Below are 57,054 nucleotides of genomic sequence, written 5' to 3' on the forward strand. Positions count from 1 at the left end.
ACGGGGGTGCGCAATGATCCAGCCATAATTTCAACCAATCAATAAAACAATCGGTATCAACAAACTTGGCACACTATTGAGTTCTCAAACAACAGACACAACCGGCACCACCCACACCCACAAGGGTCCAGGATCGCTCCGGAGCAACTTTTCAAACTTACCCGAACCAGCCGCACAAAGCAAACCAGAACCCGAGCCTCCCCCACCAACCAGAAGCACACAAAAGCACCACCGAAACGGCAATTTGAAGGGAGTCGGTCGCTATCTTTCCGCATCAGCGGCGGCGACTCGAATAACTTTACACGCGCCCAACCCCCACACCAAATCCACCCCAACACCACCCAAAAACCCCGCAAACACAAGGCAAACAACCCCAAAACCGCCCCAACACACCCCAAACCCGCCCCAGTGAAGCCCATCACACAACCCCACCACCGCCGTCGAACCCCCACCCACACCCGAGGGAAGTGAGCGAGCGTCGGCCTGAAGCCCGAGGGACATGAGAGAGCATCGGCGTGAAACCCAAGGGACCTGAGAGAGCGACGAAGGGAGGCGGGGGTCATACGGCAGCGCGCGTCCAAGGGGGGGGAACGACCGAGCGCGCCGAGGATGACCGCTGCAGTCCGACGGCACCACTCACAAGACCCCGTCTCCCAGGAACAACCACGGAGACGCGAAAAGGGCCGGCACCCATAAAGGTTGCCGGCCCTTTCGGAACGCGGGTGAAAAGAGAACTAAGCAGAAACCTCAATCGTCGCAAGGTTTTTCTTGCCTCGACGCAGGAGCAGGTACCGTCCGTGAAGCAGTTGATCCTGGGCAATGACGGCGTCGGGATCGGAGATTTTGGTGTTGTTCACGTACGCGCCACCCTCCCCTACGGTCCGACGGGCAGCCGACTTACTGTCGGACAGACCCGAGGCGACCAAAAGGTCGATGATTCCCAAACCGTCGGTGCCGATCTTCGCCAAGGGAAGTTCCGCGGTGGCGGCTTCAAGGGTTCGCTCATCCAGAACTGTGAGGTCGCCGTTGCCGAAGAGTGCAGCCGAAGCTGCGATGACCTTTTCCGTTGCGTCGACGCCATGAACCAGCGAGGTCACTTCAAAAGCGAGCTTCTTCTGGCCCTCGCGGGCAAACGGACGCTCCGCCACAGCTTCTCCGAGTGCCTCAATCTCTGCACGCGAAAGGAAAGTGAACACCTTCAGGCGGTCCACAACATCCGCATCCGCCGTGTTCAGCCAGAACTGGTAGAACGTGTACGGGCTGCACATGTCCGGGTCAAGCCAGATGGCGTTCCCTTCGCTCTTGCCGAACTTGGTGCCATCGGAGTTGGTGATGAGCGGAGTCCCCAGTGCGTGGACGCTCTTACCTTCGACCTTGCGGATCAGTTCGGTTCCGCTGGTGAGGTTGCCCCACTGGTCAGAGCCGCCGGTCTGCAGCGCGCAGCCGTAATCCCGGAAGAGCTGGAGGTAGTCCATGCCCTGAAGGATCTGGTAGCTGAATTCGGTGTAGCTGATGCCTTCGTCGGAGTTCAGCCGGGACGCCACCGCATCCTTGCGGAGCATGGTGCCCACGCGGAAGTGCTTACCGATTTCACGCAGGAAGTCGATAGCACTCAGCGGCGCCGTCCAGTCCAGGTTGTTCACCATGCGGGCCGGGTTTTCGCCCTCGAAACTGAGGAAGCGGCGCACCTGGCCCTGCAGGTACCCAACCCACTCAGCAACGGTGTCCTTGGTGTTCAAGGTGCGTTCCGCCGTCGGACGTGGGTCACCGATCAGGCCGGTGGAACCGCCCACCAGGCCGAGCGGATTGTGGCCTGCCAACTGCAGGCGCCGCATCACCAGCAACTGCACGAGGTTACCCAGGTGCAGGGAGGGCGCGGTGGGATCGAAGCCACAGTAATACGTGATCGGGTCCCCGGCGAGCAGCTTTTCCAGTTCCGTTTCATCAGTGGAAACGTGGATCAGGCCGCGCCATTTGAGCTCCTGCCAGACATTGGCAAAGGCGGGATCGTTGTGCTGGGACTCGAGGTTGTTTACGTGTGACACGAGATCTAAGTTAGCAGGATTGCGGGGGCCCGTTTTCCTAGCGCTCGATACCCGCAGGGACCGGGGCGGCGGCAATGAGACGCAAACGCTGCGTGGCCCGCGTCATGGCGACGTAGAGGTCGCCCACCTTGCCGTGCTCATGGTTCAGCATGGCGGCAGGTTCCAGGACCACCACACCATCGAATTCCAGGCCCTTGGCTTCCTTGGGACTGATGACCACGATGTCCTGTTCGTAACTGCCGGCCCCCGCACCGATACGGCGTCCGTAGACCTCCCGCAGCGCAGCGGTGGCCTGCGGAAGCAGAGGCCCATCGGCGATGACAGCCAGCAGGCCGCCGTCGATCGCTTCAACTTCCTCGGGCAGGACCTCCACCAGGTGGGACACGATGCTGTCCGCGTCGACACGGTCCACAATGGGCGACCATTTGCCTTCGCGCACGGCTTTGGGAGCCGAGACCACAAGTCCCGCACGGTTGGCCATGCGGACTGCGGCTTCGGCGATCTGCGAGGGCGTTCGGTAGTTGACGGTGAGTTCTTCGAGGGTCCAGCGGTCACCGAACGACGGCGCCAAGGCACTCTGCCACGAATTGGCACCTGCCGCAGCACTCGTCTGGGCGATATCACCGACGATCGTGAAGGACTTCAACGGGCAGCGACGTACCAGCAGCCGCCACTGCATCGGCGAAAGTTCCTGGGCTTCGTCAACCACGATGTGGCCGAAAGCCCACGAACGGTCGCTGGTGGCGCGTTCGGCTGCGGTCAGGCGGCCTTCGCGTTCCTGGTTCTGGTCAGCAAGTTCTTCAGCCGACACCAGGACGTCGACACCCATGGCTTCCATATTGGCAAGAGTCTGCTTGGCGTTGGCGATGTCGCGTGCGCGGTCAGCCTCTTGCTGGGCCAATCCCCTGCCGGCTGCCGGGTCCAGTTCGCCCAACAGTTCAGCAGCTTCATCCAGCAGCGGAACGTCTGCCTCCGTCCAGGGCGCGTCCACCGGCCGCTGCAGCAGCGAACGCTGCTCAGGGGTCAGGTGCGGTGTGCAGGCTTCAAGGATGGCCGGCTTGCTGAAGAGCTCAGAGATGAGCTTCTCCGGTGTCATCGGCATCCAGCAGAGGTTCAGCGCAATGCGCACGTCCCTTGCCGACCGGACGTCTTCGGCCAGGTAGGCGCGATCGGCGTTGTTGCCGATGTTGCCTTCCTCGACGAGGTCCGTCAGCTGTTCCGTGAGCTCTCGAAGGAGGATCTTGACAAACGTGAGCCGCGCTTCGTTGTGGGGCTTCCCCGTGGCGCGGGCCTTTTCCCTGGCACGGCGGACCTGGCGGACAGTCAGAGTGAGCTTCCGCGAATCGACTTCGAGGATGCGGTCTTCAGCAGGCGTCCTTTGGCGGTTCGCGACGGCGTTGGCCACCACCTTGGCCATGTCCAGTTTGCCCTTGAGTGCGGCGACGTCGGCGTCGTCCTCGGGGATGGCGTGGATGCCGGGCATCAGGCGACCGAGGCTTGCCATGACCACACCCGTCTCGCCGAGGGACGGCAACACGCGTTCGATGTAATGCATGAAGGACGACGACGGTCCAACGAGCAATACGCCGGCGCTCTTGAGCCGTTCGCGGTGCGTGTACAGCAGATAGGCAGCGCGGTGCAGGGCAACAGCGGTCTTTCCCGTTCCGGGACCGCCCTGGACCACCAATGCGCCGGAGATGGAGGAGCGAATGATCCGGTCCTGCTCAGACTGAATGGTGCCCACGATGTCCGACATACGGCCCGTGCGCTTGGAGTTCAGTGCTGCGAGCAGTGCGCCTTCTCCCTGGAGGGAATCGTTGTCTGCGAGCATTCCCGCGTCCAGGACATCGTCTTCAATCGCTTTCACGTCGCGCCCCTGAAGGATCAGGTGGCGACGGCGGCGCACGCCTTGACGGTCGAACGCCGTGGCCTGGTAGAAGTGCCCGGCTTCGGGCGCACGCCAGTCGACCATGAGCCGCTGGAGATCGGCCGTGGAGAGACCAATGCGCCCGATGTATTGTGCTTCACCGGAGTCAAGGTCAAGGCGGCCGAAGACCAAGCGGTCGTCGACGGCGTCGAGCTGGGCAAGGCGGTCTTCGTACAGGGCCGCGAACGCGTCACGCTCGGAAACGTTCTGCATGGTTCCCACCGCGCCGGCCTTGCGCACCTGCGCCAGCTGGGCGCGCTTTTCAGCGCGCAGCTCATCGAGCCGGGCGTACAGCCCGGCCACATATTCCTGCTCGTGGACCAAATCAGCGTCGTGCATCGAACCGTAACCCCTATCGCAAAAGACAGACCGTCCATTCTACAGCGATTTTGGTAAACGCGTGGGGTACATGTCATGTGGTGGGACGGTTATGGCGAAACGACCCGGTTCCGGGGCCGTGCTGCCTTGTACCGCGACACCGTTGGATCGTCTTCAATCCAGAAACGCCACGGATATTCTGTGCTTCCGCCCGGACCCGCTACGCCTACCCGCGGTCCGCTGGCGACGGCGGCTGCGGGCGTCGCGGGCAACCACAAGCTGAACGGTGAAGCGAGCGCGTCACGGCCGGTGTCCGCGGTCGTGAGTCCCAACGCGGAGGCGAGCCGGGCCGGTCCGCTGGCGAGGTCCTTGTGCGCTTTGGAAGCTGGCCTCCGGACGGCAGCAAGCTCCTCCCCCTCCACGATTTCTCCTGCCCGCAGGAGCAGCGCGGAGGCGAATCCGTCCGGTCCACAGACGATGTTGGCGCAATAGTGCATCCCGTACGTGAAGTAGACATAGAGGAATCCGGGCGGTCCGAACATGGGGGCATTTCGGGCCGTAGGGCCACCGAAAGTGTGTGATCCAGGGTCAGGATGCTCTGAATCGCGCGGCCCCATATAGGCCTCCACTTCGGTGAGCCTCACGGAGACGGGGCCGGCATCGGCGTGGTGGGTGAGGACAGCTCCCAGGATCAATGGGGCGATCACGCGGGCATCGCCTTGGAGAAAACTGCGCACGTCGTGGGGATGGCCGCTTCCGTTGTCCATGAACGATCCCATGTCCAGACCCTAGCAAACTCCCAACGCCCATGTCCGATTTCCGCTAGCAGCGGTCTCGGCCGGCTGGCAGGATGAAGCTATGGACTTCTGGCAGCGCTACCGGGCAATCGACGCCCGCGACACACGGTTCGACGGTCAGTTCTTCACGGCCGTCAGTTCCACCGGCATCTACTGCCGGCCATCGTGCCCTGCCAGAACACCCAAAGCCGAAAACGTCACGTTCTACGAAACCTCTGCGGCTGCCCACGAAGCAGGGTACCGAGCCTGCAAGCGGTGCCTGCCCGAAGCTGTCCCGGGAACTCCCGCCTGGAACATCCGCTCGGATATAGCCGGACGGGCCATGCGGCTGATCAACGACGGCGTCATCACCCGCGAAGGCGTCGACGGCCTCGCGAACCGCCTGGGCTACTCCGCGCGGCAGCTCAACCGCATCCTCAGCAATGAACTTGGCGCTGGTCCGCTCTCGCTGGCGCGGGCCAGCAGGGCACAAACTGCCAGGACCCTTCTGGTCTCCACCGACATGCTCCTGGCCGACGTTGCGTTCGCGTCGGGGTTCAACAGCGTGCGGCAATTCAACGACACCATTGGCGAAGTGTTCGCGATGACCCCGACGGCGGTGCGCGCCACCGGGGCCAAGTCCGGGCAGCACCGGGGTACCGTTGCCGCGGCGCGTGCCCCTGCGGCGTTGACGCTGAACCTGCCCTATAGGGAGCCCTTCGATCCGGGCATTTTCGATTTCCTGGCAGTACGCGCAGTGCCGGGTATCGAGGCGGCAAGCACCTCGGCGGATGGAACCGGCGCCGATGGAAGCAGGACATACGCGCGCACCCTGCGCCTGCCACGGGGCAATGCTTCCTTCTCCGTCTCGTACAAACCCTCAGCTCCCGGCAAACCCTTGCAACTCACAGCTGCGGTGGTGGACCTCCACGATCTCCCGGCGCTCTTGAGCCGGGTCCGGCGGCTGTTTGACCTTGATGCTGATCCGCAGGCGATCGATGACGCTCTGGCAACGGATCCGAGGCTGACTGCCAGTGTGACCGCGATCCGAGGCATACGCGTGCCGGGGGCTGTGGATCCCCACGAACTACTCATCCGGGCCATGATCGGGCAGCAAATCACCGTAGCTGCCGCGCGAACGGCCCTCACCCAGCTATCTGCTGCCGGATCCCGCGTGGACGGCGCCGTCCCCGGTTTGGAGCGCCTGTTTCCGACGGCCGCTGAACTGGCCGAACACGGGCGCGCACTCCTCCGTGGACCTCAGCGCCGGATCGACTCCATCGTGGCAGCGGCCGAAGCCATGGCCAGCGGAGCACTTGATTTCGGCTACGGCGACGATCCCACCAGCCTCGAAAGCAAGCTGCTCCCCTTGCCGGGAGTGGGGCCATGGACTGTGGGCTACGTGGCAATGCGCGTCCTCGGCGCTCCGGATGTTTTCCTGGCCAATGATGCCGCGGTCCGGAACGGTTTGAAGGTCCTGCCCGCCGGCACTGGGCTAAGTGCCGATTTCAGGGAGGTCAGCCCGTGGCGTTCGTATGCCACCATGCACCTGTGGCGGGCCGCAGCGGTGAAAATCCGAAGCTAACTGCCGAGCGACGTGAGAGAGCGTGCGCCCCAACCACGCGGGACGTGAGAGAGCGACCAGCCCAACCACGCGGGACGTGAGAGAGCGACCAGCCCAACCACGCGGGACGTGAGAGAGCGTGCGCCCCAACCACGCGGGACGTGAGAGAGCGTGCGGGTCTCAGCGGGCGGCGGGCTGGGGTGCCGGCCAGGGCAGCAGGTCCGGCAGGTCCACTCCGTCGGCGGCCGCAGTTGCGCGCAGGCTCCCCAAGCTGGGCTCCCGGCCCGCAAGCCACGCAGCGATGTCGGTCAACATGCCGGTAATCGCGATGGAGGTCCCGCCGCTGCCGATGGTCCTCTGAGGCAGGCCGGTGGGCTGCAGAACGAACTTGTACGTGTCAGGGACACGTGCAGCGAGGAAGCCGATGAGATGTTCGCAGAATGGGCGGCTCCACGTTTCCGGTCCGAACCCCAAACCCAAGTCCGAGGCATGGATGGTCAATTCGCGCCACAGGGCCAGGCCGCCGTCGAATACTGTCCCGTCCCTGTAGGAGATACGAGCCTGCCAGCCCTCCGGGCCCAGGGCATCGAACGCGGCAATCGCCGCATCCACGGCGGTGGTGACGGCCTCCGTGTGCTGCGCGAGGCTGTGCCCCGCCGCGAGTGCGATGGCCTTGTTACGGCCGTCCATGCCGCCGTCGTACAGTTCCCCGGTTTCGCCGCGGCGCGCGTACTCAAGTTGCCGCGCCATGGCGTTCGCGATTCCGGCAAGGTGGGCAAGGACGTGACCCCGGGTCCAGCCTGGAAGCTCTGACGGTTCAGCGACGGATGAGTCGTCAAGTTTGGCGAGGAGGCGGGTGACGGTGCCGGCGGCTTTGTGAAGCTCTGCGGGCAACGTCTCGGGGGTGATCTGAGTCATAGCGCCATGTTAACGCACAGCGGGACGGCACCTCGCGTTGCCCTGCCCGAAGGCATGGCCGCGACGTGCCGTCCCGAGTGGTCTAGCTGGCGTAGGAACGCGCTGCGTCCAGTTCCGCTTGGAGCGCCGTCAGTTGGCGTTCGACGGCGGCTGGTGCCGTTCCGCCCTGCGAGTTGCGGCTGTTGAGCGAACCTTCAGTGCTGAGGACACTGCGGACCTCGGGAGTCAGGTGCTCCGAGATCGCTGCGTATTCCTCGTCAGTCAGGTCCCACAGCTCCACGCCACGGCCTTCGGCCTGCTTGACGGCAGCGCCGGAGAGCTCGTGGGCCTCACGGAAGGGGACGCCCTGGCGGACGAGCCATTCTGCGATATCCGTGGCCAAGGCGAAGCCTTGCGGGGCCAGCGATTCCATGCGCTCGGTGTTGAACTTCAGCGTGGCGATCATGCCGGACACAGCCGGAAGCAAGAGCTCCAGGGTGTCGGCGGCGTCGAAGACCGGTTCCTTGTCCTCCTGCAGATCGCGGTTGTACGCGAGCGGCAGTCCCTTCAGGGTTGCGAGCAGCCCGGTCAGGTTCCCGATGAGGCGTCCTGCCTTGCCACGGGCGAGCTCAGCGACGTCCGGGTTCTTCTTCTGCGGCATGATCGAGGACCCCGTGGAGTACGAGTCATGCAGCGTGACAAAGGAGAACTCCTTGGTTGCCCAGAAGATGACTTCCTCGGAGATCCGGGACAGGTCCACGCCAATCATGGAACACACCCAGGCGAACTCGGCGAAGACATCGCGGGAAGCGGTGCCATCGATCGAGTTGTGGACGGCCGAGAAGAATCCGAGGTCGGCAGCAACAGCCTCGGGATCAAGGCCAAGCGAAGAACCTGCCAAAGCACCGGAACCGTACGGCGAAACACCGGCGCGCTTGTCCCAGTCCTGGAGCCGCTGCACATCGCGCAGCAAAGCCCACGCATGAGCCAGGAGGTGGTGGCTCAGCAACACCGGCTGGGCGTGCTGCAGGTGTGTCCGGCCCGGCATGGCAACGCCTTGGTGGGCCTTGGCCTGCTCAACCAGGGCGTCGATGGTGGCCAGGACACCGCTGGCGATGATGCGTGCGTGGTCGCGCAGGAACATGCGGCCAAGGGTGGCCACCTGGTCGTTGCGTGAGCGGCCGGCACGGAGCTTGCCGCCCAGCTGGGTTCCGGCGCGCTCAATCAGTCCACGTTCCAGGGAACCGTGGACGTCTTCGTCGCTCTCGGCCGGCAGGTAGGCGCCGCTCGCGACGTCCTCGTCCAGCTGGGTGAGGGCGGCAAGCATGCCTTCGAGCTCGGCGTCGTCCAGCAAACCTGCTTTGGCCAGCACACGGGCGTGGGCCTTGGAGCCGGCGATGTCATAGCGGGCAAGCCGCCAGTCAAAGTGGGTGGATTTGCTCAGTGCGGCCAGCGCGTCCGCGGGGCCGCCGGCGAACCGGCCGCCCCACAGTGCACCTTCGTTGGTCCCTGAACGCTCCCCTACCTCGCTACGCTCGGCCGGGGACCCCTGCGTCCCGGGGCCCTGCTGCGGAGTCACTGCCCTGCGACGCGCAGGTCGCGGCCGGAAGCAACCTTGGAGGACATGCCCCACAGCTCGATGAAGCCACGTGCCATGGACTGGTCGAAGGTATCGCCGGTGTCGTAGGTGGCGAGGTCGAAGTCGTACAGCGAAGTCTCGGAGCGACGACCGTTGACGATTGCCTGGCCGCCGTGGAGAACCATGCGGATGTCACCGGAAACGTACTGCTGGGTGTCCTCGATGAAAGCATCCAAAGAGCGCTTCAGCGGGGAGAACCACTGGCCGTCGTAGACCAGCTCGGACCAGCGCTGGCCAACGGTGGCCTTGAAACGGGCCTGCTCGCGCTCGATGGTGATGTCCTCGAGGTGCTTGTGCGCGGTGATCAGCGCCATGGCACCCGGGGCTTCGTAGATTTCGCGGGACTTGATGCCAACGAGGCGGTCCTCGACGACGTCGATGCGGCCAACGCCCTGGGCGCCTGCACGGCGGTTCAGTTCCTGGATGGCCTGCAGCGGGGTGACCTTGACGCCGTCGATCGCTACCGGCACGCCGGCCTGGAAGGAAATGGTGACCTCGTCCGGTGCCGGCGGGAATTCCGGGGTGGCCGTGTAGTCGTAGATGTCCTTGGTGGGGGCGTTCCAGATGTCTTCAAGGTAACCGGTCTCGACGGCGCGTCCCCAGACGTTCTGGTCGATCGAGTACGGGTTCTTCTTGGTGGTCTCGATCGGCAGACCCTTTTCCTCGGCGAAGGCGATGGCCTTGTCGCGGGTCAGGGCGAGGTCACGGACAGGCGCGATGCACTTCAGGTCCGGGCCGAGGGTCTGGATGCCGACTTCAAAACGGACCTGGTCGTTGCCCTTGCCGGTGCAGCCGTGGGCAACCGTGGTGGCGCCGAATTCGCGGGCGGCCTTGACGAGGTGCTTCACGATGACCGGGCGGGAGATGGCCGAAACCAGCGGGTAGTGGCCCTGGTAGAGGGCGTTGGCCTTCAGGGTTGGCATGGCGTACTCGTTGGCGAACTCGTCGCGGGCGTCGGCCACGTAAGCCTCGACGGCGCCGCAACCGAGGGCGCGCTGGCGGATGGTCTCCAGGGACTCGCCGCCCTGTCCGACGTCGACGGCCACAGCGATGACCTCGGCGCCGGTGGCTTCACCGATCCAGCCGATGGCTACGGAAGTATCAAGGCCACCGGAGTAGGCCAGAACAATGCGCTCAGTCACGAGAGTGCTCCTTTGTTGTTGCTTGGTTCATTCGAATCAATGCTGGTGTGAATCAATGCTTGGAAAATCTATTGGTTGGCCGGCCCGGCTTCTTCGGCCATGCGCAGGAAACGCGCCGCCAATTCTGCCCCGCCATCGGGATCCCGGGCGACCAACAGCAAAGTGTCGTCGCCTGCGATCGTACCCAATACGGAGGGCATCACCGAGTGGTCCACAGCAAGCGCCAGGAAGTTTGCCGCTCCGGGCGGGGTCCGGAGGACCACGATGTTGCCCGAGGCCTCCGCGGTGACCAGGAGTTCGCCGCACAACCGCGTCAGCCGTGCATCCAAAATTTCCTGGGTCACGCCGCTCTTGGCGTTGCGGTCGCCGCCCTCCCCCGGAACGGCGTAAACCAACGCGCCTTCCTTTCCCCGGACCCGGACCGCGCCCAACTCCACGAGGTCCCTGGACAACGTGGCTTGGGTGACCTGGACGCCGTCGTCCGCCAGCAGGGCTGCAAGCTCTGCCTGGGAACGCACTGACTCACCCGTCAGGATCGCGGTGATGCGCGCCTGGCGGGCAGTCTTGGTGGCCGGGCTGGCGCCCGGCACGGACGGGTTGGTGGACACTAGAACGTGCTCTCCCCGGTACCTTCAACAGGTGAAAGGCCCTCGACGAAAGCAAGACCCGAGCGGTGCATCAACCAGGCCATCAGCGCCTTCTGGGCATGCAGGCGGTTTTCCGCCTCATCCCAAACGATCGACTGCGGTCCGTCGATAACGCCGGCCGAAATCTCGTAGCCGCGATAGGCAGGAAGGCAGTGAAGCACGACGGCGTCCGGCGCAGCTTGCCCCATGGCGGCCTCGTCCACGGAATATTCACGGAAAAGTTGCATCCGCGCTTCCTTCTCGGACTCCTGGCCCATGGAAACCCAGGTGTCTGTTGCAACGACGTCGGCGCCCTTCAGAGCCTCCGCGGCATCACTGGTGATGAGTACCGAGCCGCCGGTCTCAGCAGCGCGTTCCTCTGCAGCGGCAACAATCTCCGCGGCAGGCAAGTAGCCCTCCGGACCTGCAATGCGCACATGCATACCGGCCGTGACGCCTGCCAGCAGGTAGGAGTTGGCCATGTTGTTCGCAGCATCACCCAAGTACGCCATGCTCAATCCGGCCAGCTCACCCTTGTGTTCCTTGACGGCCAGCAGGTCGGCCAACAGCTGGCACGGATGGTAGTCGTCGCACAATGCATTAATGACGGGGACCTTGGAGTTTTCCGCCATGGCAACGAGTCCGGAGTGCGCACCGGTCCGCCACACAATGGTGGACACCATGCGTTCCAGGACCTTGGCAGTGTCCTCCACGGATTCCTTATGGCCGATCTGCGCTTCACCCGGATTGATGATCAATGCGTTGCCGCCCATGTCCGCGATTCCCGTGGCGAACGAGACACGGGTGCGGGTGGAGGTCTTGTCAAAGATCACGGCCACAGTCTTGCGGCCGTTGCCCTCTGCGGCGAAGGGCTGCACGCTGTACGGCGCTGCCTTCATCCGGACGGCGAGTTCCAGGACCTCAGCCTGCTCGGCGGGGCTCAGGTCCGTGTCCTTGAGGAAGTGACGGGTGGTTGACGTGCTCACTGTGCGTCCTTAGCGGTTTGGGCGGTAGCCGTGGCGATCAAGGCGGGCAGGGCTGACAGGAACCGGTCGGCCTGCCCGGTGGTCAGGATCAGCGGAGGGGCGAGGCGGATGGTCCGTGGGCCGGGACTGTTGATGATGAAGCCTGCATCCAAAGCTGCGGTCACCATGGCGGGTGCAACGTCAGCGTTCACATCGAAGCCAATCAGCAGGCCCTCGCCGCGGACTTCAGTGACAGCATCAATGGCAGCCAGTCCCTCGCGCAGATGCGCTCCGACGCTCAGCACATTCCGCAGGACGCCTTGGCTTTCGATGGCATGCAGCGTGGCCAACGCGGCGGCCGTAGCCACCGGGTTTCCGCCGAAAGTGGTGCCGTGCTGCCCTGCGGTGAGCAGGGCCGACGTCGTACTTCCGAAGGTGACCAGGGCACCCACCGGGAACCCGCCGCCAAGACCCTTGGCGAGCGTGACGGCGTCGGGCACAATTCCTGCGTCTTCGCTGGCAAGCCACTTTCCGGTGCGGCCGATGCCGGTCTGGACTTCGTCCAGGATCAACAAGGCACCCGCTGCGGCGGTAGCTTCACGGGCTGCCTGCAGGTATTCGGCGCTGAGCGGACGAACACCCGCTTCGCCCTGGATCGGTTCCAGGAACACGGCAGCAGTGGAATCGTCGACGGCGGCACGCAGGGCCTCGATGTCACCGAACGGAAGGTGGACCACACCACCGGGCAGTGGTTCAAACGGAGCACGGTAGGCCTCTTTGGCCGTGAGCGCCAAGGCACCCATGCTGCGGCCGTGGAAGGCACCCTCCAGGGCGATGATCTTGGTGCGCTTCCCGTCGGAGTTGTTCCTGCGGGCCAGCTTGAACGCTGCTTCGTTGGCCTCGGTACCGGAGTTGGCAAAGAAGACCTTGGAACCAGCCGGGGCCTTGCTGAGGGACAACAGCTTCTCGGCGAGGGCGATCTGCGTGGGGCTCGTGAAGAAGTTCGAGACATGGCCGAGCGTGGCCAGCTGGCTGGAGATCACTGATGTGACGAAGGGGTGCGCGTGTCCCAAGGCGTTCACTGCGATGCCGCCCAGGAGGTCCAGGTATTCCTTGCCATCGGCATCCCACACGAGGCAGCCGGCGCCACGGACCAGGACACGCTGCGGGGTGCCGAAGACACCCATGAGTGAAGACGAGTAACGGGCAAGCCAGTCCGCGCCTGAGCTCTGGGAAACGAGCGTGGTTGCGGCAGCCTCCGCAGCAATGGGGGCCCCGCCCGCTTCGCGGTGCCCGACCACACCCGGCCCCCCATCGCTGCTGCGGCTTTCGGCGGTATGGCTCAGTTCGCTGCTCATGCGTTCACTTCCTCGTCGGGTACTACCTGGGTGCCAATGCCAGCCGTCGTAAAGGTTTCCAGCAGCATCGAGTGCGGCAGGCGGCCGTCCACGATGTGCGCCCGCTCCACGCCTTCATCGATGGCTTTGAGGCAGGCGGCCATTTTTGGAATCATTCCGGATTCCAGGCGTGGCAGCATCTCGCGGAGTTCCGAGGCTGTCAGCGAGGAGATCAGCGAGGATTTGTCCGGCCAGTTGGCGTACAGGCCTTCAACGTCGGTGAGGATGACGAGCTTGGTGGCACCCAGGGCCGATGCGACGGCGGCAGCTGCAGTGTCCGCGTTGACGTTCAACACCTGTCCGGTGGTCTGGAAGCCGTTGCCGTCGTCCACGATCTCCGGGGCAACCGTTGAGATGACCGGGATGCGGCCGGCGTCGAGAATGTCCGTGATGCCGGCAGGATCCACGCCCACTACTTCGCCCACCAGGCCCAAGTCCACTTCTTCGCCATCCACCACGGTGCCGGTGCGGACGGCGCGCAGCAGGCCGCCATCCTCGCCGGACATCCCGACGGCGTAGGGGCCGTGGGAGTTGATGAGCCCTACCAGTTCACGGCCAACCTGGCCCGTCAGGACCATGCGGACCACGTCCATGGCCTCGGGTGTGGTGACGCGCAGGCCGCCCTTGAACTCCGACTCGATGCCGAGACGGCCGAGCATGGAGTTGATCTGTGGGCCGCCGCCATGGACCACCACGGGGTGGATGCCCACGTGGTGGAGGAACACGATGTCCTCCGCGAAGGCGCGGCGGAGGTCGTCGTTGACCATGGCGTTGCCGCCGTACTTGATCACCATGGTGGTGCCGGCGAAGCGCTGGATCCACGGCAGGGCTTCGATCAGTGTGCCGGCCTTATCCTGGGCGTCACTCATGGAGGTGTTCTCGCGGGTATGTGCAGTCATCGTCATGGGCTCAGCTCGAGTAGGCGCTGTTCTCATGCACGTAGTCGTGCGTGAGGTCGTTGGTCCAGATGGTGGCCTCTGCATCGCCGGCCTGCAGGTCTATTTCGACCAGTACTTCGCGTGGCTCCAGGTCCACGAGGTTGCGGTCATCGCCGATTGCGCCGTTGCGGCAGATCTGCACACCGTTCATGGCGACATTGAGCTGGTCCGCCTCGAAGACGGCGTCCGTTGTTCCTACGGCCGAGAGCACGCGGCCCCAGTTGGGGTCCTTGCCGAAGATGGCAGCTTTGAAGAGGTTGGAGCGGGCAACACTGCGGCTGACGATTTCAGCGTCGCGTTCGCTGGCGGCGTTGAAGGTCCGGATAGCGATGTCGTGACTGGCGCCTTCGGCATCTCCGATCAGCTTGCGTGCCAGTTCTGCGCAGACGTTGGTGACCGCTTCGCTCAACTGCTCGGCTGAGGGCAGAGCCTCGGAAGCACCCGATGCCAGCAGCACCACGGTGTCGTTGGTGGACATGCATCCGTCCGAGTCCGCCCGGTCAAAGGTGACACGCGTGGCGTCGCGGAGGACGACGTCGAGCTCATTTGCAGGAACCTCGGCGTCAGTAGTCAGGACCACCAGCATCGTCGCCAGGCCCGGCGCCAACATTCCGGCACCCTTGGCAATGCCTCCCACGGTGAACTGCTTGCCTTGGGCATCAGTGCCAGTGAAAACGGCTTCCTTGGACACGCTGTCCGTGGTCATGATGGCCGTAGCGGCAGCGGTGCCGCCATCTTCCGACAGCTCGCGGAAAGCGGCCTCAACACCGGGAAGAATCTTGTCCATGGGCAATTGCTCACCGATCAGGCCTGTGGAGCACACCACGACGTCGGAAGCGGAAACGCCCAGCACGTCCGCCACTTTTTCTGCCGTGGCGTGGGTGTTCTGGAAGCCCTGGGGACCGGTGCAGGCGTTGGCACCACCGGAGTTCAAGACCACGGCGTCCACACGGCCATCGCTGACTACCTGGCGTGACCAGTGAACCGGCGCAGCAGCCACGCGGTTGGAGGTAAAGACGGCAGCTGCGGACTTTTGCGGCCCGTCATTGACTACCAGGGCCAGGTCCGGGTTGCCCGAGGCTTTGATGCCGGCTTTGATGCCGGCGGCGCGGAATCCCTTGGGTGCGGTAATGGTCACGGTGCAACTCCCTGCAGGTTCAGGCCGGCGGTTTCATCCAGGCCGAGGGCAATGTTCATGGACTGCACGGCTCCGCCGGCGGTCCCCTTGGTGAGGTTGTCTATGGCGCACGTGACGATCACGCGGCCCGTGTGGGCATCGAAGGCCAACTGCATCACAGCATGGTTGGAGCCCTGTACCGACTTGGTGGTGGGCCACTGGCCCTCCGGAAGGAGGTGCACGAACGGTTCGTCGTCATAGGCATCCGTCCAGGCCTGGCGGAGCTCAGCCTCGGTAACACCGTGACCAACCTTCGCCGTCGCGGTAGTCAGGATGCCCCGGCTCATCGGAACCAGCGTGGGCGTGAAGGAGACCGTTACCGGTTCACCGGCCGCATTGGAGAGTCCCTGTTCGATTTCAGGTGTGTGCCGGTGCCCGCCGCCAACACCATATGGACTCATGGAGCCCATGACCTCGGCGCCAATCAGGTTGACCTTGGCGGCCTTTCCGGCACCGGACGTACCCGAGGCGGAGACAATCACGACGTCGTCCGTCAGGAGGAGATTGTTGGCGAACCCAGGCGTCAAAGCGAGCAAGGCCGACGTCGGGTAGCAACCCGGCACGGCAATGCGGGTGGCGCCCTTGAGGGCTTCCCGTTGACCGGGCAGTTCAGGCAGTCCGTATGGCCATGTTCCTGCGTGGGCAGATCCGTAGAACTTTTCCCACGCCGCGGCGTCCTGCAAGCGGTGGTCCGCACCGGCGTCGATCACCACCGTCCCCTCCGGCAGCTGGGCAGCGATCTCGGCCGAAGCGCCGTGCGGCAACGCCAGGAACACGACGTCATGCCCGGACAGGTTCTCCACCGTGGTGTCTTCCAGAATCCTGCTGGCCAAACCGTGGAGATGCGGCTGCAACTCCCCTAGTCTGGAACCGGCGTTGCTGTGTGCAGTGATGGCACCGATGGTGACGTTCGGATGGCCTGCCAGCAGGCGCAGCACTTCTCCTCCGGCGTAGCCGCTGGCACCGGAGACGGCAACAGAAATAGTCATGAACCCACTGTACAGCAAGAATATTCATGCTGTCCGATATTTATGCATGCAGTTGTGAGCAGTCTCATTATTTTGGGGATTCGACGTATGCTTAGTGGAGGGTGATCCAGACCGTGCAGTCCGAACGTCGGCTGCAGCGTTGCCCGTTAGCGATACGGGGCACATTTATGTCACCCACGTCCACCGCTGAGCGCCCCAAAGCTCGCGCAATTCAACCCAATCCCGTCGTCCAGAGCTACTCAGAGCTCCTCAAAACCGTCAAGTCGGCTGGACTCCTCGAACGCCGTACCGGCTTCTACATCTGGGTCTTCGTGGCCTTGGTACTGCTCATGGCCGGCACCTGGCTCGGCTTCGCCCTCATTGGCGATTCCTGGTACCAGCTCCTGATCGCCGCTGCCGTAGGCATCCTGTGCACGCAGCTTAGCTTTCTTGCCCACGAGGCAGGTCACAAGCAGATCTTCGCTTCGCGCCGCGCCAACGATTGGTCCGCCCGCCTCCTTGCCACCGGCGTCGCCGGCATCAGCTACTCCTGGTGGGAACAGAAGCACGGAGCCCACCACAACCACCCCAACGTCATCTCCAAGGACCCGGACATCCGGAACAACGCCTTGGTGTTCTACGAGGATGCCGCAGCCGAACGTAAAGGCCGCCTGGCTTTCCTCACCAAGAAGCAGGGCTGGTTTTTCTTCCCGCTGCTGATGCTGCTCGGCATCAGCCTGCAGTTTGATTCCCTTCGTTTTGTCTTCGGCAAGCAAAAAGTACGTCACCGCTGGGTAGAGACGCCTATCCTCGTGACCAGGCTTGCCGCCCTCCCGGTTCTGGCTTTCACCTTCCTGCCCATCGGCATGGCGTTCGCCTTCCTTGGAGTCCAGATCATGGTTTACGGCTTCTACATGGGAGCCTCGTTCGCTCCCAACCACAAGGGCATGCCCGTCCTCCCCAAGGACAGCCGCGTGGACTTCCTCAACCGCCAGATCCTGACCTCGCGCAACATCTCCGGTGGCCTCTTCATGGACTTCCTCCTGGGCGGACTCAACCGTCAGGTGGAGCACCACTTGTTCCCGGACATGGCTCGCCCCCATTTGTATAAGGCCACAAAAATTGTGCGCGAGTTCTGCGCCAAGCACTCCATTTCCTACACCGAAACCACCCTGTTGCAGTCCTACGGCATCGTGGTCAGATACCTCAATGACGTAGGCCTCGCGGCAGGCCGCGGCTTCGACTGCCCGGTAGCTTCGACGCACGGACGCTTCTAGGCGTTCCACAAGGGAAGCCCCAACTTCCCTAGGATGGAATCTGAAACCGGGCACCGGAAGGACCGCCCCGGAGTGAGGAGCCACCATGACGCACGCTATCGTTGCCCAGCAGCCCGGAGGACCTGAGGTCCTCGAGTACGCATCTGTGGAAACACCCAAACCTGGCCCCGGCCAGCTGTTGATCAAGGTCGCAGCTGCCGGGGTCAATTTCATTGAGACCTACCAACGCAGCGGTACCTACAAGGTGGAATACCCCTTCACCCCTGGCGCTGAGGCCGCCGGCGTGGTGGAGGCCGTTGGCGACGGGGTCGAAGAATTTTCCGTCGGTGACCGGGTTGCCACTGCCGAAGGGTCCAAGACATACGCCAAGTACGCCCTCGTTGACGCGGGCAAGGCGCTACCGGTTCCTGCCGGCGTCGACGATCACACCGCTGCGGCTCTGCCGCTGCAGGGAATCACCGCTCACTACCTGATGAATTCATCCTTCCGGGTAGAGCCAGGCCACACCGTGTTGCTGCATGCAGGCGCAGGTGGCGTTGGGTTGCTGTTGACGCAACTATTGAAGGCCCGCGGAGCACGTGTCATCACTACCGTTTCCTCGGACGAAAAAGCCGATCTCTCGACTCTTGCCGGAGCCGATGACGTTCTCCGCTACGAGGGCTTCGCTGACAAGGTCCGCGAACTGACCGAGGGCGAAGGCGTCAACGTGGTGTACGACGGCGTCGGCAAGGACACCTTTGACGATTCCCTCAAGAGCCTGCGCATCCGTGGCGCCATGGTGCTCTTCGGCGCTGCGTCCGGGCCTGTGCCGCCCTTTGATCCGCAGCGCCTGAACGCCGCGGGTTCGCTGACGCTGACCAGGCCAACCATGGCGCACTTCGTCCAGAACGCCCAGGAACGCCGGTGGCGTTCAGCGGAGATTTTCGACGCCGCCGCCAACGGCACTCTCGCTGTCAGGGTGGGCGCCACGTACCCGCTCGCAGAAGCCGCCCAGGCCCACAGGGATCTTGAAGGCCGCCGGACCACCGGCAAAGTCCTGCTGGTTCCCTAGCCGCCATGCCCGGTTCCCAACGGCGGGTGAAGTGCAGGCAAACTCCTGTGCAACAAAGAGTGACGCGCAGGAAACGTCAGACACCTTTTGTTCATCTTTCTGCGCAAAGCTGACATCGTGAGCACAGAACATCCCTTGGGGGCCGGGCACACCCCTGCCTTGACCACGTACCGTCCCCAGCTACCGGGAGGCGCCGCCGCCCCGGCCGAGCGCACCCTCGTTGACATCCTGACGGAAACCGCAGCGTCATTCCCCGAAGCCTCGGCATTGGATGACGGGCAGAAGTCCCTGAGTTACAACGATCTCCTCAAGGCTGTCCGCGCCTTCGCCGCCCGGCTCAATGCGGCCGGTCTCGGCCGGGGCGACAAGATCGGCGTACGGATCCCCTCCGGCACCAACGAGCTCTACATCGCCATTCTGGGAATCCTCATGGCCGGGGCTGCCTACGTTCCCGTGGATGCTGACGACCCCGACGAACGCGCCCGGCTGGTGTTCGGCGAAGCCAAGGTAGGCGCCATCATCGCTGCGGGCCTGGACATCCAGCTGTCCGGCGACGCCCGGGAACCCGTTTCCACGCCCTCCAACCCCGGACTGGACGACGATTCCTGGATCATCTTCACCTCTGGATCCACAGGAACCCCCAAGGGCGTTGCTGTCCGACACCGCTCCTCGGCCGCGTTCGTTGACGCCGAGGCCCGGATCTTCCTTCAAGCTGAACCCATTGGACCCCAGGACCGGGTACTGGCCGGGCTTTCCGTCGCCTTCGACGCTTCCTGCGAGGAAATGTGGCTGGCCTGGCGCCACGGCGCTTGCCTGGTACCGGCACCACGGGCGTTGGTTCGCACCGGCATGGACCTCGGTCCATGGCTCATCAACCACGGCATCACCGTGGTTTCCACCGTGCCTACCCTGGCTGCGTTGTGGCCCGCCGAAGCACTCGAGAACGTCCGCCTCCTGATTTTCGGCGGGGAAGCATGCCCGCCCGAGTTGGCTGAGCGCCTCGCTGTGGACGGCCGGGAAGTATGGAACACCTATGGACCTACCGAAGCAACCGTCGTTGCCTGCGCTGCCCCCTTGGGCGGACCCGGCCCCGTGCGGATCGGGCTGCCACTGGACGGCTGGGACCTCGCCGTCGTCGATCCTCAAGGCGTCCCGGTGGCGGAAGGTGAGATCGGCGAACTGATCATCGGGGGTGTGGGACTGGCCCGCTACCTCGATCCCGCCAAGGATGCCGAGAAGTACGCTCCGATGGCAACGCTGGGATGGGACCGGGCCTACCGATCTGGTGACCTGGTGCGCTTTGAAGCCGAAGGCCTGATCTTCATGGGCCGCGCCGACGAACAGGTCAAACTCGGAGGACGCCGGATCGAACTGGGCGAGGTGGATGCAGCATTGCAGTCTTTGCCTGGTGTCGCCGGCGCGGCTGCAGCAGTACAGACCACGGCAGCCGGCAACCAGATCCTTGTTGGTTATCTGGCCCCCGTTGACGGCTACGAGCTGTCCATGGACGAGGCACGCCGCCTGCTGGGTGAAAGCCTTCCGGCCGCCTTGATCCCCCTGCTGACCGTGGTGGATTCGCTCCCCACCAAGACCAGCGGAAAAGTCGACCGTCACGCGTTGCCGTGGCCGCTGGCGGGAGCCGGCGCCACCGAGGCCGGAAATGCCCCGCTGAACCTGCCCGATGACGCCCGCTGGGTCGTGGAGCAGTGGGAGGCGGTGCTGGGCAGCCCCGTGAGTTCCCTCGACGCCGACTTCTTCGCCTACGGTGGCGGTTCCTTGGCTGCGGCCCAACTCGTTTCCGCCCTTCGTGTCCGGTACCCCACCATCACCGTGGCGGATATCTATGCCACGCCGCGCATAGGCGCGTTGATCGATGCCGCCCGGCAATCACTCCCTGACGGCGGCGTACCGGGGCCCGCTGCTGAGCGCACCGTCCGCCCTACAGCCTTGAAGTCGCAGATCTTCCAGGTCCTGATGGGCGTGCCCTTGCACATCCTGGTGGGCATGCGTTGGCTCACCTACCTGATGGCCGCCAACAGGCTGCTGGCAGACTTCGCCGGCTTTGCCGCCGCGCCCGTGGTGTCGTGGTGGTGGATCGCGGCGTCTTGGCTGATCTTTGTCAGTCCCTTGGGCCGGATGGCGATCTCAGTGGTTGCAGCCAAGGTGCTTCTTGGCAGGATCCAACCCGGCACCTACCCGCGTTCAGGCAAGACCCATCTGCGATTGTGGCTGGCCGAGCAAATACAAGACCTCTCGGGTGCCATCGGTCTGGCCAGCGCCCCGTTCGTGCCTTACTACGCACGGGCCCTCGGAGCCAAGATCGGCAAGGACGTCCACCTGCACTCACTGCCCCCGGTCACCGGTCTCCTGTCCTTGGGCAGCGGAGCCAACATCGAGCCCGAAGTGGACCTTTCTGGCTGGTGGGTTGACGGTGACTCCGTCCACATCGGCCAGATCCATGTGGGAGCCGGTGCAGTTGTCGGCGCCCGAAGCACCCTGATGCCCGGAGCCACCATCGGCGCGGGCGCACACGTCGACGCTGGATCCGCTGTGCTGGGCAAAGTGAAAGCCGGACACCTTGTGGCCGGCTCCCCTGCGGAGCGCCGCGGAAAAGCCAAGCACGAATGGCCGGAAACAATCACCAGGCGGCCAGTGACTGACCGGCTCTGGTTCTCCGCTTTTGCCAGCGCTTCGGCTTTGCTGGCGCTTATCCCCTATCTCTCGGCGTTCGCCGGTGCCCTGGTGGTTCTGGCGTTCATCCAAGGCCACGAGTCGTTGGAAACAGCGCTTCCACAGATCGCCTTGGCCCTTCCTCTTGCTGCCCTGGTGTGGTTCTTCGGCAACCTCGTGCTGATTCTGATTGTTGCGAGGCTTCTCGGCTTGGGCCTCAAGGAGGGCTACTACCGGGTGCGCAGCCGCATAGGTTGGCAAGTCTGGGCCACCGAACGCCTCCTGGACATGGCCCGGGACCTCCTCTTCCCCGTCTACGCCAGCCTCTTCACGCCCCTCTGGTTGCGACTCCTCGGGGCCAAGGTGGGCAAGAACGTGGAAGCCTCAACAGTGCTTCTTGTTCCGAAAATGACCACCATCGGCGACGGCGCCTTCCTGGCTGACGACACCATGGTGGCCTCCTACGAACTGGGTGGCGGCTGGATGAAAATTGCGCCGGCCAAGATCGGTAAGCGATCCTTCCTGGGCAACTCAGGCATGACCGCCGCGGGACGCAACGTGCCCAAGAACTCCCTCGTCGCGGTGCTGTCTGCCACGCCGGCCAAAGCAAAGTCCGGCACCTCCTGGCTGGGCAGTCCGCCTGTCAGGTTGCGCCGCACCGCCGTCGATGCCGATCAGACAAGAACCTTCCGCCCAGCCCTCAAGCTGAAGATAGCAAGGGCGCTCTGGGAACTGTGCCGCCTGATACCGGTCATCCTTACGGTGGCCATCGCCGTCAGCGTGATGCTGGTTCTGGATTGGATCGCGCGCGGATGGGGCTATTGGATCGCGGCGGTCCTGGGTGGGGTGGTGATGCTGGCAGCAGGAGCAGTAGCAGCACTCAGCTCCATCGTGGCCAAATGGGTCCTGGTGGGGACCATCCGTTCAGGCGAACACCCCCTATGGAGCTCCTTCATTTGGCGCAACGAGGTGGTGGACACTTTTATCGAAATGGTGAGCGCCCCGTGGTTTGCCCGATCCGCCGCCGGAACTCCCGCCTTGGTGTGGTGGCTTCGAGGCCTCGGCGCCAAGATCGGCCGTGGAACCTGGTGCGAGAGCTACTGGCTGCCAGAGGCTGACCTCGTGACCCTGGGAGAGAACTCCACCGTCAACCGTGGCTGTGTTGTCCAGACGCACCTGTTCCACGACCGCGTGATGAGCCTGGATACAGTGACGCTAGGCAACGGAGCCACTATGGGTCCCCACGGCGTCATCCTGCCCGCGGCCAGTATCGGCGACGGCGGAACTGTTGGTCCGGCGTCGTTGGTGATGCGGGGTGAGACAGTGCCGGCCGGAACGTACTGGATGGGCAACCCGGTGAGCCCGTGGGTGGGTCCGTCGGCACAAGCGCCTCGCCTCAAGTAGATTGGACGGATCATGACCGTACCAATCACCGCCCCCATGACCGAAGCGGACCCCTACACTCTGGACCACGGCAGCACCAGCTACCGTGTGGACCGGTACGAGTTGGATCTCGATGTCAGGCTGGGCAGCAACAAGCTGATCGGCAAGGCGGTCCTGCGATGCACGGCGTTGGCAACTACGGCTCAGATTGTTTTGGACTTGGTGGGCCTGCGGGCCAGCAAGGTCCAGCTGGATGGCAAGAAGCTCCAGAAGTTCAGCCACAGGGCCGAACACCTTGTGCTCAACCCGGCGTCGCCGCTGAGGCCCGGCCAGCAGTTCTCTTTGGAGATCCGCTATGACGGCAATCCCCAGCCGCGCCGCGGCCTGTGGGGCGATGTGGGGTGGGAAGAACTGAACGACGGCGTCCTGGTGGCCGGCCAGCCCAACGGCGCGGCCTCCTGGTTCCCCTGCAATGACCATCCCCGCTACAAGTCCAGCTTCCTCATCTCCGTGACCACAGACGACAACTACCGGCCGGTGTGCAACGGCACCTTGATCTCCCACTCCCGCAAGTCCAGCAGGGAGACCTGGGTCTACGAACACGCTGAACCCATGGCCACCTACCTCGCCACCGTGCAGATCGGCCGGTACGTCAAGGTTCCCCTGCACGTTGACGACACCCACCCCCGGGTGCCGCAGTTCGTAGCAGTCACGCCCGAGATGGCGGTGGATGCTCTTCAAGGCCTGCGACGCCAGCCCGACATGATGCGGACCTTCGAGGATTGCTTCGGCCCCTACCCGTTCACGGACTACACCTCGGTAGTCACTGAAGACGAACTGGAAATCCCGTTGGAAGCCCAAACCGTCTCCATCTTCGGCCGCAACCACATGCGCGAGTCCTGGGACGCCCAGCGCTTGATCGCCCACGAGCTCTCCCACCAGTGGTTCGGCAACTCGCTGACCGTGAGCAGCTGGAAAGACATCTGGCTGCATGAAGGATTCGCCTGCTACGCGGAATGGTTGTGGTCCGAAGAATCCCGGACCATGACTGTTGCTGCGCGGGCCACAGCTGCGTGGAAAAGGCTCGACGCCGGCCCTCAGGACTTGTTGGTGGGAGACCCCGGCCCCGAGTTGATGTTCGATGACCGCGTCTACAAGCGCGGAGCTCTGGCCGTCCATGCCCTACGAATCGCGGCCGGCAACGAGGCGTTCTTCGGCTTCCTGCAGCATTGGACTGCCACCAACCGGCACAGCTCGGTGTCCACGGAGGCGTTCATTGAGGCTGCGGACTCGTTCATTCCGGGCTTTGACTGCGCCTCGATTCTCCGGCCATGGCTTTACGAGGCTGTGCTTCCGGCGCTGCCTTCTGCCCGTTAGCCGAGGGCAAGAGCGGCGACTAAACCCTCAGGCAGTGGTGTTTCGGTGACGTCGCTCAGGCCGGGCAGGTCCAGCACATCCAGCTCTGCGGGGTTGCGCCTCAGGCCCTCCCCCGTCATCTTCAGCCACGCCTCTTTGCGTGCCCACAGGCGCGCGCGCTGACTATCTCGCTCCTGATCCGGGATGGTGGACAGGAAGCGTTTCTCGGTTGCGGTCAGCGCGACGTCGTCGAAGCCTTCGAAGGTTGCTTTGCCAGTCGATTCAAGATCCACTCCCAGCCGTAGTTCTTCGGGAGGATGCACGACGCCGGCCAGCAGCACCCAGCCCGACGCTCTGGACGCGCTGAGCGCAAGAGGTGCGGGGCCGCCGTCGAGCATGAACCCTGGGCGACCATGGTCCTGGGCGGGGCCGCACTGCGGGCAGTGATAGGAAGGGACGAGGCGGCGGGACTCCACTCCCAGGAGCGTCGCAGCAAAGTGCAGTGCAGCAAGCCGGCCGGCCACGAACTCGTCACGGTCCTCGGTCTTGGCGTAGCGAAGGGCGCGCTCGAGGGCCAGCTGGCCGAGCAGTTCAATCGCGTCTCCTGCGCCGGGCGTCTCATCGAGCCTCCACAGGTCAAGCACCGGATTCTCCATCACGCCCTCCTCTCACGGCTAAGTCCCCAGCCCAATGTCGCAACAGCTTTGGTGGATTTCCCCTTCTGTGAGGCTTCAAACGACTCTGCCATCGCCCCGTGTCCATGCCCAAATCGGGCAACTGCAGGACTCACGCTTCCGAAGCAACCACCCGCGGCATTCTGCACAGGCTGCACCCTCTCTGGAAAGCACCAACTCAGCGTTGCTGATGATGGTCAAATATCGTCGTGCAGGGAGCCACTCCAAGTCTTTCAGGCACTCGTCAAAGGCGCTCCAGTTCCCACCGAAGTAGTCCGGAAATGAAAAATTCTGCTTGTACTCTGCGAAGAGCTGATCCAGGGTGAGCATTTTGGATCCATCCAGGTCGACAACCAGAACGTCAGCTCCTCTGAGCGCCTGACGCACGAACTGAGCCTGCTCCAGGTTTGCCGCATGAACCCAAGGCGCGGTCTCGCTCGTCACCGAATCGACAACGTATGCCCCGTCCATCCGCCTATTCTCCACGAATTTTTGGACGCTCCCCCGCAGCGAGGAATCGACCAACATTCGACCGCCCTAACACCGGAGCTCCCACAGAGACGAGAAGCATCTCCCTGTCCGGCATACTTGGTGGCGGCCAGGTCAGTCCACGAGCCCGACTCAGGCTCGCTGTTGCCGGACAGGATCCAGGGGTGTTTGGGGGTCTGCTCGAACCGGGAACCAGTCCAGTGTTTCGAGGTCGGGGTGCCGCCGGAGGGTCTCGATCAGTTCTTTGCTGCCGAAGACGTTGGATCCCAGCAGGTCCCAGTCTGTCCAAACAGCCCACGCCCGGTCCTCCGGCCACCAAAACTCAGGCGTGTGGTTGGGAAGAGTTGGTTCCAGCAGTGCCGGCAGGAGCGCTTCGAGTTCGAAGGAGCGGTTATGCTAGTCGTTGGATTTATTGTTCTGGTTTGGGGGCAGGCATGGGAATTGCTTTTGATGACGGCGCAGCCGACGCGCTGATCCGTGCCGCGAACTCCGCCGACGAACTCCTGCGTGCCGAGGGAGGCTTCCTGTACGGGGCCGTGGAGCAGGCAGTGCAGGACTTCAACGGCGGCTACGGGCGCCTGTTCAAGGACGCCTGCGGCATCAGGTCCGATGATCGCGGCAAGCTGGCAAGTGTCCTCGCGGTTCTGGCCGAGGACGTCGGCGAGGCCAAGCACAGGGCGCAGTAAGAGAAAGCCCGGCAAAAGAACATGGAAGCCTGGCAGCAACGCGACAACATCCGCAAACAGCACCTGCTCTCCGGGAACATCGCCGAAGCATCCGCGACAGTCGCCACCATGATCCTGGACCCGATGCCCGAGAGCACACCGGTCCCTGCACCGGCTGTTTCAGCGGTGTTTTCGCCGCGGGACCGGCCCCGGTTCGCCGGCGGACCAGGAACCGGAACCACCTCGGCTGACCCGGGCAAGCTCCGCGGCTGCTGAGCCTGGAAGAAATGGACGCTCTACACGACAAGGTCAAGACCTTGTTCGAGGCCACCGGCTTCACCGTCAAACAAGAATCCGATGGCGGCCCAAACTTCGTCAGACACATCGACGTGTTCGGGCCCGACAAATTCGTCATGGGACTCACCACCGGAAAGTACGAAATAAACCTTGGTGGGAATACCCGCCGCTTTGCCGACCCTGAAGGCAAATTCCGCTAGGAAAGGTTGTCACCGAACGGCCCTGCGTTCCGAGGCTACTGCGAGATCCCATCCATCTGCAGATCCACTCCTGGCTCAGGCACAGGAGTCGCCCGCTGTAACCAATCACCGTCAATACCGTGCATCAGATGGGTATGTAACATTCGGCAGGAGTACTTGCTACTAACAGGGGTGGGTCGTGCCTAGGCCAAGAACGTGGTCTGCCAAGGAAGGTCGCCCGCTGTCCAATCCACACACCCGTTACCCCATAGAGAACTTTGTCCCCTGCAAAATGTAGCTTGTGCTTGGCGGGCTCCTATTCGCCAAAGCAAGTGTTCCCCGCAGCCAAGAATCTGCTGCGGGGGAACACTGCTGGGTGGATTAACCCAAGTGGGCTACTTCACCGACGTCAGGTAGTTCGCGAGCGTCGGCGTGATGCGGGTGCCCGAGTTGGAGCTTCCGCCGTTGGTGTGGATAGCCATGATGGTGTTGGAGCTGTTGTAGACGGGTGCACCGCTCTGCCCACCAAAGGTATCCATCTTGTAGTAAACCTTCTCCGTGGTGGTGCTCTCGATGGGACCGGTCATGGACCACATGGTGCCGAAGGCCTTGTCTCCCGGGTAGCCACGAACGGTCACGTTGGTGCCGTTTAGGCTTGCCGTGGTGCCGGTGTAGTTGAGCCAGCCAGTGGTGTTACCGATGCTGCAGTCGAGCTTGATGACGCCCCAGTCTGCGTTGGTATTGGCAGAATCGATCCAGCGCTGATCGGTGTAGATCTTGGTAGCACCGCAGGTGCCGTAGGGGTCCGTCGAACCATTGCGACCCGGAGCCACTTTGACACCCCAGGAATAGTCGGCCTCGGAGCCCGTGCCGCCTTCGTGCACGCAGTGGCCCGCGGTCAGCACGGTGTCGTCGGAAATCAACGCACCGGAGCAGATGTAGCCGCCGTTGAACTCGATCTGGACTATTGATCGGTTGGGAGCAGCCGTCGTGTTGGTGATGCGCACCCGGCCATCAGCGCCGATGACTGAATCGGTGGAAGCACCACCGTTCTTTGAAGGTGCGGCAATCGTGTACCTGTCGGCCAAAGGTGAAGCCGCAGATCCTGAAACCTGTGACCGGTCCACCGTGTGCGATACAGGCTGGACCTCGGCGGCAGCTGTTTGCGGCGTCGACTCTGACGCTGTTGCGGCTCCACCAAGCGAGGACGTCAAAGCCATCACTGCAGCTCCAACCAGCAAAGCAACGTTGTGCTTTTTCATGGGTACCTTTCAAGGGACGGCTCTCAGCGAACCGTGCAAGGGATGTGATACACATGTTTCACATGTGCATGACAAAACTGTCATACACATGTGAATGTTCTGTCAAGATGCTGGGAGCTCAATCTCAAAAAGAAAATTCCCGGGACCATCAGGTCCCGGGGATTCACTTGATAATGGGGCTAGCGCTGGACTGCGCCAAACCGTTCGGCTGCAACTGCAACAGCGGCGGCACGGGCTTCAGAAGCCTCATCCGCCGTCAGGGTACGGTCGTCGGCACGGAAACGGAGACCGAAGGCCAGCGACTTCCTGCCCTCCTCGATCCCTGGGCCCACGTAGACATCGAAGAGAGCAACGTCCTCGAGGAGTTCCCCGGCACCTTCGCGCAGTGCCGAAAGGACCTGATCCGCCGGCACGTCCTGCGGAACAACCAGAGCAACGTCCTGCGTCGCCACCGGGAATCCGGAGATGTGCTTGGCCACGATCACATCAGCCGCAGCCTCGAATAGTGCTTCCACGTTGATCTCGAGCGCCACTGAACGTGCAGGCATATCGTGTGCAGCCAGCAGCTTCGGGTGAAGCTCACCTGCGTATCCAACAACATCTCCGTTGCGCAGCGCGAGCTGGGCTGCGCGGCCCGGGTGGAAGGCCTGGTGACTGCCCTGGCTGACAACCAGTTCAACACCCAGCACACCGGCAATAAGGCGGGCTACGTCCAAGGCATCGGCCCAATCCCACTCGCGGGGCGTGTGGGTAGCCGCGGCAGGAGAATCATGGCCGGTGAAGACAGCGGCGATATGCAGCGGCTGGTGCGGGACGCCGTCGTACAGTGCATCCAGAACCTCATCCGAAGGCTTGACGCCCAGCGGCGGAATGGAATCCGTGCCCATCGTTTCGCCCGGAAGGAACACCGACCCTGCTTCATAAAGAGCCAGGTCCCGGAAGCCGCGCGAGTGGTTGCGACGGGCAACCTCGATCAGGCCCGGCAGGATGGACGTGCGAAGGAAACCTTGCTCTTCGCTGATCGGGTTCGCCAACTTCAACGCCGGACGCGCCGCTCCTTCAGCAGCAACACCGAACGTGTCGTTGGCTGCCTTGGAAACGAACGGGTAGGACAACACCTCGGTGAGACCGGCATCAGCCAACGCCTGAACAACGCGGCGCTTCTGCTGCTGGCTGCGGCTCAGGCCACGGCCCGGAGGCGCCACGGGGAGGGTGGACGGGATGTTATCGTATCCCACCAGGCGGGCGATTTCCTCGGAGAGGTCTTCCTTGGTTTCAAGGTCGTTGCGCCAGCTGGGAGCCGTCACCAAGTAGCCGTTGGCGGTCTTCTCCACGGCGGCCCCCAGATCCACCAGCGACGTGGTGATCTGCTCGTCAGTGAAGTCGATACCAATCCGTGCAGCGGCAAATTCTGCCGGCAGCTCGATGGTCACAGCGCCAGGGGCGGTTCCGACGTCGGTCCCGGCCTCATCTGCCGTGCCCCCGGCGAGCTCCACCAACAGGTCCACGACGCGGTGCGCGGCAATGTTGGCGATGTGCCAGTCAACCCCGCGCTCAAAGCGCTTGGAAGCTTCGGACGGCAGCTTGTGGCGGCGACGGGAACGAGCGATTGACACTTCGTCGAAGTGCGCGGCTTCCACCAGGATGTTCGTGGTGGAATCGGACACCTCAGTGTGGGCACCGCCCATCACGCCGGCGATGCCGATGGCGCCGGAGTCATCGGTGATCAGCAGGTCCTCGACGTCGAGCGTGCGCACCTTGTCATCGAGGGTGGTGATCTTCTCCCCCGCCACGGCACGACGCACCACGATGTCGCCTGCGAGCTTATCCAGGTCGTAGCAGTGGTTCGGCTGGCCGAGCTCAAGCATGACGTAGTTGGAGATATCAACGGGCAGCGAGATGGACCGCACGCCGGCCAAACGAAGGCGGGCGGACATCCACGGCGGCGTGGGACGGGAAGCGTCCACACCACGCACCGTGCGGACCACAAAGCGGTCGCAGCCGGGTTTGCCGTAGATGGGAGCGTCGTCGTTGAGCTTGACGCCGTAGCCGCCCTGCAGGGTGGCCGGAGCCGAGACCTTCGACGCCGGATCCACGAAGGTGGTTCCGGTTGCGTGGGCGTACTCGCGCGCTACGCCACGGATGGAGAAGGCGTAGCCGCGGTCCGGGGTGACGTTGATTTCCGCTGCCTGATCGTACAGACCCAGCAGTTCCATCGCGTCGGTGCCGATTTCCGGGTCCAGGCCGATGCTTGAGAGGACCAGGATGCCGTCGTGGTCATCGCCGATTCCCAGCTCTCGGACAGAAGCGATCATGCCCGCGGACAGGTGACCGTAGGTCTTCCTTGCTGAGATCTGGAAGTTTCCGGGCAACACTGCACCAGGAAGGGTAACAACCACTTTGTCGCCCTCAACAAAGTTGTGCGCACCGCAGATGATGCCCTGCACGCCGGAAGGATCAATGCCCTTGCCGGTGAGGGTCTGTTCCTGTCCCTCGGGAACGACCCGGACCTGGCACCAATTGATGGTCTTGCCATTGGTCTGCGGTTCCTTGACCAGGCTCAGGACCTGGCCCACCACGACGGGGCCCGTGAGCTCGTCCGTGGGACGGTGGACTTCTTCTTCTTCAAAACCGACCTTGACCAAGTCAGCCATGACGTCTTCGGCCGTAGCATCGGCCGGAACCTGCGCGAATTCACGCAGCCAGGAAAGTGGGATACGCACTGTTAGATCTCCATCCCGAAGTGCTCGCTGAAACGTACGTCGCCTTCGATCATGTCGCGCATATCGCCGACCTCGTTGCGGAACATAAGCGTGCGCTCGATGCCCATGCCGAAAGCAAAACCTGAATAGATGTCCGGATCGATGCCGGCTGCCCGGAGGACGTTGGGGTTGACCATGCCGCAGCCACCCCATTCGATCCAGCGGGGACCGCCCTTGGCACCGGGGTGCCAGATGTCCAGCTCGGCGGAAGGCTCCGTGAACGGGAAGTAGTTGGGGCGCAGGCGGATGGACGCTTCGTCGCCGAACATCTGGCGGGCAAAGTGCTCCAGCGTGCCGCGCAGATCCGCCATGCTCAGGTTCTTGTCAATCGCAAGACCCTCGAACTGGTGGAACACGGGAGTGTGCGTGGCATCGAGTTCGTCAGTGCGGAACACCTTGCCGGGGCACAACACGTAGATGGGAACTTCGCGTTCCAGCATCGAGCGGACCTGTACAGGCGACGTGTGCGTGCGCATGAGCAGGTGGGCTTCAGGAGGCTCCACGAAGAACGTGTCCTGCATTTCGCGGGCAGGGTGGTCCGGCTTGAAGTTCAAGGCATCGAAGTTGAACCACTCGGACTCCACCTCGGGCCCTTCGGCGATTTCCCAGCCCATGCCAACAAAGATGTCCGAGACGCGGTCCTGCAACGTGGACAGCGGGTGGCGTGCACCTGCCCGGCGTCGACGCGGAGCGGCGGTGACATCCACGGTTTCTTCGACCAGGATGCGGGCGTCGTTCTCTGCTTCGAGAACCTCGGTCCGGGCTGCGAGCGCTTGGTTGACGCGGCCACGGGAGGACCCCATGAGCTTGCCGGCCGCAGCCTTGTGCTCCTTGGCGAGCCCACCGATTTCACGGTTGGCCAGGCTCAGTGGCGACTTCTCGCCTGTGTGGGCGAGGCGGACAGCCTTGAGTTCTTCGAGGGAGGAAGCAGCCGCGATTGCGGCAATGGCGTCCTCGACGGCGGCGGTGATGGCGGCTTCATCCAGCGGATTCGGGATGGCAGCGCCTGGCAAAGTGTCAGTCATCTACTGTTCTTAGCTACGAGTAGGGATCGGCCGGCAAAGCAGGCCTGCAAAACGAAAGGGCAGTGCTTGCCGCGGACGGCAGGCACTACCCTTCAGTCTAGTTGAACGTCACGGACGGGATTTAACCCACCACCATGCGTCCCGCCATGTGAGCAGCACGACGGCGGATGTCGCCGTGTGTGCCCTCATACCCTAAGCGGGCGGTGCCGGCGGCGGCGGTGACGGCTGTCCGTCGTCGTGCCGTTGGCCGGGCGGCTGCTGCGTCGGCAACTGCGTCGTCTGCTGCGTCGGGAACTGCTGAGCAGGCGGCTGCGGGACCTGGGTCGGTGCCGCGGCCTGGGCCGGCGGCGCCCCCGGGGTGTAGCCCTGCCCTGCCCAGTCCGCTTGGGGTGACTGCGTTGGCTGCTGGGGGTAGGCCCCCGGGTTGGGTGCGTCGGCGGGCCGGCCGTAGGGCGCAGCGCCTGCGAGCGCCGGAGTCTGCTGTGCGGACTTCCTGCGCAACAGCACGAACAGGAGCACCACCGCAGCGGCGATCACCAGCACGGCCACCAGGATCCAGATGATCCACATGGGTACGCCCGCGTTGGCCTCAGCCTTGGCTTGGACCACTGATTCCTCGACGGACAGCATGTCAAACGTCGCGGTGTTCCCCTCCACAGTGGCACCTTGGGCCTCTACGACCTTGCCCGGGAACGTGAACTTGACGGAGGCTTCGTCGAACATGGACTTTGCCATGCTCGACGCCGACGGATCCCCATTGCCGGCACCTGTCACGCCACCCATGGTGAGGACATAGAAGTCACCTTCCTTCTTCAACTGGAAGGGATTTTCGGAGCTGGAAGACTCCGCGAGCTTGGCAGGATCGAGATTGGCTGCGGTGATCCGCTTGCCTTTGTACTTCTCGTCTTCGTAGTCCACCACTGTGGAACCTTCGGGGATGTCCATTTCGCCCCCGCTGCCATTCGACTCCATGAACTCGTCGAAGGTCTTATCCCCCAGCACGGATTTTTGGATGGCGTAGACAACTTCGTAGTCCACGCTCTTTTCGTTGTTGACCTTCACCGACATGTTGAGCTTGACGCAACCGGTCAAAGCCACCATCACCGCAATCAGCACACCGACGACGCCCAAGGCGCGTTTCGCGTTCATTGATCCTCTTCCCCCATAGTGGTTCCCCTGCACCGGCGGGTGCCCGATCAGCGTATCCCCGCGGCCTGCGCCGTGCCATAGACGGCGGGTCTAGCATAGGCCTCATGACACCCGCGCAACGCATAAGGCAGCTCGCCAACGTCGTGAACCTGTCCACGCCGCTGGGACTGATGGTCGCCGTCGCGTCCCGGAGCACGGTGTCGCGCGGGCCGCGCGGGCTGCTGATCGCGGCTGGTTATGACTGGAAGCTCCCCCATGCCGGAGCGTTCACGCTGGGCAACGTCATTCTGTACCGCGCACCTCACGGAATTGCCGGCAGCAATGCCGTGCTGCTGGGGCACGAAGAGCGGCACAGCACCCAATACGCGTACTGTCTGGGCGTGCCGTTCCTTGCTCTCTACGGCATCGCCGCCGGCTGGTCGATGCTCCGCAGCGGCAATCCGGCGTCGAACAACTTCTTTGAGCGCCAGGCGGGACTCGCGGCGGGCGGATACATTGACACTGACCACCATCGGCAGGACGGACCTGCCGGCAAGGGAATCGAGGCCTCATGAAACGCAGCATCACTGTAACGGGGACGGCGAGCGCCACAGCAGTTCCGGATCTGGTCACGTTGACGCTCGGCGTGGAAACGCGCCGGGACACTGCCGCCAAGGCCTACGACGACGCCGGGAAGGCGGCCGGCGCTGTCGCGGTAAGTTTGCGGGAGGCCGGCGTTACGGACGTCGACCTGCGGACCAGCGGCTTGAATCTGAGGGCCGATCTGGTGTGGGTGGAAGGACAAGGCCAGAAGGTCACGGCGTATGTAGCTTCCACCGCCCTGCAGGTGGGAATCCGTTCACATGCCGATGCGCCGGCAGCCATCGCCGCCGCAGTGGCGGCCGGTGGTGACGACATCAGGATCAATGGGATCGACCAAGGTTTCGCCGATGCAACCGCGGTGACCGCCCAGGCGCAGGAGGCGGCATGGCTGGACGCACTGGCACGTGCCCAGCAGTACGCATCGCTGGCTTCTGCACGGCTGGGGCAGGTGAAATCCATTGCCCAGGAGCCCGTCCATGGTGCCCCCATCCCCATGGGCGGGATGGTCAGGGCATCGTTCTCCGCCGAATCACTGCCTGTTCAGGCCGGAGAGTCTTCCGTCACGGCCAGCGTCACCGTGGAATGGGAACTTATCTAATGAATGGCTCCGGCACTGAGGGCAGCGTCCACTTGCGCCCGTAGGGCCGTGCGCACCACGACGGCAAGGCCCTCCGCCATGGATTCCAAGGGCATGGACGGGGTACCACTTTCCGGGGACACCTGTTCCGGGAGGTAGGGAATGTGCACGAAACCGCCGCGGACGCTTGCGGTCGAAGCAAGCAGGTGCATCAACGCGTAGAAAAGGTGGTTGCAGACGTAGGTTCCTGCCGACTGCGAGACCTCGCCGTTGATTCCAGCAATCTGGAGGTCCCGCAACGCGGCCTTGATGGGCAAGGTGGAGAAGTACGCCGCCGGGCCGCCGGGGACCACTTCCTCGTCCACAGGTTTCTGGCCCTTGTTGTCGGGAATCCGTGCGTCATCGCAGTTGATGGCCACACGTTCCAGGGATATCCGTGCACGTCCGCCGGCCAGTCCCACGCAGACCACAAGGTCCGGGTTGATGGTGGCCATGGCTTCGCTGAGTGTTGTGGCCGAATCACCAAACACGCACGGCAATTCCCGGGCTTCGACCACCAGGCCTTCGGCACGGAGGATGTCCTGTGCGCGGCGCACGGCATGCCAGGAAGGATTGACATCGTCTTGGCCGAACGGTTCGAACCCAGTCAGCAGAATCATGGGCCAACCCTAGCAACGCTTGGCCCCTGGTGTGGGCGATTCGCTCCGGGGTCCTTGACATTCATTCGAACATACCTTCGAATGGAGTTCATGAGATGGGACGCACAAGCACTGTCACCTACCCGTGGACCGGCGTCCGACGACGGCGGCTCTTCAGCTCCAGGCCCTGCCCCGGCCATGGATGCGCTGCTGCCGCTGGCCGGGCTGGTGCGTTCCATCTCAACACCCGAATTCTCCGGAGTCACCTTTCATGAGGTCACCGCAAAGTCAGTGCTCAACAAGGTGCCTTCGGGTTCTGCCATGCCGTTCGAGTGGACGGTGAACCCCTACCGCGGTTGCAGCCACGCGTGCGTCTACTGCTTCGCCCGCAAGAGCCACACCTATCTGGAATTCGACGCCGGGCGCGACTTCGATTCGCAAGTGGTGGTGAAGATCAATGCCGCCGAAGTGCTCCGGAGGGAACTCGCCAAACCCTCGTGGGAACGGCACCAAGTCGCTTTGGGAACCAACACCGACCCCTACCAACGCGCCGAAGGCCGCTACGCCCTGATGCCCGGAATCATCCGTGCACTGGCGGACTCAGGCACACCATTCTCCATCCTGACCAAAGGCACCCTGCTGGCGCGGGACATCCCCCTCCTCAAGCACGCTGCCACGATGGTCCCAGTGGACCTCGGGATTTCGCTCGCCATGACCAATGAGGATCTTGCCGGGCTGGTGGAACCCGGAACGCCCTCACCCAGGGCACGGCTCAAACTCATTTCCCGGCTCCGGGAAGCCGGCCTGGGTTGCGGTGTCATGGCGATGCCCATCCTGCCGTGGCTGACCGACTCGGACGAGGCCCTCGATTCGTTGTTCAGCGAACTGGCCAAAGCCGGCGCCACGGGCGTCACCGCCGGAGCGCTGTACCTGAAGCCAGGAACGCGGGAGTGGTACATGCAGTGGCTGGCGGCCCAGCACCCCGAACTGGTCGGGAAGTACCGCCGCCTCTACGGCCAAGGTTCCTATGTCTCGAAGGAATACAGCACTTGGCTGACCGGCCGGATCACCCACTTCAAAGCGAAGTACGGCTACACCCGGACCTCAGGATTCAGCCACCGCAACGCCCGTCCGATGCAGGGGCCCTCCGCCCCTGAGGTGGGCGCCGGCACACTCCCTGGACAGCAGCCACTGTTCTGAGGTGGCCCTGCTATGCCGGTGCGACCACCCTGTCCAGCAAAGCCCGGACAATCGGGAAGTCCGCCGGGATCCAGGGAAGGCCAAGTGCTTCATCTCCACCCGTTAGTGATACCCACTGCAGTTCGTCATGGTCTTCCAACGGTGCGGGCTCGCCGGCAGTAAGTTCCGCAAACCAAACCCGCATGGCGGCCCGTTCATTGAGGACCCACCCTTCAGGGCGACCTGACTCCAACTCCCGTCCCAGCTGAACCTCAATGCCCAGTTCCTCGGCCAGTTCCCGGTGCAGGGCGGCTTCCGCAGTCTCGCCGGCTTCCACCTTGCCACCTGGAAATTCCCACATTCCGGCAAACTGCGGTGGTGCTGAACGGCGCGCAGCAAGAAGGCGGGTGGGTGCTTCCAAAGAATCGACGATCGCAGCGCCAACAACATTTATCAGTGCAGTCACTCCCCCAGTCTAGGGGCGGCCGCTTGATGGGCATCGTCACATTCCTGCGTCAACGACAAGCCGCGGGACTAAACTTGTTATCGGATTTTCTCCGCATTCCCAGCCCGCAAGGCACCCTCAAGAAACAGGCTTATGACTACCACCGTGTCCCCGTCCACTGCCGCTAAAGCAACAAGGCGCCACCTTGGCCTGGCCATCCTGGCGTTGGCCATGGGCGGGTTCGCCATAGGTACCACCGAGTTCGCCATGATGGGCCTCCTGAAGGAAGTGGAGGAGGGACTCGGCATCAGCACACCGGAGGCAGGAAACCTGATCTCGGCCTACGCCCTTGGCGTGGTCATCGGCGCACCGATTTTCGCAGCCTTCGGGGCCAAGCTCCCCAAGAAGCATCTCGCCTTGGGACTCATGCTGTTCCTTTCACTCGCGAACCTCACATCTTTCATCGCACCGGACTACGGCTTCATGCTGCTCTCCCGCTTCGCCTCGGGCCTTCCGCATGGAGCCTTCTTCGGCGTGGCCGCCGTCATCGCCGCCGGGCTCGTTGCTCCAACCAAGCGCGGGTGGGCGATATCGATGGTGATGGCCGGGCTCACAGTTTCCAACGTCATCGGCGTGCCCTTGGCCACTTGGGTGGGACAAACCTTTGGCTGGCGGCTGCTCTTCATCATTGTTGGCGCCATCGGACTAGTAACGGTGGCAATGGTATGGAAGTTCGTGCCCTTCGAAGCAGCCCACCCCGACGCCAGCATCCGTCGTGAACTTGGCGCCCTCAAGCGCCTGCAGGTATGGCTGGCCCTGCTCATCGGCGTCATCGGCTTCGGCGGATTCTTCGCTGTCTACACGTACATCGCACACACCATGACTTCCGTGGCAGGAATCCCCGAGAGCCTCATTCCAGCTGTCGTAGCCCTCTACGGCCTCGGCATGGTGGTAGGCAACATCGTGGGCGGGCGCATCGCCGACAAATCCGTCATGGGCACCATCTACTGGGTCATGCCGGGCATTGCCGTAGCCCTGGTGGTCTACGCCATCGCAGCGCACTGGGCATGGGCAGCGTTCATCATGGCGTTCGTTGTAGGGGGCGTCGGTTCGATGCTCACCCCTGCATTGCAGACCCGCCTGCTCGACGCAGCCCCGGGAGCCGCATCCCTGGCGTCCTCGCTGAACCACTCTGCCTTGAACATCGCCAACGCCTTGGGAGCCTTCCTGGGCGGCACCGTGATCGCGTGGGGCTGGGGCTATGTAGCGCCCGCCCTGGTGGGCGCGGTACTGGCCATCCTGGGCCTGGGCGTTGCCCTGCTCAGCGGCCTGCTGGAACGCAAACGACCACTTGCCGGCTGACCTTCGATGCCGTGCGGGGACTGGAACTTTTCCCAAGCCCCGCACAGCACGGCGATAGCCGCCACGATCGCTTTGGTACCGCCTCCTGGGCCAGGAAGAGTCTCCCGGCGACGCGCTGCTTACACATTCCCCACTGTGGCGCCCTGCTGGGAGCGTGCACTGGCGTAAAGGCACACGGTGGCTGCCGTGCCCAGATTCAGACTCTCAGCCGCACCGTAGACGGGCACAGCCACGCGGTGGTCAGCGAGCGACAACTCGGCATCTGACAAGCCCTGTGCCTCGTTGCCGAACAGCCACGCCGTAGGCGCCTCCAGAGCGTACTCAGACGTTACAGAATCATTCCCGAGCCTCCGGGCAGCATTTTCGTCCTGGAGCTTGTCAAGGTTGACGGTCCCGTAGCCGTCGGCGGCCAGGACACCGATACCGCGTTCCCTGCAGCGCTCCACCAGATCCTCAACATCGGCTCCAAGCACCACTGGGAGGTGGAACAGGGAACCGGCGGTGGATCGGACAGCTTTGGGATTGTAGATGTCCACGCTCGAGCCCGTCAGGACCACGGCATCAGCACCGGCCGCATCAGCTGCGCGAAGGACCGTGCCGGCGTTGCCGGGGTCCCGTACCTGGCACATGACCGCGATCAGGCGTGGACCGGCGTCGAGCACTGAGTCCAGGGTGACGTCCACAAAACTGCACACAGCCACAATTCCCTGCGGGTTGACCGTATCCGCCATGGCGGCCAGGACTTCGTCGCTTGCCAGCCGGAGCGGCGTATCCTGCGCGAGGTCTGCAAGTTCCGGAAGACGGTCCAGGCACGCTTCGCTGGCAAAAACTTCATGCACGACGGCGGGACCTCCCGCCGCTATGCGCTCACGGTGCAGGCTCAACGCCTCGCGTACCGCCTGCGGACCTTCCGCGAGGAAGCGCCCGCGTTTTAAACGGGCCGGGCGCCCGGCAAGCTTGGCGACATCCCTCACCCGATCAGCTCGGGGGTTGGTCATCGAAAAGTCTTGCGGGCGCCCGGTTTCGTTCATATAAAGAACTTTAGTGGCTGTTGCGACTAGTTCTTGATCTGCTGGCGTGCTTCGCCACCTGCAGGCTCAAAGCCGGCAGCCTTTGCAGCCTCAACGGTGGAGAACCAGTATTCAGCAGCGGTGGTGTTGTACCAGGTGGAACCCGGAACGTGGTACTTCTTGGACTCGGCGTTGCCCTTGATGGCGTAGCCTTCCGGAGCCTCGTCGCCATCAGCGGCAACTGCGCCATCGATGGCGGGCTTCTCGGAAACAACGGCCTTGACTGCCGTTGCCGTAGCGGCAGCCGGAGCAACCTTTGCAGCCTTCGGAGCAGCAACGGCCTTTGCGGCCGGAGCGGATGTGTCAGCCGGGAGTGCAGCCTTGGCAACGTTCACCAGAGCGGCGAAAGCGTTGGCGTCAGAGACAGCCAGCTCGGCCAGCATGCGGCGGTCAACCTCAACCTCAGCGGCCTTAAGGCCCTGGATGAGACGGTTGTAGGTAAGGCCGTTGGCGCGGGATGCGGCGTTGATACGCTGGATCCAAAGGCGACGGAAGTCACCCTTCTTCTTACGGCGGTCACCGTAGCTGTACACAAACGAGTGCAGCAGCTGCTCTTTGGCCTTGCGGTACAGGCGCGAACGCTGACCGCGGTAACCCTTGGCGCGTTCGAGGACAACCCGGCGCTTCTTGTGGGCGTTTACCGCCCGCTTCACACGTGCCACGTGCGTACTCCTTCAGAAATCTTTATCCCAAGCTGCTACTGCCGGAAACCCGGCCGGCCTGAGAAGGCTTTTGGTGTAGTCGGCTGCTGCCGGATGGCAGCACCCAAAGAACTTGGAACTTAGACGCCGAGCATCTTCTTGATGACCTTGGCATCGCCCTTGAAGACGAGCTTGTCGCCGGCGAGGCGACGGGTCAGCCTGGAGGACTTGTGCTCCAGGTAGTGACGGCGGTTGGCCTGCTGACGCTTCAGCTTGCCGGTACCGGTCAGCTTGAAGCGCTTCTTAGCACCGCTGTGGGTCTTCATCTTCGGCATGGGAACCGATCTCCTTACGTATCCACGGACAAGTCCGCGATTCTTTCGCGCAGCCGGCCCGCGAGGGCCGGCATGCTGGTTGCTTGCCGGTGGAGGCGGAGCCTCCTCGGCGTTGAACTAGTTAGTTGGTCTTGCGTGAAGCAGGCTTCGGCGCGGCTTTGGGGGCCGCGGGCCGAGCTGCCGGCTTGGGAGCTGCCGGCTTGGCCATGGGCTTCGGAGCCGCAGGAACCGCGGGCTTCGGAGCGGCCGGAACCACAGGCTTCGGCGTTTCGGCCGGGACAGCCTTCGCTGCCGGAGCCTTTTCGGCCGGAGCGGCCTTCGCTGCCGGAGCCTTTTCAACCGGTGCAGCCTTGGCCGGTGCAGCCTTGGCCGGTTCAGCCTTGGGAGCCGGGGCTTCCTTGACTACGGGTGCTTCTTCGACAACAGGCGCCGGAGCTTCTTCTGCGACAGGAGCTTCCTCGACCGCCACTGCCTCTTCAGCTGCCGGGGCCTCTTCAACAACCGGAGCCTCTTCGGCGACGGCTGCTTCAACCTCGGGAGCCTCCACAGTGTCCTGCGTGGTCTCGTCCTGGCCAGCCAGGAAGCCGGCCGGGAGAAGGTCACCCAAGGACTGCGTCAGCGGAGCCTGGTCACCAGTGGTGTCCACGTGTCCCGACGCCTTGGCCTCATTCTGGGCCTTGGCTTCTGCACGCTGGGCGGCACGGCGGGCTTCTGCCTTCGCTTCGGCCTTGTTCTTCAGCGGACCGATCACCATAACCATGTTGCGGCCATCAATGCGCGGGCTGGACTCAACGATGCCAACCTCGGCAACATCTTCAGCAAACTTCTGGAGCAGGCGGATGCCCATCTCCGGACGCTGCTGCTCACGACCGCGGAACTGGATCATGGCCTTGACCTTGTCACCGGCGCCGAGGAAGCGAAGTGCGTGGCCGCGCTTGGTTTCGTAGTCGTGCTTGTCGATTTTGAGGCGGAAGCGAATTTCCTTCAGAACCGTGTTGGTCTGGTTCTTGCGGGCTTCGCGGGCCTTGACTGCAGCTTCGTATTTGTACTTTCCGAAGTCCATCAACTTGCAAACAGGAGGCTTAGCCTGCGGGGCAACTTCAACGAGATCGAGATCGGATTCGGCAGCAAGACGCAGGGCGTCCTCGATGCGGACAATTCCTACCTGTTCGCCGGCAGGGCCGACCAACCGCACCTCGGGGACGCGGATACGCTCATTGATTCTTGGCTCGCTAATGTTAAAGCTCCTGTGGTTGTGGTGATGTCACCGGCAAATAGAGAAGGCCCCCAATTGCTGGTGCAATCGAAGGCCTCGAAGATCGGCTGCACTCCCCTTACGGGAAGTACGCACTATGGGCGGCTGTGCCACCCATGTGTCCGACCAGGTACCCGGCAACCTCTTGTCCCGAAAGGGATCATGTCCCTGAAGGGAAACGGCTGACGCGGGTGGGAGAGAACTCCGCTTGCAAACTGAAAGACAATTCTACAGAAACAACCCGCCGAGCGCACATTGCACGTGGCGGGAGCATTACTGCTGATCTTGGCCGTGAATATCTGGCCGTGAATAACGACTTCCAGTCGGTCTGTGACAAGCTTACCAGTATGAGCACTGAAGACAGCAATTCCCGCAACTCCTACAGCGAAAACGCGGCTTCCCCTGCCGCTGATGCCGGAGTTTCCCAGCAGATCCGCGACATCGCTGAAGTTCCGGCCGTAGAAGTCATCACCACTGGCGCCGTTCACCTGATGAGTGCAGCTGCCGTGAAGGTAGGCCTGGCGGATGACCCCAACGCCGAAGACCTCAAGGATCTCGACGAAGCCCGCAAGCTGATCACAGCCCTCGCCGGCCTTGTTTCCGCAGCCGCCCCGGAAATCGGCTCACAGCACGCCGGCCCGTTGCGCGATGGGCTTCGCTCACTGCAGTTGGCCTTCCGCGAGGCATCGCTGATTCCCGACGCCCCAGGCAAGGGCCCCGGCGAAAAGTTCACCGGTCCGGTGAACTAGCCGGCAACTGCCACGAGTTTCAACGACGGCGGGTCGACCACATGTGGTCGACCCGCCGTCGTGCTTTCCTCTGCTTCGGTCCGTCAGACGCGGGCGGCGCGTCGACGCAAGGAGGTCAGAACCAGGCCCGCAATACAGAGCACGACACCTGCCGAACCGATGGCTGCGAAGCCCGCTGAAGGACCCACTGCGTCGATGAAAACGCCGGCCAAGGGGGCGCCCAGCGCGACGCCGGCCGTCAGAGCAGAGCCGTACCAGCCCATGGCTTCGCCGCGGCGTTCCTCGTCCACGAGGTCGGCGACCTTCTCCGACGACGCGGACAGGACGGGCGCGCACAACAAGCCCGGCAGGAGTGACAGGAAAGCCAGGGTCCAGGTGTCTTGGGCAAACCCCATGGGGATGGTCAGCGCGGCCATGCCCAACAGCAACAGCATGGGCGAAATGGAGCGCTTCATGGAGCCGTAGATCAGTCCGCCCACCACGGATGAGGCGCACCAGAAGAAGAACACGATGCCAATTTCATTCTCGTGCCCGCCGCGCTCCAGCAACCCGACGATGCTCACATCCGAGCCGCTGAGCACCATGCCCGAACCCGCCGCCACCGTAAAGAGAGCAGCCACGGATGCGGTGAACCACGTGAAATTCCTGGCGACGCGGCTTCGGAGGGCTGCCCCGCGCGAGGTGGAGGGCGCCATTTCCGATGCCGCTTCCTGGACATGGGCCGGGGCCGAGGCCACCATGGCCGCTTCAGCCGCAGCAAGGTCCGCTGCGGCCCGGTCCGCGGACTCCTCCGGCGTGCAGGCCGCTTCGGTTCGCGTTGGCGGGTTGAACCACATGAGGAACAGGCCGGCCACGGAAACCGAGATACCCACCGCAGTCAGGCCTATCGCCGAGTGACCGCTCGTGGCAACAATGGCGCCAACGGCCGGACCAATCATGAAGACGAGTTCCGTTGCGATGGAATCGAGGGCGAACGCAGACCGGCGCTGCTCCCCCTCCACCATGACGCCCAGTGACTGACGTACAACACTGAAGATCGGCAGGGTGAAGAGCCCGCCAACAAAGACCAACGGCAGAAGCCACTCGTAAGATACATGCGGGACGATCGACCAGATCACGGTCTCGGAAACCACCGACGGGATCAGGGCCTTCCGCAGGCCCACCATATCCACCCTGCGGCCCCGCCACGGCGCGCCCACGGCGATGCCAATGGTCATCACGGCCGCTGCCGCACCTGCGGCTGCGTAGCCCTGGCCCAAGGTCAGGACGATGTGCAGGGTGAGGAGAACCCCGGCCGCAGAATGCGGAATACGGGCGATCATGCCCACCACCAGCAAGCGCCGGACAGGGCGGATGGACAGCATCTCCTTGTAGAGAGCGAAATTCACTGGCTAAATCCTCTTGTTCCCCCGGGGCAGACCGGGGAACCGGCTGCCGTTAGTGCGGCCCAGGCTCCTGCGCCGCACGCTGCAATTTCACTTCAATGGAGTCAACGCCCTCAGCGAAGGAATCCATCCGCGCCCACGCCTCATTGAGTTGCGTCACCAGCGTTTGTACGGCCACAGCGTCGAGGCCATCTTCGAGGAAGAGCACCACCCGTAACTCCGGACCCGAACCACCGCCGGACACCGTCCGCCCGTCAGCAGTCATCGACGCAACGCCTGCGCCGGGCTGCGTCTCCAGCCGCCGCACGGTACGGAAAGCTGACACGGTTGAAGCGAGAGCAGACTCCAGTTGATCATCAAGGTATGACGGCGTCCAGTCCCGCTGCTGGGCGAGGGCCCACACGGCCGGGCGTCGGACCACGAACGTGAAGTCCGACCCTGGATCCAGCACCAGCAACTGCGCACCCTCGGAGACCGCAGAAAGAGCAGCCCGGGCCGCATAAACCGCCACGGGACGGGCTTCCCCGTGCCAAGTTTCCAGCGCAGCCGCCGAAGTAAAGACAGGCATGGCTTTGCGCCCATCGGGCGCCTTGAGTGTGACCAATGCCATATCTGCCTGTTTGTCGGCATGCAGTCCGTCGAGGCCGGCGGCCTCCTCTGCCAACTGGGCAACAACGGGAACAAACACCCGGGCAGTAGCCAGTGAGGCGACAACATCGGCCTCGGTTCCGGTGCCGTTGATCAACGCAGCCATCGCGGTGACGTAGCCGGCGTCGGCCGTTCCGTCGTCGTCCTCAAAGTTATGGATCCTGGCGTCGTCCCCACTGAGGCTCCTGCCTGCCCACGGTTGCCCGGCAGAGTCAGTCGCTCCCCCGGCCCCGGCCAGGGCGGCAGCAATGTGGCCAGGCAAGTGCCGGCTTCCTGCACCGGGGTGGCCTTGGTGACTGTGTGCTTGTTCGGAGTCCTGGGGCATCAGCGACGACCGGCAACGTCCAGGGCTTCGGGCAGCGTGAAGGCACCGGCATAGAGCGCCTTGCCCACAATCGCACCCTCTACGCCAAGCGGCACGAGTTCACGCAGGACGCGGAGGTCCTCAAGGCTGGAAATGCCTCCCGAGGCGACAACAGGCTTTCCCGTCTTCTCCACCATCTGCCGCAGCAGCTCCACGTTGGGCCCCTGCAAGGTTCCGTCCTTGGTGACGTCCGTGACGACGTAGCGCGCGCAGCCGGCATCCTCAAGGCGGGCCAGGACTTCCCAAAGGTCGCCACCTTCCTTGGTCCAGCCCCGCCCGGCAAGGGTGGTACCCCGGACATCAAGTCCGACGGCGATCTTGTCACCGAAGCGGTCAATGGCCCTGCGGGTCCACTCGGGGTTCTCCAGTGCTGCCGTGCCAAGATTCACCCGCGCGACGCCCAGTTCCAAGGCGCGATCCAACGATTCGTCGTCGCGCAAGCCACCGGACAGCTCAACCTTGACGTTCAGCTGCTTCACTACCTCACTGATGAGGTCAGCGTTGTTGCCGCGCCCGAATGCGGCGTCGAGGTCCACCATATGAACCCATTCAGCACCGGCATTCTGCCAGTTCAAGGCTGCTTCCAGAGGAGTTCCATAGCTGGTCTCCGAGCCGGCCTCTCCTTGGAGGAGGCGGACTGCCTGGCCGTCAACAATGTCGACGGCGGGCAGGAGTTCCAGAACGGGCTGGGCAGAGGTGGTCATGTGGGTCCTTGGAGTTCGAGGTTTGACGCGGGTGCTTGGTGACCGGCTCAGTTACCGGGCAGCGTCAGGAGGTAGGCGGCCAGCAGGGACAACCCTGCCAACACGTAGAAAGAGATGGAAACCCAGCGGGGCTTCTTTTGCTGATGGAAGGAAATACCGCCGCCCACCAGCACGCCGGCAAGGCCCATGAGGACAACAGACCACATCTAGGCGGCACCGCTTCCGGAGGTTTCTGCTGCTGGAGTGGCGGTCTTCTTCAGGCCGTCAACCCAGTTCCGCAACAAGCGCGCGCCGGCGTCCCCCGACTTTTCCGGGTGGAACTGGGTAGCGCACAGCGGACCGTTTTCCACGGCGGCGATGAACCGTGCGCCGTGCTCGGACCACGTCACCTGCGGCGGGGCCATGCGAGGCTGCACAACATCGAAGTTCCAATCCTGCACACCGTACGAATGCACAAAATAGAAACGCTCATTTTCGACGCCGGCAAAGAGCTTGGAGCCTTCCGGGACGTCCACGGTGTTCCACCCCATGTGCGGGACAACGGGAGCAGGCAGGAGCTCCACTTTGCCGGGCCATTCGGCCATGCCCTCGGACTCGGTGCCGTGTTCGACACCGGCTTCAAACAGGACCTGCAAGCCGACGCAGATGGCAAGCACGGGCCGGCCGCCGGCAACCCGGCGTCCGATCATCCGGATGGCGTCCACGGCCTTGAGTTCCTTCATGACGGTCTCGAACGCGCCGACGCCGGGAACCACCAGTCCGTCGGCGTTGAGTACGTCTTCAGGCTTGGAGCTCAGCACTACATGGGCACCGGCACGCTCCAGTGCCCTGACAGCCGACCGTACGTTGCCCGAACCATAGTCGAGCACCGTGACGGTGGGCTTGCCTTCCGGGGACTCAGGCTTGACCGAAGCGATGGTGTCGGCCACTGCCCCGTCCTTCAGGACCTGACCACTCACAATGCCCCCTTGGTGGAGGGGATGCCCTCGACCCTGGGATCGGATTCCACTGCGGCACGGAGTGCCCGGGCAAAGGCTTTGAATTGGGCTTCCACGATGTGGTGGGGATCGCGGCCGGCGAGAACGTTCATGTGCAGGCAAATCCCGGCGTGCAGGGTGATGGCCTCAAAAACGTGGCGGGTCAATGAACCAGTGAAGTGACCACCAATCAAGTGGTACTCCTGGCCGGCCGGCTCTCCGCCGTGAACCAAGTACGGGCGGCCGGAAACATCCACCACGGCGTGGGCAAGGGCCTCATCCAGAGGAACAGTGGCTTCGCCGAAGCGGCGGATGCCTGCCTTATCACCCAAAGCAGTGCGCAGCACCTCGCCAAAAGTGATGGCAACATCTTCAACGGTGTGGTGTGCATCGATGTGGGTATCGCCGGTGGCTTTCACAGTCATGTCAATCAACGAGTGCTTGCACAGCGCCGTCAGCATGTGGTCGTAGAACGGAACCGAGGTGCTGATGTCCGAGACACCCGATCCGTCCAGGTTGATCTCCACCAGGACGGAGGATTCGCTGGTGGTGCGCTCCATGCGCGCGGTGCGGGCAGCGGACGGCGTGGCGCCGGTTTCGCTCATTGGGACGTCCTTATACACGAAGAGGGGGTTGGGTCTATGGACAAGTTTAGGCGGGCTGTGACGCCCGGCCGTCCAGCAGCGCTTCCAGCGCCTCAAGGAAGGCCGTGGTTTCCGGCTCGGTTCCGGCAGTGACCCTGAGGTGGCCGGGAATCCCGACATCGCGGATCAGCACGCCGGCGTCAAGCAGGCCCTGCCAGATCGCGTGAGGATCCTTGAGTCCGCCGAAGAAGACATAGTTGGAGTCCGACTCCGCAGGTTTCAGGCCCATGCGCAGGAGCTCGGTCACAATACGGTCGCGCTGAACCTTGATGTCCTCGACATCTGCCATGAGGGCTTCGCGGTGGTTGAGCGCAGCCAGGGCGGTTGCCTGGGTAACAGCCGACAGGTGGTACGGAAGGCGGACCAGCCGAATGGCATCCGTGACCTCGGGAGCTGCAGCCATATAACCCAGCCGGGCACCGGCAAGGGCAAAGGCCTTGCTCATGGTGCGGGAAACGATCAGACGCTCGCGTCCCGGCAGCAAGGTCAGGGCGCTCGGGGTATTGTCGTGGGCGAACTCGTGGTAGGCCTCGTCAACGATCACTATTGCCTGGCTGGCTTCGCCTGCATAATAAACAGCTTCAACGACATCCAGTCCCAGACCTGTTCCCGTGGGATTGTTGGGCGAACACAGGAACACGATGTTGGCCCCGGTTTCGCGAACCTGCGCTGCAGCGGAGGCAGCGTCCAGGCCGTAGTCCTCAGCCCTGACTCCGCGGACATATTCGGTATCCGTGCCACTGGCCAGCAAGGGGTACATGGAGTACGTGGGCGGGAAGCCCAAGGCTTTCCGGCCGGGTCCGCCAAATGCCTGGAGGATCTGCTGCAGAACCTCATTGGAGCCATTGGCCGCCCAGATGTTGTCCGGAGAAAGATTGTGACCCAGATACGCTGCCAGCGACTGGCGAAGTTCCGTGAACTCCCGGTCCGGGTAGCGGTTAAGTCCTGTGGCTGCAGCAGCAACAGCTTCCGTGATGGCCGCTTGTACATCCGCGGGGACGCCATGGGTGTTTTCGTTGACGTTGAGCAAAATGGGGACATCAAGCTGCGGAGCGCCATAGGGGCTCAGTCCACGCAGGTTGGTCCGGAGGGGTAGTCGGTTAAGTCGCTCAAGCTGGTCACTCACCACCACAGTTTAAGGGGCTGCCGGGACTGCCGACTAACTGTGACGCCGGGCGGCCGGCTCACGCGGGGACGCAACGTACTAATTTGCGGGCACGAACAGCTGCTGACCGGGCTGGATGCGGCCGCCACGGAGGTCGTTGAGCTGGATGATCTCCGCAATCACATCGCGGGGATCCCGCTCGGGAGCAGCGGCTCCTGCAATACCCCACAGTGACTGTCCCGGCTGAACCGTAACAGTGACGGCAACGGGCGGCTGGAGTTGCGCCTGGGAATCCGAGGCCTTGGCCGGTGAGGTGATAAATCCAGCCAGGCTCAGCAGCGCAGCCACCAGCAGCATTGCCGGGATGCCGAAGAAGACCATCCGCCCCCGACGGGTCAGGCGCAGACGCGCGGGCGCCTGGGTGGTGCGGAAATCAGCGAACGTAGTGATTGCGGACATGAGCTGAGCCCTTCTGAGCTATTGCCGTGCACCGGATCCCGGTACATGGCTGCCAATTCTTTGCGTTCCCCCGCCCGGCTCCGTCAGTTCGAACACTTCGTTCGAACATCCATCGTCAGCGTCAGGTTTATAGAACACATATTCGAACCTTGCTATGACATTTTTAGCACTTATCAACGAACGGTGTCGAGACTCGCTAGAACAAATGTTTGATAAACGCTTGTGGCTGCCCTACGTTTGAGTGAAGAAACAGCACTGTTTCAGTGGAACAGGAGGGTCTGACATTTTTTGCAGACCCGACGACCCCGGGCACACTCCGGGCGGAATGGAAAGGCATTGGCGAACATGGCAGCGAAAGCCACCGGCGGCGGGGCACCCCTGCGGAGCCAGCAGCCTCAAAAGAGTCCCAAAAGCCTGACTGTCCGTCAGAAGAAGATCCTGGAAACCATCCAGCGGTCAGTTAATGACAACGGGTATCCGCCCAGCATGCGTGAAATTGGTGACACCGTGGGCCTGGCAAGCCTGTCGAGCGTCACGCACCAGCTCTCCCAGCTGGAAAAGCTTGGATATCTCCGCCGCGATCCCAAACGACCCCGGGCCATGGAAGTCCTCATGCCTTTGACCCTCGATGGCGGCCCCATTCCGGGAGTGGAAGCACCCACCACGCTCCGCAGCACGGGCGGCTTTGCCGTGACCGAGCTTGCCAGCGCCAGCGATACTGCCATGGTCCCGCTGGTTGGTCGGATCGCTGCCGGCGGCCCCATCCTTGCTGACCAGACAGTGGAGGACGTGCTTGCCCTTCCCCGGCAACTTGTAGGGCACGGCGAGCTTTTCATGCTGAAGGTGGCCGGCGACTCGATGATCGATGCCGCGATCTGCGACGGCGACTGGGTAGTTGTCCGCAGGCAGAACGACGCCATTAACGGAGACATCGTTGCCGCCCTGCTGGACGACGAGGCAACCGTCAAGACCTTCCGCCAGCGCGACGGGCACACCTGGCTTCTTCCGCAGAACACCCAGTACGAACCCATCCTCGGCGACCAAGCCACCATCATGGGCAAGGTCGTGTCGGTCCTGCGTTCCCTCTAGGAGGCTTTGGACGGCCCCAGGCGCTCCAGCACGCCCCGCACCACGGTTCTGTCCGTCGTCGCCCAGAACGGCGGCAGGGCTGCCCTGAGGAAGCCCCCGTAGCGCTCTGTTGAGAGCCTGGAGTCAAGGACCGCCACAACACCTTTGTCTCCTGTGGAACGGATGAGCCGGCCTGCCCCCTGGGCCAGGCGAATGGCAGCGTGCGTTGCCGACACTGCCATGAATCCGTTCCCACCCGACTGTGCCACAGCACGCGAGCGGGCGGTCATCAACGGGTCATCCGGACGTGGGAACGGGATCCGGTCTATGACCACCAGGCGGCACGAACCCCCGGGAACATCCACACCCTGCCACAGCGACATCGTGCCGAAGAGGCAGGTATCGGGCTCATCAGCGAATTGCTTCACCAGTGCTGCCATGGTGGATTCACCTTGACAGAGAATACTGACGTCGAGCCGGAGCCTCATGGCATCCGCGGCTTCCTCTGCCGCCCGCCGCGACGAGAAGAGACACAGCGCTCCCCCACCGGAAGCGCGGATGAGGTCTTCCAACTCATCCAGTGCTTCGGGCGAGGTTCCACGGCCAGGCTTGGGCAAGTGCTTGGCCACGTAGAGCACGCCCTGTTTGGGGTAATCGAAGGGCGAGCCGACATCGATCCCGGTCCAGCTTGGTGCTCCATCGCCCATCAGCCCAAGTCCACCTGCGGCCGGTTCAAAAGCCGAGCCAATGGCCAGCGTGGCGGAAGTCAGCACCACTGTATGACCGGCAAAGAGGCCTTCACGAAGGCGTCCCGCTACGCTCAGGGGTGCAATGTTGATCAGGGCCGGAGCGGTCTCGTCGGGTTGCGAGTATCCCTGCTGGGGATCGAACGTGCTGTTGCGGGAAAACCACACCACTTCACGGTTCTCCTTGGCCGCGAGCATCCGTTCGCACAGCTCCAGAATGAGCATGAGCCGTGAGCGCGCCAGTTGCCTGCCGCCGTCGACCGCGTTTGAAGAGTCCGTCTTCGAATCCGAGAGTGCTGCGCGTGTGGCTTCCCGCAGTTGGTCCAGGCAATCGAGCTGTTCGTCATTGAGCCCGCTGGGCAGCAGACCGTTGGGCACGCCCGCTAGGGCCATATCCAAGCGATCGGCCGCAGCATTGAGGGCATCCACCGTAATGGCGGTGTGCTTGCGGGCGCTCGACGCGGCCGCGTGGACCATGGCCACGGACAACTGGCCTGACACAGCGCCCGTCACTCGGTCCTGCAACTCGTGGGCCTCATCGACTACCACGACGTCGTATTCGGGCAGCACAGCCAGCCCTTCGAAGGCGCTGACGGCCAGCATGGCGTGGTTGGTCACCACGACGTCGGCCTCGCCTGCGCGGGACCGCGCCAACTCGCTGAAGCACTCCTCGGCGAGGGGGCACTTCTGCGCGCCGAGGCACTCCATGGACGTCACGGAGACTTGCCGCCAAGCGCGGTCGGTGACGCCGGGCATAAGTTCGTCGCGGTCGCCGGTAGTGGTCTTTTCGGCCCATTCGCGAAGCCGGACCACTTCCTTCCCCAGCTGTGATTGCGGTCCCCCCATGGACGCCGCAAAGTGCGGGACACTGGTGTCCTCGCCCAGGGAAAACAGCTGACCCTCGGATGGTTCCTCACTGGGGAACCCGCCTTCGAGTTTTTGCCGGCAGACATAGTTGGCCCTGCCCTTGACGAGCGCCACGTTCACGGGGCGTTCAAGGGCCGGGTTGATGGTCTCCAACAGCCGGGGAAGGTCCCGGCCAACAATCTGTGTTTGGAGTGCCAAGGTGGCGGTGGACACCAAAGTCGGTTTGTCGCTGTCCATCGAATGCGCGATCAACGGAATCAGGTACGCCAAGGACTTACCTGTTCCCGTTCCCGCCTGGACCAGCAAGTGCTCCCCGGTTTCGATGGCCCTGGTGACATGCTTGGCCATCTCATGCTGGCCGGCACGGCTTTGACCGCCCATGCCGGCAACAGCCCGGTCCAACAACTCGAGGGTGGTCTTCTCCCCCAACGACTCGACGGCGTCCACCGCCACCTTCTCAACCATTGGTGACGAACGGCTCCAGTTCGGCTGCCAGTCCTTCGCGGACCATAACAACAACGCGGGTTCCGTTTTCCTCGTGCTCAAGGGTGAGGATTTCCGAGTCGGAGCTGTGCAGCTTGCTGATCATTTCGCCACGGTCGTAAGGAATGAGCAGCTCCAGGCGTACGCCTGGCCGGGGAATGGACTGGCTGATGTCTTCCAACAGCTCAGCAATGCCCTGGCCCGTACGCGTCGAGACCACCGCGTGGCGGGGTTCCTTCTGCTTGAGGCGTTCCACCACGAAGGGGTCCGCGACATCAACCTTGTTCAGGACGATGATCTCGGGCACCTTGCGGGCATCCACCTCGGTGAAGACAGCCCGGACAGCAGCGATCTGGCCTTCAGGATCAGGATGCGAGGCGTCCACCACGTGCAGGATCAGGTCTGCATCCGCCACCTCCTCCAACGTGGAGCGGAATGCCTCGATCAACTGGGTCGGCAAAGAACGGACAAACCCCACAGTGTCCGCCAACGTGTAGCCGATGCCATCCGGCGTCTGGGCTTTACGAACGGTGGGATCCAAGGTGGCGAACAGGGCGTTCTCCACCAGGACACCGGCGTCAGTGAGGCGGTTCAGGAGCGAGGACTTGCCGGCGTTCGTGTATCCGGCGATCGCGACGGAAGGAACGGCATTACGACGGCGGTTGGCGCGTTTGGTCTCGCGGGCCGGCTTCATCGCGGCGATTTCCCGACGAAGCTTGGCCATCCGTGTGCGGATGCGACGGCGATCCAGTTCGATCTTGGTTTCACCAGGACCACGCGAGCCCATGCCTGCACCTGCTCCACCCACCTGGCCACCGGCCTGGCGTGACATGGAGTCACCCCAACCACGAAGGCGCGGAAGCAGATACTCGAGCTGGGCAAGCTCAACCTGGGCTTTGCCTTCCCGGCTCTTGGCATGCTGGGCGAAGATGTCCAGGATCAGGGTGGTGCGGTCCACTACCTTGACCTTGACGATGTCCTCAAGGCCACGGCGTTGGGAAGGAGCCAGCTCGGTGTCCACCACTACGGTGTCCGCACCGGTGGCGGCAACGATGTCCTTGAGCTCCTGGGCCTTGCCCGACCCCAGGAAGGTCCCCGGGTCCGGTTTCGTTCGCCGCTGCACCAGACCGTCAAGGACTTCCGAACCGGCAGTCTCTGCCAGGGCAGCGAGCTCGCGGAGCGAATTTTCGGCGTCGGCCAGTGTTCCTTCGGTCCAGAGGCCGGCCAGGACAACGCGCTCAAGGCGCAGCTGCCGGTATTCGACCTCGGTGACGTCTTCGAGTTCCGTGGACAAGCCGGCTGTGCGGCGCAGTGCACGGCGTTCGGCCAGATCTTCCTGGTCGCCGTCGTAGATGCTGTGTTCCTGGTCAAGCGTTGAAATGGCCTGCGCCTTGCCGAACACACCACCGGCATCGTCGTCATCGGATGCCTGCGCAGGTACATCCTTGGAAAGAATCCGGTCGATGACGGCCTGGATTTGTTCAGGACTCATGTCCTGGGCGTCGGAATCGGATCCGGAGTGCTTCTGGGTGGTCATGGTCTCCTTAGACTGTTCGGCTATTCCAGAATAGTGCTGTTTGCTGTTCGATGGGGCGCTATTCGCGCTGGGCTGACGGGCATGGGCCAAAGAGGGCCTCCTGTGCTGAACGGCCGCCCGTGGAATGGACGGCGGTTGCTGTGATCTGGCGTGGTGGGATCCGCGCGGAGGTTCCTGGCCATCTGGAGATTGCACTGCCGGCTCAGCTGGACCCGCACAGGATGCTGGCGGTTCAGTGGGCCGGTCTGGTTGGTGTGATCTTCAAAACATCCGTGACGGGAGCGCTGGTCGACGGATGTGCCGGTGGAACCTGCCTGGCGGAAAGACCGGGGCCTGGCAGAACTGCCAAGGACCGGGCTGCATCGCGGGCGGTGCCGTGTGACGCCTGAGTACTCAGGTTGGTCGCGGCGTGATTACTCGAAGATCAAGAACATGCGTTTCACATTATCATCCGCTGTCAAGCCGCCTCTTGGGGCAGGCAGTTTCCCATGGCGCCGATAGCCAACTAATCTGGCAAATTATGGAGTCTGCACACTATTTCACCGCCCAGCCGGCCGGACCGTTCACCCGAAAGCCACTCACGGTGGAACTCGCTGGAGCCACACGCCACTTGCAGACCTCCTCCGGCATCTTCAGCCCCGACGGAGTGGACAAGGGCACTGCCATACTCTTCTCCGAAGTTCCGCCGCCTTCACCCCAGGGCAACTTGTTGGACATCGGCTGCGGATGGGGTCCCATCGCCTTGACACTGGGTTTGATGGCGCCCCACGCCAAGGTGCACGCTGTAGATGTCAACGAGCGGTGTGTCACGCTGACCAACGAGAACGCGGCCGCCCTGGGCCTCGACAACGTCGCGGCCAGCCTTCCACACGAGGTAGACCCCGCCGTCGAGTTCGACACCATCTGGTCCAACCCGCCCATCCGGATCGGCAAGGACGAGCTTCACACCCTGCTGCTGACGTGGCTGCCGCGCCTGGCCCCGGGAGGAAACGCCTGGCTGGTGGTCCAAAAGAACCTTGGCTCGGACTCCCTCCAGCGGTGGCTCGCCGGCGAGCTGGACAACACCTACTCGGTGGGCCGTGAGAGCACGTCCAAGTCCTTCAGGATCATCCGGGTCAGGAAAGCGTCCCAGTAGCCACGATCACGGCAGGGCCGCTGAGTTCCACATGTTCGCGGCCGCCCGCACCGGGGAAGAATTTAACATCCACGACGCCGCCCGGTACGTTGACGTGCCAGTCGTTCGGCGCTGTGTTGCCTGCCCAATGACGAATGGCGACGGCGGCGGCGCAAGCTCCCGTGCCGCATGATTGGGTCTCCCCCACGCCGCGCTCATGAACGCGCATGGTGATGGTGCCGACGCCGTCTTCAACCAACGGTTCGGCCGGAACAACGAATTCAACGTTGGTTCCGTTGGCAGGTTTGGGATCGACCACCGGCGCCTTGAACAATTGCGTTGCCGCCAGCTCCTTGAGTTCGGCCAAAGCAACCACCGTGTGGGGGTTGCCCATGCTGACGGAGAGGCCGGGGCGGGCTACCTCCAGGCCGTCCGCACTGACCAGCGCGTCCATGGCCTTGCTGGTTGCTTCCTTGGGGAAGATGAATTCCCACGGGCCCATGTCCACGGCATACCCGTTGGACGTACGGACCACTTTCTTGACCCCGCCACGGGTGCCGATGGTCAAGGTTTCGCCCGGGCCAAGATCCACCAATTGCTCGGCAATCAGGAAGTGGACGAAGACGCGGACGCCATTGCCGCACATCTCCGAGAGGGAACCATCACCGTTGCGGTAATCCATGAACCATTCGGCGTCCGGATCCTGCTCCAGGAGGTCCCGACCCTCCGGAAGGAACCGCGACGGAACAGCGCGGATGAGACCGTCTCCACCAATGCCTACATGGCGGTCGCACAACCGGGCAACCTGCTCCGGGGTGATCTCGTGGGCATCGCCGGGGTCGGCAATCAGGACGAAGTCATTGCCCGTTCCATGGCCCTTGGAAAACGTCAGCCCAGCAAGGCTGGAGGCGGCCACGGTAGCACCGGCAGCTGCGGACTGCCGGGCGGGAACTGCAGGGGTTTCATCCATGCCACTAGGCTACCTTCCACGCTGGTTCGGCCAGAAATCAGGCCTGCCGGCTCGTAGCGGTGGCGACGGCGTTGGCCACGAGGCGGGGATCCTGCCAGTCAAGCCAGGTGATCCGGGGGTCAGCCCTGAACCAGGTGAGCTGACGCCTGGCGAACTGCCTGGTGGCCACGATGGTTTCCTCTGATGCTGCAGCAACATCGGTCTGATGGTCCAGTACCCGCAGGAACTGCGCGTACCCCAAGGCGCGGGACGCGGTCTTGCCCTGCCGGAGCCCTGCAGCGTCAAGCCGTTCAACCTCGTCAAGCAGACCAGCCTCCACCATCCGGTGGACCCTCAGTGCCAACCGTTCCCTCAGCACCTCACGGTCCACTGACAGGCCAATCTGCACTGACGGCTGAAAGTACTCGCGCTGCGGCATGAACGAACTGAACGGGCGCCCGGTCAGCTGGTGCACTTCAAGAGCCCGGATCACGCGCCGCGCGTCACCTACACGGGCTGCCGACACGGGATCGACCTCCTCAAGACGGGTTCGCAGCGGCGCGAGGCCATGCGCGTCACATTCTTCTTCGAGGGTCTTACGGATCACAGGATCGGTGCCGGGGAACTCCAGGACGTCCAGTGCGGCGCGGACGTACAGACCGGATCCCCCCACCAGAATGGGCAGTTTTCCCCGTGAACGGATTTCCCCAATGGCGCTACGGCAGTCCGCCTGGAAGTCCGCAACACTTGCCTCCTGGGTGACATCCATGGTGTCCAGCAAGTGGTGGGGAACGCCCTTGCGCTCTTCCATGCTGATCTTGGCTGTTCCGATGTCCATCCCGCGATAAAACTGCAGGGCATCCGCGTTGATGACCTCACCGTTCAGGGCGAGGGCAAGGTTGACGCCCAGGTCCGACTTACCGGAACCAGTGGGTCCAACCACTGCAATGACGGGCAGGGAGGCGTCCTTGGTGGAGGTATACACGTGATCCTGGTCCGGCGTCAGGCGCGACGAGCCGGCAGCGACGGCATGCCCAGGGACACCCCGGCCTTGCTGGAAACCGAACCCGGTGAAGGAACACCGCAGGACTCAGCTTGGGAACGATCCCAGGCGTCGCCGGCACGGGAGCGGCGCAGCACATAGTCCCCGGCGGTGGCCGGATCCGCCACAAGGTGGAAAGCAGCAGCCTCCGTGATGGTGACGGTCACAAAGTCACCGGGACGGGGAGTTTCCGCGCCGGACGGCACGGAGAAGTGCACCAGGCGCTGATCCTTGGACCGACCGGACAAGCGGTGGGTTTCCTCGGCTTTACGCCCTGACTGGGCCGTCACCAGCACTTCAACTGTCCGGCCAAGCTGCCTGGCGTTCTCCTCAGCGGCAATGCGGTCCTGGAGGGCTGTCAGCCTTCCAAAACGCTCCTGCACCACGGCTTTCGGAAGCTGGTCAGGCAAGTCTGCGGCCGGCGTGCCCGGCCGTTTGGAGTACTGGAAGGTGAAAGCTGAAGCGAAACGGGACTTCTCCACGACATCGAGAGTCGCCTGGAAATCCTCTTCGGTTTCGCCTGGGAACCCGACAATGATGTCCGTGGTGATGGCCGCGTTGGGAATCCGATCACGGACCTTGTCCAGAATCCCGAGGAACCGGCTGGAGCGGTAGGAACGCCGCATGTCTTTGAGGACTTTGTCCGAGCCGGACTGCAAGGGCATGTGCAACTGCGGCATGATGTTGGGCGTCTCAGCCATTGCCTCGATGACGTCATCGGTAAAAGCTGCAGGGTGCGGGCTGGTGAAGCGGACCCGCTCCAAGCCCTCAATTTCACCGCAGGCGCGCAAGAGTTTGGAGAAAGCCTGCCGATCCCCGAACTCCACGCCGTAAGAGTTGACGTTCTGGCCGAGGAGAGTCACTTCAACAGCGCCGTCATCCACGAGCGCCTGGATCTCGGCGAGGATTTCTCCGGGGCGTCGGTCCTTTTCCTTCCCGCGGAGAGAAGGCACAATGCAGAACGTGCAGGTGTTGTTACAGCCCACGGAGATGGAAACCCACCCCGCATAAACAGAATCCCGCTTAGTGGGAAGAGTTGACGGGAACACATCCAGGGACTCGAGGATCTCAAGTTGTGCTTCATTGTTGTGCCTGGCACGGTCCAGCAGCGCGGGCAGGGCGCCAACGTTGTGGGTACCAAAGACGGCGTCAACCCACGGCGCCTTCTTGACGATGGTTTCGCGGTCCTTCTGGGCCAGGCAGCCACCTACAGCAATCTGCATGCCGGGGTTCGCCGCCTTGACCTGCCGGAGTTGGCCAAGATTGCCGTAGAGCTTGTTGTCGGCATTCTCCCGAACGGCGCAGGTATTGAAGACCACCACGTCAGCGATCTCGCCGTCCGCGGGCACGTACCCCGCGTCCTCCAGGAGTCCCGCCATGCGCTCTGAATCGTGGACGTTCATCTGGCAGCCGAACGTGCGGACCTGATAGGTCCGGGGCTCAGCCGAAGGAGTGGCGGAAACTGTTGGGGAAGGAATGGTCAAACTCACTACTCAAGGGTACCGGCTTCT

General features: G+C 63.4%; 53 protein-coding genes (1 of these 53 only partly in view). 15 read left to right on the plus strand and 38 right to left on the minus strand.

Translation table 11 applies throughout. From position 1 onward, the window contains the following. Positions 1-734: 734 nt before the first annotated feature. The 3 genes from tyrS to ACIQLI_RS20285 form a co-directional block, all read right to left on the minus strand. Positions 735-2,045 (minus strand): tyrosine--tRNA ligase, encoded by a 1,311-nt coding sequence (gene tyrS / locus ACIQLI_RS20275; protein ID WP_400391752.1) that lies wholly within the window; start codon positions 2,043-2,045, stop codon positions 735-737. 37 nt (positions 2,046-2,082) lie between these two features. Then, a complete protein-coding gene (locus tag ACIQLI_RS20280; RefSeq protein WP_400391755.1) occupies positions 2,083-4,311 on the minus strand; it encodes a HelD family protein in 2,229 nt (742 codons plus the stop codon). 89 nt (positions 4,312-4,400) lie between these two features. After that, positions 4,401-5,069: a DNA-3-methyladenine glycosylase gene (locus ACIQLI_RS20285; RefSeq protein ID WP_400391758.1), complete on the minus strand. Its 669-nt coding sequence runs from the start codon at positions 5,067-5,069 to the stop codon at positions 4,401-4,403. Between the two features lie 79 nt (positions 5,070-5,148). On the opposite strand from ACIQLI_RS20285, the gene ACIQLI_RS20290 reads away from it, so the two are divergent. Further along, complete coding sequence (locus tag ACIQLI_RS20290) at positions 5,149-6,651, plus strand: DNA-3-methyladenine glycosylase 2 family protein (RefSeq protein WP_400391761.1); 1,503 nt, start codon at positions 5,149-5,151, stop codon at positions 6,649-6,651. Positions 6,652-6,810: 159 nt separating this feature from the next. Here ACIQLI_RS20290 and ACIQLI_RS20295 read toward each other — a convergent pair whose 3' ends face one another. From ACIQLI_RS20295 to argC, 9 genes are all read right to left on the minus strand, one after another. Next, a complete protein-coding gene (locus ACIQLI_RS20295) occupies positions 6,811-7,548 on the minus strand; it encodes a maleylpyruvate isomerase family mycothiol-dependent enzyme (RefSeq protein ID WP_400391763.1) in 738 nt (245 codons plus the stop codon). Positions 7,549-7,630: 82 nt separating this feature from the next. Continuing rightward, a complete protein-coding gene (gene argH / locus ACIQLI_RS20300; RefSeq protein ID WP_354232946.1) occupies positions 7,631-9,106 on the minus strand; it encodes an argininosuccinate lyase in 1,476 nt (491 codons plus the stop codon). Next, positions 9,103-10,308 (minus strand): argininosuccinate synthase, encoded by a 1,206-nt coding sequence (locus tag ACIQLI_RS20305; protein ID WP_026541618.1) that lies wholly within the window; start codon positions 10,306-10,308, stop codon positions 9,103-9,105. The genes argH and ACIQLI_RS20305 overlap by 4 nt, the downstream gene beginning before the upstream one ends. 68 nt (positions 10,309-10,376) lie before the next feature. Then, positions 10,377-10,916 (minus strand): arginine repressor, encoded by a 540-nt coding sequence (locus ACIQLI_RS20310; RefSeq protein ID WP_089594443.1) that lies wholly within the window; start codon positions 10,914-10,916, stop codon positions 10,377-10,379. Next, positions 10,916-11,920, minus strand: a complete 1,005-nt coding sequence (argF, locus tag ACIQLI_RS20315; RefSeq protein ID WP_400391768.1) for an ornithine carbamoyltransferase — start codon at positions 11,918-11,920, stop codon at positions 10,916-10,918. The genes ACIQLI_RS20310 and argF overlap by 1 nt, the downstream gene beginning before the upstream one ends. Beyond that, positions 11,917-13,257 carry an acetylornithine transaminase gene (locus ACIQLI_RS20320; RefSeq protein ID WP_400391770.1) on the minus strand — a complete coding sequence of 447 codons (1,341 nt, stop codon included), beginning with the start codon at positions 13,255-13,257 and terminating at the stop codon, positions 11,917-11,919. Before ACIQLI_RS20320 ends, argF begins: the two co-directional genes overlap by 4 nt. Beyond that, complete coding sequence (argB, locus tag ACIQLI_RS20325) at positions 13,254-14,195, minus strand: acetylglutamate kinase (RefSeq protein WP_400391998.1); 942 nt, start codon at positions 14,193-14,195, stop codon at positions 13,254-13,256. The genes ACIQLI_RS20320 and argB overlap by 4 nt, the downstream gene beginning before the upstream one ends. A 10-nt stretch (positions 14,196-14,205) precedes the next feature. After that, on the minus strand, positions 14,206-15,372 hold the full coding sequence (argJ, locus tag ACIQLI_RS20330; RefSeq protein WP_354232942.1) for a bifunctional glutamate N-acetyltransferase/amino-acid acetyltransferase ArgJ: 1,167 nt from the start codon (positions 15,370-15,372) through the stop codon (positions 14,206-14,208). Then, positions 15,369-16,400, minus strand: coding sequence for an N-acetyl-gamma-glutamyl-phosphate reductase (argC, locus tag ACIQLI_RS20335; protein WP_354232941.1), 1,032 nt, complete (start codon positions 16,398-16,400; stop codon positions 15,369-15,371). Before argC ends, argJ begins: the two co-directional genes overlap by 4 nt. 167 nt (positions 16,401-16,567) lie before the next feature. On the opposite strand from argC, the gene ACIQLI_RS20340 reads away from it, so the two are divergent. The 4 genes from ACIQLI_RS20340 to ACIQLI_RS20355 all read left to right on the plus strand — a co-directional run bounded on the left by ACIQLI_RS20340 (position 16,568) and on the right by ACIQLI_RS20355 (position 24,137). Next, positions 16,568-17,656 (plus strand): acyl-CoA desaturase, encoded by a 1,089-nt coding sequence (locus ACIQLI_RS20340; protein WP_354232940.1) that lies wholly within the window; start codon positions 16,568-16,570, stop codon positions 17,654-17,656. An 85-nt stretch (positions 17,657-17,741) separates the two neighbouring features. Beyond that, positions 17,742-18,707 (plus strand): quinone oxidoreductase family protein, encoded by a 966-nt coding sequence (locus tag ACIQLI_RS20345; RefSeq protein WP_400391775.1) that lies wholly within the window; start codon positions 17,742-17,744, stop codon positions 18,705-18,707. A gap of 117 nt (positions 18,708-18,824) precedes the next feature. Beyond that, complete coding sequence (locus ACIQLI_RS20350) at positions 18,825-22,781, plus strand: Pls/PosA family non-ribosomal peptide synthetase (RefSeq protein ID WP_400391778.1); 3,957 nt, start codon at positions 18,825-18,827, stop codon at positions 22,779-22,781. A 12-nt stretch (positions 22,782-22,793) separates the two neighbouring features. After that, positions 22,794-24,137: a M1 family metallopeptidase gene (locus ACIQLI_RS20355; protein WP_400391781.1), complete on the plus strand. Its 1,344-nt coding sequence runs from the start codon at positions 22,794-22,796 to the stop codon at positions 24,135-24,137. Here ACIQLI_RS20355 and ACIQLI_RS20360 read toward each other — a convergent pair. Beyond that, positions 24,134-24,772 carry a 4'-phosphopantetheinyl transferase family protein gene (locus ACIQLI_RS20360; protein WP_400391784.1) on the minus strand — a complete coding sequence of 213 codons (639 nt, stop codon included), beginning with the start codon at positions 24,770-24,772 and terminating at the stop codon, positions 24,134-24,136. The two genes, ACIQLI_RS20355 and ACIQLI_RS20360, sit on opposite strands and share 4 nt — an antisense overlap. 75 nt (positions 24,773-24,847) lie before the next feature. Next, on the minus strand, positions 24,848-25,318 hold the full coding sequence (locus ACIQLI_RS20365; RefSeq protein WP_400391787.1) for a barstar family protein: 471 nt from the start codon (positions 25,316-25,318) through the stop codon (positions 24,848-24,850). A gap of 395 nt (positions 25,319-25,713) precedes the next feature. Between ACIQLI_RS20365 and ACIQLI_RS20370 the strand changes: the two genes are divergently transcribed. Genes ACIQLI_RS20370 through ACIQLI_RS20380 form a run of 3 tightly spaced genes read left to right on the plus strand, consistent with a single transcriptional unit; the run spans position 25,714 to position 26,441 of the window. Then, entirely contained in the window at positions 25,714-25,965 is a 252-nt protein-coding gene (locus ACIQLI_RS20370) for a hypothetical protein (RefSeq protein WP_400391789.1), read from the plus strand. A gap of 21 nt (positions 25,966-25,986) precedes the next feature. After that, a complete protein-coding gene (locus ACIQLI_RS20375; protein ID WP_400391792.1) occupies positions 25,987-26,220 on the plus strand; it encodes a hypothetical protein in 234 nt (77 codons plus the stop codon). A gap of 11 nt (positions 26,221-26,231) precedes the next feature. Next, the gene (locus tag ACIQLI_RS20380; protein WP_400391794.1) at positions 26,232-26,441 is read left to right on the plus strand and encodes a hypothetical protein; all 210 of its coding nucleotides are present in this window, start codon (positions 26,232-26,234) and stop codon (positions 26,439-26,441) included. A gap of 374 nt (positions 26,442-26,815) precedes the next feature. Here ACIQLI_RS20380 and ACIQLI_RS20385 read toward each other — a convergent pair whose 3' ends face one another. The 4 genes from ACIQLI_RS20385 to ACIQLI_RS20400 all read right to left on the minus strand — a co-directional run bounded on the left by ACIQLI_RS20385 (position 26,816) and on the right by ACIQLI_RS20400 (position 32,618). Then, positions 26,816-27,682 carry a trypsin-like serine peptidase gene (locus tag ACIQLI_RS20385; RefSeq protein ID WP_400391797.1) on the minus strand — a complete coding sequence of 289 codons (867 nt, stop codon included), beginning with the start codon at positions 27,680-27,682 and terminating at the stop codon, positions 26,816-26,818. A 179-nt stretch (positions 27,683-27,861) separates the two neighbouring features. Beyond that, positions 27,862-30,405 (minus strand): phenylalanine--tRNA ligase subunit beta, encoded by a 2,544-nt coding sequence (pheT, locus tag ACIQLI_RS20390; protein WP_400391799.1) that lies wholly within the window; start codon positions 30,403-30,405, stop codon positions 27,862-27,864. A 2-nt stretch (positions 30,406-30,407) separates the two neighbouring features. Next, positions 30,408-31,469 (minus strand): phenylalanine--tRNA ligase subunit alpha, encoded by a 1,062-nt coding sequence (gene pheS, locus ACIQLI_RS20395; RefSeq protein WP_311214266.1) that lies wholly within the window; start codon positions 31,467-31,469, stop codon positions 30,408-30,410. Positions 31,470-31,661: 192 nt separating this feature from the next. After that, the gene (locus ACIQLI_RS20400; protein WP_400391802.1) at positions 31,662-32,618 is read right to left on the minus strand and encodes an LppM family (lipo)protein; all 957 of its coding nucleotides are present in this window, start codon (positions 32,616-32,618) and stop codon (positions 31,662-31,664) included. A 104-nt stretch (positions 32,619-32,722) separates the two neighbouring features. Here ACIQLI_RS20400 and ACIQLI_RS20405 point away from each other — a divergent pair, with 104 nt between their 5' ends. Both ACIQLI_RS20405 and ACIQLI_RS20410 read left to right on the plus strand, forming a co-directional pair. Continuing rightward, positions 32,723-33,172, plus strand: coding sequence for a hypothetical protein (locus ACIQLI_RS20405; protein WP_400391805.1), 450 nt, complete (start codon positions 32,723-32,725; stop codon positions 33,170-33,172). After that, the gene (locus ACIQLI_RS20410) at positions 33,169-33,798 is read left to right on the plus strand and encodes an SIMPL domain-containing protein (protein WP_400391807.1); all 630 of its coding nucleotides are present in this window, start codon (positions 33,169-33,171) and stop codon (positions 33,796-33,798) included. The genes ACIQLI_RS20405 and ACIQLI_RS20410 overlap by 4 nt, the downstream gene beginning before the upstream one ends. Here the strand turns inward: ACIQLI_RS20410 and pcp are convergent. Next, positions 33,795-34,436 carry a pyroglutamyl-peptidase I gene (gene pcp / locus ACIQLI_RS20415; RefSeq protein WP_400391810.1) on the minus strand — a complete coding sequence of 214 codons (642 nt, stop codon included), beginning with the start codon at positions 34,434-34,436 and terminating at the stop codon, positions 33,795-33,797. The genes ACIQLI_RS20410 and pcp overlap by 4 nt on opposite strands. A 90-nt stretch (positions 34,437-34,526) precedes the next feature. Between pcp and ACIQLI_RS20420 the strand changes: the two genes are divergently transcribed. Beyond that, a complete protein-coding gene (locus ACIQLI_RS20420; RefSeq protein ID WP_400391813.1) occupies positions 34,527-35,615 on the plus strand; it encodes an Rv2578c family radical SAM protein in 1,089 nt (362 codons plus the stop codon). A 10-nt stretch (positions 35,616-35,625) separates the two neighbouring features. Here ACIQLI_RS20420 and ACIQLI_RS20425 read toward each other — a convergent pair whose 3' ends face one another. After that, entirely contained in the window at positions 35,626-36,060 is a 435-nt protein-coding gene (locus ACIQLI_RS20425) for a (deoxy)nucleoside triphosphate pyrophosphohydrolase (protein ID WP_354232451.1), read from the minus strand. 132 nt (positions 36,061-36,192) lie between these two features. Here ACIQLI_RS20425 and ACIQLI_RS20430 point away from each other — a divergent pair, with 132 nt between their 5' ends. Next, a complete protein-coding gene (locus ACIQLI_RS20430) occupies positions 36,193-37,401 on the plus strand; it encodes an MFS transporter (protein ID WP_400391816.1) in 1,209 nt (402 codons plus the stop codon). A 119-nt stretch (positions 37,402-37,520) separates the two neighbouring features. On the opposite strand, the gene ACIQLI_RS20435 is transcribed toward ACIQLI_RS20430, so the two are convergent. From ACIQLI_RS20435 to infC, 4 genes are all read right to left on the minus strand, one after another. Beyond that, positions 37,521-38,432 carry a TrmH family RNA methyltransferase gene (locus ACIQLI_RS20435; RefSeq protein WP_400391819.1) on the minus strand — a complete coding sequence of 304 codons (912 nt, stop codon included), beginning with the start codon at positions 38,430-38,432 and terminating at the stop codon, positions 37,521-37,523. Between the two features lie 26 nt (positions 38,433-38,458). Continuing rightward, positions 38,459-39,133, minus strand: a complete 675-nt coding sequence (gene rplT / locus ACIQLI_RS20440) for a 50S ribosomal protein L20 (RefSeq protein WP_089594417.1) — start codon at positions 39,131-39,133, stop codon at positions 38,459-38,461. Positions 39,134-39,252: 119 nt separating this feature from the next. Continuing rightward, a complete protein-coding gene (rpmI, locus tag ACIQLI_RS20445; protein WP_011774324.1) occupies positions 39,253-39,447 on the minus strand; it encodes a 50S ribosomal protein L35 in 195 nt (64 codons plus the stop codon). A 121-nt stretch (positions 39,448-39,568) separates the two neighbouring features. After that, positions 39,569-40,642, minus strand: a complete 1,074-nt coding sequence (infC, locus tag ACIQLI_RS20450; protein WP_400391823.1) for a translation initiation factor IF-3 — start codon at positions 40,640-40,642, stop codon at positions 39,569-39,571. A gap of 407 nt (positions 40,643-41,049) precedes the next feature. On the opposite strand from infC, the gene ACIQLI_RS20455 reads away from it, so the two are divergent. After that, positions 41,050-41,451: a DUF1844 domain-containing protein gene (locus ACIQLI_RS20455; RefSeq protein ID WP_089597300.1), complete on the plus strand. Its 402-nt coding sequence runs from the start codon at positions 41,050-41,052 to the stop codon at positions 41,449-41,451. 83 nt (positions 41,452-41,534) lie between these two features. On the opposite strand, the gene ACIQLI_RS20460 is transcribed toward ACIQLI_RS20455, so the two are convergent. From ACIQLI_RS20460 to ACIQLI_RS20495, 8 genes are all read right to left on the minus strand, one after another. Continuing rightward, positions 41,535-42,839 (minus strand): MFS transporter, encoded by a 1,305-nt coding sequence (locus ACIQLI_RS20460; protein WP_354232442.1) that lies wholly within the window; start codon positions 42,837-42,839, stop codon positions 41,535-41,537. Positions 42,840-42,888: 49 nt separating this feature from the next. Next, positions 42,889-43,809, minus strand: a complete 921-nt coding sequence (locus ACIQLI_RS20465; RefSeq protein WP_400391827.1) for an SseB family protein — start codon at positions 43,807-43,809, stop codon at positions 42,889-42,891. After that, the gene (gene priA, locus ACIQLI_RS20470; protein ID WP_354232438.1) at positions 43,809-44,552 is read right to left on the minus strand and encodes a bifunctional 1-(5-phosphoribosyl)-5-((5-phosphoribosylamino)methylideneamino)imidazole-4-carboxamide isomerase/phosphoribosylanthranilate isomerase PriA; all 744 of its coding nucleotides are present in this window, start codon (positions 44,550-44,552) and stop codon (positions 43,809-43,811) included. The genes ACIQLI_RS20465 and priA overlap by 1 nt, the downstream gene beginning before the upstream one ends. Positions 44,553-44,599: 47 nt before the next feature. Then, complete coding sequence (locus ACIQLI_RS20475) at positions 44,600-44,758, minus strand: hypothetical protein (protein ID WP_198318392.1); 159 nt, start codon at positions 44,756-44,758, stop codon at positions 44,600-44,602. Beyond that, positions 44,759-45,511 carry an imidazole glycerol phosphate synthase subunit HisH gene (hisH, locus tag ACIQLI_RS20480; protein ID WP_400391830.1) on the minus strand — a complete coding sequence of 251 codons (753 nt, stop codon included), beginning with the start codon at positions 45,509-45,511 and terminating at the stop codon, positions 44,759-44,761. Next, positions 45,508-46,134: an imidazoleglycerol-phosphate dehydratase HisB gene (hisB, locus tag ACIQLI_RS20485; protein ID WP_281452163.1), complete on the minus strand. Its 627-nt coding sequence runs from the start codon at positions 46,132-46,134 to the stop codon at positions 45,508-45,510. Before hisB ends, hisH begins: the two co-directional genes overlap by 4 nt. Before the next feature lie 46 nt (positions 46,135-46,180). Beyond that, a complete protein-coding gene (locus ACIQLI_RS20490) occupies positions 46,181-47,299 on the minus strand; it encodes a histidinol-phosphate transaminase (RefSeq protein ID WP_400391833.1) in 1,119 nt (372 codons plus the stop codon). 78 nt (positions 47,300-47,377) lie between these two features. Further along, positions 47,378-47,737 carry a LysM peptidoglycan-binding domain-containing protein gene (locus tag ACIQLI_RS20495; protein WP_207597037.1) on the minus strand — a complete coding sequence of 120 codons (360 nt, stop codon included), beginning with the start codon at positions 47,735-47,737 and terminating at the stop codon, positions 47,378-47,380. A 345-nt stretch (positions 47,738-48,082) separates the two neighbouring features. On the opposite strand from ACIQLI_RS20495, the gene lexA reads away from it, so the two are divergent. Then, positions 48,083-48,826, plus strand: a complete 744-nt coding sequence (gene lexA, locus ACIQLI_RS20500; RefSeq protein ID WP_089594409.1) for a transcriptional repressor LexA — start codon at positions 48,083-48,085, stop codon at positions 48,824-48,826. Here lexA and ACIQLI_RS20505 read toward each other — a convergent pair. Both ACIQLI_RS20505 and hflX read right to left on the minus strand, forming a co-directional pair. Continuing rightward, the gene (locus tag ACIQLI_RS20505) at positions 48,823-50,883 is read right to left on the minus strand and encodes an ATP-dependent DNA helicase (protein ID WP_400391837.1); all 2,061 of its coding nucleotides are present in this window, start codon (positions 50,881-50,883) and stop codon (positions 48,823-48,825) included. The genes lexA and ACIQLI_RS20505 overlap by 4 nt on opposite strands. Continuing rightward, the gene (gene hflX / locus ACIQLI_RS20510) at positions 50,876-52,438 is read right to left on the minus strand and encodes a GTPase HflX (RefSeq protein ID WP_400391840.1); all 1,563 of its coding nucleotides are present in this window, start codon (positions 52,436-52,438) and stop codon (positions 50,876-50,878) included. The genes ACIQLI_RS20505 and hflX overlap by 8 nt, the downstream gene beginning before the upstream one ends. A gap of 520 nt (positions 52,439-52,958) precedes the next feature. Here hflX and ACIQLI_RS20515 point away from each other — a divergent pair. Further along, positions 52,959-53,573: a class I SAM-dependent methyltransferase gene (locus tag ACIQLI_RS20515; RefSeq protein WP_400391843.1), complete on the plus strand. Its 615-nt coding sequence runs from the start codon at positions 52,959-52,961 to the stop codon at positions 53,571-53,573. Here ACIQLI_RS20515 and dapF read toward each other — a convergent pair. The 4 genes in view from dapF to ACIQLI_RS20535 are tightly spaced (at most 37 nt apart) and all read right to left on the minus strand, a layout consistent with a single transcriptional unit that may run on beyond the window. Beyond that, entirely contained in the window at positions 53,554-54,522 is a 969-nt protein-coding gene (dapF, locus tag ACIQLI_RS20520) for a diaminopimelate epimerase (RefSeq protein WP_400391846.1), read from the minus strand. The genes ACIQLI_RS20515 and dapF overlap by 20 nt on opposite strands. 37 nt (positions 54,523-54,559) lie before the next feature. Beyond that, a complete protein-coding gene (gene miaA / locus ACIQLI_RS20525) occupies positions 54,560-55,486 on the minus strand; it encodes a tRNA (adenosine(37)-N6)-dimethylallyltransferase MiaA (protein ID WP_400391849.1) in 927 nt (308 codons plus the stop codon). Positions 55,487-55,503: 17 nt separating this feature from the next. Further along, a complete protein-coding gene (gene miaB, locus ACIQLI_RS20530; RefSeq protein WP_400391852.1) occupies positions 55,504-57,033 on the minus strand; it encodes a tRNA (N6-isopentenyl adenosine(37)-C2)-methylthiotransferase MiaB in 1,530 nt (509 codons plus the stop codon). Then, positions 57,033-57,054 carry the 3' end of a regulatory protein RecX gene (locus ACIQLI_RS20535; protein WP_354232418.1) on the minus strand. It continues 521 nt past the right edge of the window, so the window shows 22 of its 543 coding nt (coding positions 522-543); the start codon falls outside the window, past its right edge; the stop codon is at positions 57,033-57,035. The genes miaB and ACIQLI_RS20535 overlap by 1 nt, the downstream gene beginning before the upstream one ends.

Source organism: Paenarthrobacter sp. NPDC091669, from assembly GCF_044756725.1.
Lineage (GTDB): Bacteria > Actinomycetota > Actinomycetes > Actinomycetales > Micrococcaceae > Arthrobacter > Arthrobacter bambusae_C.

Excerpts from the sequence above, each read along its gene's own strand:
- ACIQLI_RS20280 (WP_400391755.1), bottom strand. The coding sequence starts at position 4,311 with ATGCACGACGCTGATTTGGTCCACGAGCAGGAATATGTGGCCGGGCTG.
- ACIQLI_RS20285 (WP_400391758.1), bottom strand. The coding sequence starts at position 5,069 with ATGGGATCGTTCATGGACAACGGAAGCGGCCATCCCCACGACGTGCGC.
- ACIQLI_RS20290 (WP_400391761.1), top strand. The coding sequence starts at position 5,149 with ATGGACTTCTGGCAGCGCTACCGGGCAATCGACGCCCGCGACACACGG.
- ACIQLI_RS20295 (WP_400391763.1), bottom strand. The coding sequence starts at position 7,548 with ATGACTCAGATCACCCCCGAGACGTTGCCCGCAGAGCTTCACAAAGCC.
- ACIQLI_RS20320 (WP_400391770.1), bottom strand. The coding sequence starts at position 13,257 with ATGAGCAGCGAACTGAGCCATACCGCCGAAAGCCGCAGCAGCGATGGG.
- argB (WP_400391998.1), bottom strand. The coding sequence starts at position 14,195 with ATGACTGCACATACCCGCGAGAACACCTCCATGAGTGACGCCCAGGAT.
- argC (WP_354232941.1), bottom strand. The coding sequence starts at position 16,400 with ATGACTATTTCTGTTGCCGTCTCCGGTGCCAGCGGCTACGCCGGAGGA.
- ACIQLI_RS20340 (WP_354232940.1), top strand. The coding sequence starts at position 16,568 with ATGTCACCCACGTCCACCGCTGAGCGCCCCAAAGCTCGCGCAATTCAA.
- ACIQLI_RS20345 (WP_400391775.1), top strand. The coding sequence starts at position 17,742 with ATGACGCACGCTATCGTTGCCCAGCAGCCCGGAGGACCTGAGGTCCTC.
- ACIQLI_RS20355 (WP_400391781.1), top strand. The coding sequence starts at position 22,794 with ATGACCGTACCAATCACCGCCCCCATGACCGAAGCGGACCCCTACACT.
- ACIQLI_RS20360 (WP_400391784.1), bottom strand. The coding sequence starts at position 24,772 with ATGGAGAATCCGGTGCTTGACCTGTGGAGGCTCGATGAGACGCCCGGC.
- ACIQLI_RS20365 (WP_400391787.1), bottom strand. The coding sequence starts at position 25,318 with ATGTTGGTCGATTCCTCGCTGCGGGGGAGCGTCCAAAAATTCGTGGAG.
- ACIQLI_RS20370 (WP_400391789.1), top strand. The coding sequence starts at position 25,714 with ATGGGAATTGCTTTTGATGACGGCGCAGCCGACGCGCTGATCCGTGCC.
- ACIQLI_RS20375 (WP_400391792.1), top strand. The coding sequence starts at position 25,987 with ATGGAAGCCTGGCAGCAACGCGACAACATCCGCAAACAGCACCTGCTC.
- ACIQLI_RS20380 (WP_400391794.1), top strand. The coding sequence starts at position 26,232 with ATGGACGCTCTACACGACAAGGTCAAGACCTTGTTCGAGGCCACCGGC.
- ACIQLI_RS20385 (WP_400391797.1), bottom strand. The coding sequence starts at position 27,682 with ATGAAAAAGCACAACGTTGCTTTGCTGGTTGGAGCTGCAGTGATGGCT.
- pheS (WP_311214266.1), bottom strand. The coding sequence starts at position 31,469 with ATGACTGACACTTTGCCAGGCGCTGCCATCCCGAATCCGCTGGATGAA.
- ACIQLI_RS20400 (WP_400391802.1), bottom strand. The coding sequence starts at position 32,618 with ATGAACGCGAAACGCGCCTTGGGCGTCGTCGGTGTGCTGATTGCGGTG.
- ACIQLI_RS20405 (WP_400391805.1), top strand. The coding sequence starts at position 32,723 with ATGACACCCGCGCAACGCATAAGGCAGCTCGCCAACGTCGTGAACCTG.
- ACIQLI_RS20410 (WP_400391807.1), top strand. The coding sequence starts at position 33,169 with ATGAAACGCAGCATCACTGTAACGGGGACGGCGAGCGCCACAGCAGTT.
- pcp (WP_400391810.1), bottom strand. The coding sequence starts at position 34,436 with ATGATTCTGCTGACTGGGTTCGAACCGTTCGGCCAAGACGATGTCAAT.
- ACIQLI_RS20420 (WP_400391813.1), top strand. The coding sequence starts at position 34,527 with ATGAGATGGGACGCACAAGCACTGTCACCTACCCGTGGACCGGCGTCC.
- ACIQLI_RS20430 (WP_400391816.1), top strand. The coding sequence starts at position 36,193 with ATGACTACCACCGTGTCCCCGTCCACTGCCGCTAAAGCAACAAGGCGC.
- ACIQLI_RS20435 (WP_400391819.1), bottom strand. The coding sequence starts at position 38,432 with ATGAACGAAACCGGGCGCCCGCAAGACTTTTCGATGACCAACCCCCGA.
- rpmI (WP_011774324.1), bottom strand. The coding sequence starts at position 39,447 with ATGCCGAAGATGAAGACCCACAGCGGTGCTAAGAAGCGCTTCAAGCTG.
- ACIQLI_RS20455 (WP_089597300.1), top strand. The coding sequence starts at position 41,050 with ATGAGCACTGAAGACAGCAATTCCCGCAACTCCTACAGCGAAAACGCG.
- ACIQLI_RS20465 (WP_400391827.1), bottom strand. The coding sequence starts at position 43,809 with ATGCCCCAGGACTCCGAACAAGCACACAGTCACCAAGGCCACCCCGGT.
- priA (WP_354232438.1), bottom strand. The coding sequence starts at position 44,552 with ATGACCACCTCTGCCCAGCCCGTTCTGGAACTCCTGCCCGCCGTCGAC.
- ACIQLI_RS20475 (WP_198318392.1), bottom strand. The coding sequence starts at position 44,758 with ATGTGGTCTGTTGTCCTCATGGGCCTTGCCGGCGTGCTGGTGGGCGGC.
- hisB (WP_281452163.1), bottom strand. The coding sequence starts at position 46,134 with ATGAGCGAAACCGGCGCCACGCCGTCCGCTGCCCGCACCGCGCGCATG.
- ACIQLI_RS20495 (WP_207597037.1), bottom strand. The coding sequence starts at position 47,737 with ATGTCCGCAATCACTACGTTCGCTGATTTCCGCACCACCCAGGCGCCC.
- lexA (WP_089594409.1), top strand. The coding sequence starts at position 48,083 with ATGGCAGCGAAAGCCACCGGCGGCGGGGCACCCCTGCGGAGCCAGCAG.
- ACIQLI_RS20505 (WP_400391837.1), bottom strand. The coding sequence starts at position 50,883 with ATGGTTGAGAAGGTGGCGGTGGACGCCGTCGAGTCGTTGGGGGAGAAG.
- hflX (WP_400391840.1), bottom strand. The coding sequence starts at position 52,438 with ATGACCACCCAGAAGCACTCCGGATCCGATTCCGACGCCCAGGACATG.
- ACIQLI_RS20515 (WP_400391843.1), top strand. The coding sequence starts at position 52,959 with ATGGAGTCTGCACACTATTTCACCGCCCAGCCGGCCGGACCGTTCACC.
- dapF (WP_400391846.1), bottom strand. The coding sequence starts at position 54,522 with ATGGATGAAACCCCTGCAGTTCCCGCCCGGCAGTCCGCAGCTGCCGGT.